This is a genomic window from Limnobaculum eriocheiris (assembly GCF_021010575.1).
Taxonomy (GTDB): Bacteria; Pseudomonadota; Gammaproteobacteria; order Enterobacterales; family Enterobacteriaceae; genus Limnobaculum; species Limnobaculum eriocheiris.
Window position 1 is genome coordinate 1 of the sequence record NZ_JAJNAG010000025.1, and the last position, 49,651, is coordinate 49,651.

The 49,651-nt window shown below is 47.7% G+C and carries 42 protein-coding genes and 2 pseudogenes; 26 read left to right on the forward strand and 18 right to left on the reverse strand.

Annotated elements, in window-relative coordinates; translation table 11 throughout:
- The 10 genes from LPW36_RS11360 to LPW36_RS11405 all read left to right on the forward strand — a co-directional run.
- Nucleotides 1-631 (forward strand): DUF6708 domain-containing protein (locus LPW36_RS11360; protein ID WP_338085982.1); only part of this gene is annotated, 631 nt, incomplete at its 5' end.
- A 91-nt stretch (nucleotides 632-722) separates the two neighbouring features.
- Nucleotides 723-986, forward strand: coding sequence for a PAAR domain-containing protein (locus tag LPW36_RS11365; protein ID WP_108899326.1), 264 nt, complete (start codon nucleotides 723-725; stop codon nucleotides 984-986).
- Nucleotides 987-2,219, forward strand: a complete 1,233-nt coding sequence (locus LPW36_RS11370; RefSeq protein WP_108899327.1) for a hypothetical protein — start codon at nucleotides 987-989, stop codon at nucleotides 2,217-2,219.
- On the forward strand, nucleotides 2,219-5,830 hold the full coding sequence (locus LPW36_RS11375) for an ImcF-related family protein (RefSeq protein ID WP_230609765.1): 3,612 nt from the start codon (nucleotides 2,219-2,221) through the stop codon (nucleotides 5,828-5,830). The genes LPW36_RS11370 and LPW36_RS11375 overlap by 1 nt, the downstream gene beginning before the upstream one ends.
- Nucleotides 5,820-7,400 carry a type VI secretion system protein TssA gene (gene tssA / locus LPW36_RS11380; RefSeq protein WP_108899963.1) on the forward strand — a complete coding sequence of 527 codons (1,581 nt, stop codon included), beginning with the start codon at nucleotides 5,820-5,822 and terminating at the stop codon, nucleotides 7,398-7,400. The genes LPW36_RS11375 and tssA overlap by 11 nt, the downstream gene beginning before the upstream one ends.
- Nucleotides 7,401-7,414: 14 nt before the next feature.
- Nucleotides 7,415-9,181 carry a type VI secretion system baseplate subunit TssF gene (gene tssF / locus LPW36_RS11385; RefSeq protein WP_108899331.1) on the forward strand — a complete coding sequence of 589 codons (1,767 nt, stop codon included), beginning with the start codon at nucleotides 7,415-7,417 and terminating at the stop codon, nucleotides 9,179-9,181.
- Nucleotides 9,145-10,185 (forward strand): type VI secretion system baseplate subunit TssG, encoded by a 1,041-nt coding sequence (gene tssG, locus LPW36_RS11390; protein ID WP_230609766.1) that lies wholly within the window; start codon nucleotides 9,145-9,147, stop codon nucleotides 10,183-10,185. Before tssF ends, tssG begins: the two co-directional genes overlap by 37 nt.
- Nucleotides 10,186-10,202: 17 nt before the next feature.
- Nucleotides 10,203-10,748, forward strand: a complete 546-nt coding sequence (tssJ, locus tag LPW36_RS11395; RefSeq protein WP_230609767.1) for a type VI secretion system lipoprotein TssJ — start codon at nucleotides 10,203-10,205, stop codon at nucleotides 10,746-10,748.
- Nucleotides 10,749-10,760: 12 nt separating this feature from the next.
- Nucleotides 10,761-11,174: a type VI secretion system baseplate subunit TssE gene (gene tssE, locus LPW36_RS11400; protein WP_108899333.1), complete on the forward strand. Its 414-nt coding sequence runs from the start codon at nucleotides 10,761-10,763 to the stop codon at nucleotides 11,172-11,174.
- A gap of 61 nt (nucleotides 11,175-11,235) precedes the next feature.
- Nucleotides 11,236-11,487, forward strand: a complete 252-nt coding sequence (locus tag LPW36_RS11405) for a hypothetical protein (protein ID WP_230609768.1) — start codon at nucleotides 11,236-11,238, stop codon at nucleotides 11,485-11,487.
- A gap of 463 nt (nucleotides 11,488-11,950) precedes the next feature.
- On the opposite strand, the gene LPW36_RS11410 is transcribed toward LPW36_RS11405, so the two are convergent.
- From LPW36_RS11410 to LPW36_RS11425, 4 genes are all read right to left on the reverse strand, one after another.
- On the reverse strand, nucleotides 11,951-13,012 hold the full coding sequence (locus tag LPW36_RS11410; RefSeq protein WP_230609769.1) for a hypothetical protein: 1,062 nt from the start codon (nucleotides 13,010-13,012) through the stop codon (nucleotides 11,951-11,953).
- 80 nt (nucleotides 13,013-13,092) lie between these two features.
- Complete coding sequence (locus LPW36_RS11415; RefSeq protein ID WP_230609770.1) at nucleotides 13,093-13,980, reverse strand: GTPase family protein; 888 nt, start codon at nucleotides 13,978-13,980, stop codon at nucleotides 13,093-13,095.
- Nucleotides 13,981-14,303: 323 nt separating this feature from the next.
- A complete protein-coding gene (locus LPW36_RS11420; RefSeq protein ID WP_230609771.1) occupies nucleotides 14,304-14,753 on the reverse strand; it encodes a DUF2787 family protein in 450 nt (149 codons plus the stop codon).
- A gap of 111 nt (nucleotides 14,754-14,864) precedes the next feature.
- Nucleotides 14,865-16,079, reverse strand: coding sequence for a tyrosine-type recombinase/integrase (locus LPW36_RS11425; protein WP_230609772.1), 1,215 nt, complete (start codon nucleotides 16,077-16,079; stop codon nucleotides 14,865-14,867).
- A gap of 401 nt (nucleotides 16,080-16,480) precedes the next feature.
- On the opposite strand from LPW36_RS11425, the gene cysJ reads away from it, so the two are divergent.
- The 5 genes from cysJ (at nucleotide 16,481) to LPW36_RS11450 (ending at nucleotide 21,619) form a co-directional block, all read left to right on the forward strand.
- Complete coding sequence (cysJ, locus tag LPW36_RS11430; RefSeq protein WP_230609773.1) at nucleotides 16,481-18,286, forward strand: NADPH-dependent assimilatory sulfite reductase flavoprotein subunit; 1,806 nt, start codon at nucleotides 16,481-16,483, stop codon at nucleotides 18,284-18,286.
- On the forward strand, nucleotides 18,286-19,983 hold the full coding sequence (gene cysI, locus LPW36_RS11435) for an assimilatory sulfite reductase (NADPH) hemoprotein subunit (protein WP_230609774.1): 1,698 nt from the start codon (nucleotides 18,286-18,288) through the stop codon (nucleotides 19,981-19,983). Before cysJ ends, cysI begins: the two co-directional genes overlap by 1 nt.
- A 9-nt stretch (nucleotides 19,984-19,992) precedes the next feature.
- Nucleotides 19,993-20,727: a phosphoadenylyl-sulfate reductase gene (locus LPW36_RS11440; RefSeq protein ID WP_230609775.1), complete on the forward strand. Its 735-nt coding sequence runs from the start codon at nucleotides 19,993-19,995 to the stop codon at nucleotides 20,725-20,727.
- A 338-nt stretch (nucleotides 20,728-21,065) separates the two neighbouring features.
- Nucleotides 21,066-21,308, forward strand: coding sequence for a type II toxin-antitoxin system CcdA family antitoxin (locus LPW36_RS11445; protein ID WP_230609776.1), 243 nt, complete (start codon nucleotides 21,066-21,068; stop codon nucleotides 21,306-21,308).
- 2 nt (nucleotides 21,309-21,310) lie between these two features.
- Nucleotides 21,311-21,619: a CcdB family protein gene (locus LPW36_RS11450; protein WP_230609798.1), complete on the forward strand. Its 309-nt coding sequence runs from the start codon at nucleotides 21,311-21,313 to the stop codon at nucleotides 21,617-21,619.
- Here LPW36_RS11450 and yghX read toward each other — a convergent pair.
- The 3 genes and pseudogenes from yghX to adiC all read right to left on the reverse strand — a co-directional run.
- Nucleotides 21,600-22,517: a YghX family hydrolase gene (gene yghX / locus LPW36_RS11455; RefSeq protein ID WP_230609777.1), complete on the reverse strand. Its 918-nt coding sequence runs from the start codon at nucleotides 22,515-22,517 to the stop codon at nucleotides 21,600-21,602. The genes LPW36_RS11450 and yghX overlap by 20 nt on opposite strands.
- A gap of 144 nt (nucleotides 22,518-22,661) precedes the next feature.
- Nucleotides 22,662-24,956 carry an Orn/Lys/Arg family decarboxylase gene (locus tag LPW36_RS11460; RefSeq protein WP_230609778.1) on the reverse strand — a complete coding sequence of 765 codons (2,295 nt, stop codon included), beginning with the start codon at nucleotides 24,954-24,956 and terminating at the stop codon, nucleotides 22,662-22,664.
- Nucleotides 24,957-25,367: 411 nt separating this feature from the next.
- Nucleotides 25,368-26,658: pseudogene (gene adiC, locus LPW36_RS11470) on the reverse strand (arginine/agmatine antiporter); the annotation flags it as partial.
- A gap of 347 nt (nucleotides 26,659-27,005) precedes the next feature.
- Here adiC and cysG point away from each other — a divergent pair.
- The 5 genes from cysG to tam all read left to right on the forward strand — a co-directional run bounded on the left by cysG (nucleotide 27,006) and on the right by tam (nucleotide 32,431).
- Nucleotides 27,006-28,442, forward strand: a complete 1,437-nt coding sequence (gene cysG, locus LPW36_RS11475) for a siroheme synthase CysG (protein ID WP_230609781.1) — start codon at nucleotides 27,006-27,008, stop codon at nucleotides 28,440-28,442.
- Nucleotides 28,443-28,474: 32 nt separating this feature from the next.
- Nucleotides 28,475-29,383: a sulfate adenylyltransferase subunit CysD gene (gene cysD / locus LPW36_RS11480; RefSeq protein WP_230609782.1), complete on the forward strand. Its 909-nt coding sequence runs from the start codon at nucleotides 28,475-28,477 to the stop codon at nucleotides 29,381-29,383.
- A gap of 10 nt (nucleotides 29,384-29,393) precedes the next feature.
- Nucleotides 29,394-30,854, forward strand: coding sequence for a sulfate adenylyltransferase subunit CysN (cysN, locus tag LPW36_RS11485; RefSeq protein WP_230609783.1), 1,461 nt, complete (start codon nucleotides 29,394-29,396; stop codon nucleotides 30,852-30,854).
- A gap of 6 nt (nucleotides 30,855-30,860) precedes the next feature.
- Entirely contained in the window at nucleotides 30,861-31,451 is a 591-nt protein-coding gene (cysC, locus tag LPW36_RS11490) for an adenylyl-sulfate kinase (protein WP_230609784.1), read from the forward strand.
- A 191-nt stretch (nucleotides 31,452-31,642) separates the two neighbouring features.
- Entirely contained in the window at nucleotides 31,643-32,431 is a 789-nt protein-coding gene (tam, locus tag LPW36_RS11495; protein ID WP_230609785.1) for a trans-aconitate 2-methyltransferase, read from the forward strand.
- Nucleotides 32,432-32,479: 48 nt separating this feature from the next.
- Here the strand turns inward: tam and LPW36_RS11500 are convergent, their stop codons facing one another.
- A complete protein-coding gene (locus LPW36_RS11500) occupies nucleotides 32,480-33,469 on the reverse strand; it encodes a sulfate ABC transporter substrate-binding protein (protein ID WP_230609786.1) in 990 nt (329 codons plus the stop codon).
- A gap of 175 nt (nucleotides 33,470-33,644) precedes the next feature.
- Here LPW36_RS11500 and LPW36_RS11505 point away from each other — a divergent pair, with 175 nt between their 5' ends.
- Both LPW36_RS11505 and cueR read left to right on the forward strand, forming a co-directional pair.
- The gene (locus tag LPW36_RS11505; protein ID WP_230609787.1) at nucleotides 33,645-34,028 is read left to right on the forward strand and encodes a hypothetical protein; all 384 of its coding nucleotides are present in this window, start codon (nucleotides 33,645-33,647) and stop codon (nucleotides 34,026-34,028) included.
- A 258-nt stretch (nucleotides 34,029-34,286) separates the two neighbouring features.
- Entirely contained in the window at nucleotides 34,287-34,700 is a 414-nt protein-coding gene (gene cueR, locus LPW36_RS11510; protein ID WP_230609788.1) for a Cu(I)-responsive transcriptional regulator, read from the forward strand.
- 204 nt (nucleotides 34,701-34,904) lie between these two features.
- Here cueR and LPW36_RS11515 read toward each other — a convergent pair whose 3' ends face one another.
- Nucleotides 34,905-35,384 carry an NfeD family protein gene (locus LPW36_RS11515; RefSeq protein ID WP_230609799.1) on the reverse strand — a complete coding sequence of 160 codons (480 nt, stop codon included), beginning with the start codon at nucleotides 35,382-35,384 and terminating at the stop codon, nucleotides 34,905-34,907.
- Between the two features lie 5 nt (nucleotides 35,385-35,389).
- Nucleotides 35,390-36,310, reverse strand: a complete 921-nt coding sequence (locus LPW36_RS11520) for an SPFH domain-containing protein (RefSeq protein WP_230609800.1) — start codon at nucleotides 36,308-36,310, stop codon at nucleotides 35,390-35,392.
- A 492-nt stretch (nucleotides 36,311-36,802) separates the two neighbouring features.
- On the opposite strand from LPW36_RS11520, the gene LPW36_RS11525 reads away from it, so the two are divergent.
- Nucleotides 36,803-38,017, forward strand: a complete 1,215-nt coding sequence (locus LPW36_RS11525) for an MFS transporter (RefSeq protein ID WP_230609801.1) — start codon at nucleotides 36,803-36,805, stop codon at nucleotides 38,015-38,017.
- A gap of 304 nt (nucleotides 38,018-38,321) precedes the next feature.
- Here LPW36_RS11525 and LPW36_RS11530 read toward each other — a convergent pair whose 3' ends face one another.
- The 3 genes from LPW36_RS11530 to tesA form a co-directional block, all read right to left on the reverse strand.
- Nucleotides 38,322-39,176, reverse strand: a complete 855-nt coding sequence (locus LPW36_RS11530; RefSeq protein WP_230609789.1) for a co-chaperone YbbN — start codon at nucleotides 39,174-39,176, stop codon at nucleotides 38,322-38,324.
- 81 nt (nucleotides 39,177-39,257) lie between these two features.
- On the reverse strand, nucleotides 39,258-40,034 hold the full coding sequence (locus LPW36_RS11535; protein ID WP_230609790.1) for an SDR family oxidoreductase: 777 nt from the start codon (nucleotides 40,032-40,034) through the stop codon (nucleotides 39,258-39,260).
- A 25-nt stretch (nucleotides 40,035-40,059) separates the two neighbouring features.
- Complete coding sequence (gene tesA, locus LPW36_RS11540) at nucleotides 40,060-40,710, reverse strand: multifunctional acyl-CoA thioesterase I/protease I/lysophospholipase L1 (protein ID WP_230609802.1); 651 nt, start codon at nucleotides 40,708-40,710, stop codon at nucleotides 40,060-40,062.
- Between tesA and ybbA the strand changes: the two genes are divergently transcribed.
- Nucleotides 40,681-41,367 carry a putative ABC transporter ATP-binding protein YbbA gene (ybbA, locus tag LPW36_RS11545; protein WP_230609791.1) on the forward strand — a complete coding sequence of 229 codons (687 nt, stop codon included), beginning with the start codon at nucleotides 40,681-40,683 and terminating at the stop codon, nucleotides 41,365-41,367. The two genes, tesA and ybbA, sit on opposite strands and share 30 nt — an antisense overlap.
- On the forward strand, nucleotides 41,364-43,799 hold the full coding sequence (gene ybbP, locus LPW36_RS11550; RefSeq protein ID WP_230609792.1) for a putative ABC transporter permease subunit YbbP: 2,436 nt from the start codon (nucleotides 41,364-41,366) through the stop codon (nucleotides 43,797-43,799). The genes ybbA and ybbP overlap by 4 nt, the downstream gene beginning before the upstream one ends.
- A 65-nt stretch (nucleotides 43,800-43,864) precedes the next feature.
- Here the strand turns inward: ybbP and purK are convergent, their stop codons facing one another.
- The 5 genes from purK to LPW36_RS11575 all read right to left on the reverse strand — a co-directional run bounded on the left by purK (nucleotide 43,865) and on the right by LPW36_RS11575 (nucleotide 47,858).
- On the reverse strand, nucleotides 43,865-44,932 hold the full coding sequence (purK, locus tag LPW36_RS11555; RefSeq protein ID WP_230609793.1) for a 5-(carboxyamino)imidazole ribonucleotide synthase: 1,068 nt from the start codon (nucleotides 44,930-44,932) through the stop codon (nucleotides 43,865-43,867).
- Nucleotides 44,929-45,438, reverse strand: a complete 510-nt coding sequence (gene purE, locus LPW36_RS11560; protein WP_230609794.1) for a 5-(carboxyamino)imidazole ribonucleotide mutase — start codon at nucleotides 45,436-45,438, stop codon at nucleotides 44,929-44,931. Before purE ends, purK begins: the two co-directional genes overlap by 4 nt.
- 230 nt (nucleotides 45,439-45,668) lie before the next feature.
- The gene (gene lpxH, locus LPW36_RS11565) at nucleotides 45,669-46,394 is read right to left on the reverse strand and encodes a UDP-2,3-diacylglucosamine diphosphatase (RefSeq protein WP_230609795.1); all 726 of its coding nucleotides are present in this window, start codon (nucleotides 46,392-46,394) and stop codon (nucleotides 45,669-45,671) included.
- 9 nt (nucleotides 46,395-46,403) lie between these two features.
- Nucleotides 46,404-46,901, reverse strand: coding sequence for a peptidylprolyl isomerase B (gene ppiB / locus LPW36_RS11570; protein ID WP_230609796.1), 498 nt, complete (start codon nucleotides 46,899-46,901; stop codon nucleotides 46,404-46,406).
- A 258-nt stretch (nucleotides 46,902-47,159) separates the two neighbouring features.
- Nucleotides 47,160-47,858, reverse strand: coding sequence for an IclR family transcriptional regulator (locus LPW36_RS11575; protein WP_230609797.1), 699 nt, complete (start codon nucleotides 47,856-47,858; stop codon nucleotides 47,160-47,162).
- A 284-nt stretch (nucleotides 47,859-48,142) separates the two neighbouring features.
- Between LPW36_RS11575 and LPW36_RS11580 the strand changes: the two are divergent.
- Nucleotides 48,143-49,525: pseudogene (locus LPW36_RS11580) on the forward strand (molybdopterin-containing oxidoreductase family protein); the annotation flags it as partial.
- Between the last annotated feature and the right edge of the window lie 126 nt (nucleotides 49,526-49,651).

The window sequence follows — 49,651 nt, forward strand, 5'->3', positions numbered from 1 at the left end:
AACGAATATATTTCAGTTAGGTACATATAATCCGAATACATGGCAAGATGAATATGTATCGGTTAATGTTTTATCGGGGGCAGTAATACTAACTGGAGCCTGTTTTTTTTATTTTTTTGCCACTTTATTAAATTATTCCATCTTTGCGCCAAAAGATTGCCCTATTCGGTTAAATCGTAAAACCGGGAAAGTGTATATTTATGACTATATTTTATTAAATTTAAGTACCAAAGGGCTTTTTACCTCGCCTTTTTTCAGGGTAACCCGACCGGTACAAAAAGAGTTTAACTGGCAGGATATTCAGGCGGTGCTGACCTCAATGGCGGCACCAATCAGCACCGGCGGAATGCTGCGTAGCTATGTGATCCGCTGTGTAGTGTGTAAGCCGGGCACCACTGAAATGATAGATCACTTTTGCCTGACGGCGGATAGCTCGCTGAGTTATGACGAATGGATGTGGATCAACAGCTATATGGCCTTTAGTGACGACAATCTGGATACAACTACCTTTGAAAAAGATAACGTGCCGGGTAAAGCCATTTGCTGGTTACCGGAAATAGATGAAAAGTCTAAAGTCAGTTCAATAGAAGAATACAATAAAATTCTATTAAAGAATAACCTCACGCATTAAATTCGAAAACAGCAATTCTTATTATTTAAATAAAAGATTTTATTAGATTTAATAAAGTCTTTTATTACTATTTTTAATGGAGTGTAATTATATGAAAGGTGTAATTCGGCTCGGTGATGCGACCGATCACGGTGGTAAAGTTATATCAGCCTCATCAACCATGATAATTATGGGAAAAGGGGTGGCGCGCGTTGGTGATTTAGTCGATTGCCCTCAGAGTGGTCATGGGGTGAATAAAATTATAGAAGGTGAGAGCATCTTTAAAGATCAGGGCGTAGCAATTGCACTGGATGGGCATAAAACCGAGTGTGGTTGTACGCTGATATCGTCGATTAGTAGCGTAGGAAAGTCATAAATGTCGGTTGATTTAACGCAGATCCCTCCGCCATTACCAGAGCCTAAAAAGATGAATTTATGGCGATGGGCGATCGCTTTTCTGGTTGTTATGGTTGTTGGTTCACTCGTCACTTTAGCTATTAGTCAGTTTTATTCATTAAGTGACTTTTGGCTTTGGTTCGGTTTAACCGCAGCGCCTTTTATTACCTGGTTATTGGTATTTTTATATTGCCTCTATTTGAACGGGTGTCGACAGTATTATGTTATCCAATGGAATAAACGCCATGAACAACGACGTGACGAGTTAATTACTTTTGCTCAACGTCCACTGTATGTGTTGGAAAACTACCTCTATACCCAATATGGTAAAGCCGGCAATGCTAAAGGGGTTTCCAGCCTTAGCATAACAATGGAATCCCTGAGGCCGCATGCCGGAGGAAATGCGGTTCCACATAGTGCATTACCCTTAGAACATGATGTATCAGAATCTGACTTTATCAAGCGGTTAACTACAATAGTGTCAGATATAAAAACGACCTTTGGTAAAAAACTCGTTGAATTATCCAGTGCAAATCCTTTACATATTCGGCTATTTATTGACACTCCATTGAAAGACAAGGAAGTACAGGATGTATTTCATCAGGTCTGGGAACATAGGCTGAATTACACCAGTTTATCAGTCGAGCCCACAGAGCAAAGCCACTTATTTTTAGATAAATGGTTGGATAACACGGCACACGATAATGCGCTATTGCTGGTCATTGGTTGTCATTTATTCAGTTACCCTCAGCCCAACAGCGCAGAGGTCGGTACAGCATTTCTATTGGCAGGAAAGAACATAATAAAAAATAAAAGGCTGCTGGAAGATATATTATCTAATAACCATACTATTGCCGAAGTTTTCAGAACGGAACATCAGATTGATGTTGAAAAATTATTAGATAACGCTTTGTTATGGGGGGCAGGAAATAAATCAGCATTGACCACGCTGTGGTATAGCAATATTACACCAGAAGTTAATGTTAAGGTTCTTACCTATTTCAGCAGCAAAAAAATAACTCTCAATAATCATTTTAACTTAGACACGTCGATAGGGCATGCCAACTATTGTGCCTATTGGCTTACGTTAGCTATTGCGATTGAACAGGCTATAGAGTCGAAAGAGAAACAGTTAGCCATGTGTGGGTCGTCGGATATAAGTGCTTTGGTAGTTTCAACATATATGCCGAATGAATCGATAAAGGATAAATAATGAAAAAAATTACCATTGGATGGATTCTATTTCTGCTGGTTATTGCATTGGTAGTAATATTTTTTATTTGGAGAGGGAGTTTTTCTTTTATTCAGGAACAGGAACAACAAATACTTTCCACTGCGGTTGTTGTAATTGCTTTATTGATTCTATCTCACTTTCATTATGCCGTTGCCTGGATATTGAACAAATCAGTGTTACTCAATTTTAGCCAAAATGATCAGAGTCAGACTAATTCAACAACAGAAAATAATAACGAAATCGGCTTATCCGAAACTTTTTTGGCTCTTAAATCCCACCTCCGCCACCGCTACGGCCTTTTCTCTTGGCGTCGCAAATTACGTTGGCTGTTAGTCACCGGTGAAGCGGTAGACGTAGAGCAGGTGGCACCGGGGTTAATCGCTCAGGGCTGGCAAACTAGTAACGATACGCTATTGATTTGGGGTGGTTCATCCCAAACGCCGCCGGATGAAGCGTGGTTAAAGCAGTTGAAAAAACTGCGCTGGCGCAGGCCGATTGATGCGCAGGTCTGGGTGGTGTCTGCGCTTCACTATGAGCCGACCAAAGTGCAGAAAGCGTTTCAGGATAAGGCACTGTGGCACATGCACAGCCGCAATAAGCTGTTGCGCTGGGCAGCGCCGCTGTATCTGCTGGACCTTCGCACCATGACGTGGACGCAGGATGAACGGGAAGAGCTTCAGGTGGGTACACTGTTCCCCGCCAAACCCCAGCCGGATACCCTGACCAAGCTGCTGTCAGCGGTGGTGAAACAAACCACCGGCTTGGGTATGGAGCAGGTGATGATCAACAATCGTCACGCCTTCCTGCTGCAACTGGCTCAGGATTTAGAACAGCGCGATATTCCTCGTTTGCGCGCGTGGTTACCGGCGTTTGTGACGACTCAGGGCGGTAATCAACTGCGTGGGTTGCTGTTTACGTCTAAAGTGACCCGACCCGATACGCTGGCGGAACACGCCTTTCTCCCTACGCCAGCATGGCAGGTGGTGACGGACGACAGCCGCAAAGCCAAAGGGCGGGGCGTGGGTATTCAGTGGGTAAACAGTGCGGTGGCAACGGTATTAGGTATTGTGCTGCTGTTTGGTGTGGGCTGCATTGTCTCCTACATCGGCAACCGGGGTCTTATCTCCTCGGCGGAAGATTTGGCGAAGCAGAGCACCGATCCTCGCGCCAGCCTGACCGAACGCTTAACGCGCCAGCAGGCGTTTAAACAGCAAATTTCCCAACTGCAATACCGCGCTGAGCACGGTAGCCCGTGGTATCTGCGCTTTGGTTTGAGCACCAACAATAAGCTGCTGACGGTGCTGTGGCCTTATTACCACACCGCCAATCAGCAGAACATTCAGCAGCCCATCGAGGATAACCTGTACGGCAAACTGAGTGAATTGGTGCAAATGCCCCCCAACAGCCCGGAACGCGCAGCGCTAGCCAAAGCGGGTTACGACCGGCTGAAAGCCTATCTGATGCTGTCCCGTCCCGACCGGGTCGATGCGCCGCTGCTGGGCAATATTCTGATTGAAAATAACAAACAGGCTCCGGCTACCGTCTCTGACGGCGTGTGGCAAAGCGTTGGCCCGGAGCTGATGCAGTTCTATGCCAGCAATCTCTCCCGCCATCCAGATTGGGCGATTAAGCCAGACAGAACGCTGGTTAGCGATGCCCGTCAGGTCTTGATCAACCAGATCGGTATGCAAAATGCGGAAACCTCGATTTATCAGGGCATTTTGCGGCGCGTGGGGCAAAACTACGGCAATATGTCGTTGAGTCAGGTGCTCAACGGCATGGACAGCCGCACGCTGTTTACCACCGACGAAGAGGTGCCGGGCATGTTTACCCGCGATGCGTGGGAAGGCATGGTGGAGAAAGAGATTGATAAGGCGGTGAAAAACCGCCGTGAAGAGATTGACTGGGTACTGACGGACGGCGGCAAACAGCCCGCCAACGACATTTCGCCAGAGGTACTCAAACAGCGGTTAAACGAACGTTATTTTACCGACTACAGCGCCGCTTGGCTGAACTTCCTGAACAGCATCAGTTGGACGCGGGCAGAGTCCATGTCCGATGTGATTGACCAATTGACCCTGCTGGCGGATGCGCGCCAGTCGCCGCTGATTGGGCTGATGAATACCGTCAAATATCAGGGCCAGACCGCCCAAAAAGGACGGGCATTAACCGAAACGCTGGTGAAATCAGCGCAGGCGGCGTTTGGCAGCAAAGCCAAACGGCTGGATGCCATTCCGATAGACGACGATACGCCCGTCGGCCCGCTGGATGGCACCTTCGCGCCGCTATTGCGTATTGTGCAGGCCACCACCAAAGAGGGCGGCGATAACCTTAGCCTGCAAACCTACCTGACCCGCGTGACTCGGGTTCGCCTCAAACTTCAGCAAATTACCAGCGCGCCGGACCCGCAGGCCATGACCCAGTCGCTGGCTAAAACCGTGTTTGAAGGTAAAGCCATCGACTTAACCGACACCCGTGATTACGGCAGCCTGATTGCTGCCAGTATGGGAGAAGAGTGGGCGGGTTTTGGCAGCAATCTGTTTGTACAGCCGCTGGAGCAGGCGTGGCAGGCGGTACTCGAGCCGGCGGCCATGAGCTTCAATAATGCTTGGCGTGAAAGCATTGTCGACCCGTGGTACCGCGTCTTTAATGGCCGCTATCCGTTTAAAGCCACGGCGAACGATGTTTCCCTGCCTGAATTGGGGCGTTTTTTGCGTCCCGATACCGGCCTGATTGAGCGCTTTGTCAGCACTCAACTGGGGGGAATGCTGCATAAGCAAGGGGACGTTTGGGTTGCCGATGCGTTGAACTCTCAGGGATTAACCCTTAATCCGCAGTTTATCAGCGCGTTAAATCAGCTCAGTCGCATTTCCGCCATGCTGTATGCCAACGGTGATGCGGGAATGACCTTTGAATTGATGGCACGCCCCAGCCCGGGGGTCACCAAAACCGAACTGCTGTTGGATGGCGCAACCCTGAGCTATTTCAACCAAATGGAAAGCTGGAAAACCCTGCGCTGGCCGGGCGATGCTTACACTCCCGGCGCGCAGCTAAGCTGGAGTACCGAACAAACCGGGCTGCGCCTGTTGGACAGTCCAAAAGGCAGTTGGGGCTGGGTTCGCCTGCTGGATAAAGCCAACATCACTCAACTGGACAGCACACGCTATCGACTGGTGTGGAAGGCGGATGACGGCAGCGAACTCAACTATATCCTGCGAGTTCAGAGCAATAGCGGCCCGGTCGAGCTGCTGAGTCTGAAAGGCTTCACCTTACCGGCTAACGTATTCCTGACCTCTCGGACGCCGGTGATGCCGGACGCCTCGGGAGATATGACGCAACCGGCCAAACCAGCAACCAAGACAACCGCCAGCCCACGAAAACATACGCCCGTGTCTACCGCCGACGCCTCAACGGTGATGCCGGCTAAGTACCGCAAGAAAAAGGCCGCGGCGGATAAGGTGGCGCAATCCATCGCCGAACAGGCAGCCGCGACCCCGGACGAAACGGCGACTGACGAAAGTGTACAGCCCGAACCGGCTGAGGAAACAACCGTCGTCCCGATGATGAGAAGAGAACACGATGCTAACTAATTTACTGCAAGCCCTGTTTGGCAGCCGCGACCCGCAGGAAGGGGTGAAAAAACGCATCCAGCAACATTGGCAATCGTGGTTGGTGCCAATCGAAGGGGATAACCCCACGGGCATCGACCCCAGCTATGACGACGATTTTCAACTGATAAAAGAAGAGATCGCCAAACTGTCCGGTATTGACGCCGCGCTGATTATTGAAATCAGTGAAAAGCTGCTGCAAAAGCGCACCAAAGACATTCGCGTGGCCTCTTACTACGCTTGGGCGCGCCTGCGGCTGGACGGTATTTCCGGACTGGCGGACGGTCTGGAACTGATGGCCGGTCTGGTGGCCCGCTACGATACCGCGCTGTATCCCAAACGTGCCGAAAGCAAAAAGTCGTCCATCGAGTGGTTAGCCAGCAGTAAGTTTATTGACTTACTGGACGTGCAAAACAGCTTTCAGCATCAGGATCTGGAACGTGCCATCTCTGCACTGTCGCTGATGGTTGGCTATACCAATCAGTGGGAAGGGGAACTGCCGCCGGATTTACGCGGCCTGATCCGCCTGTTTGAAACCCGACTGGAAAACCCGGAACCGGAGCCGTTACCGTCGGCACCGGTCACGCCGCTGACCAATACGGTTTCGACCAACGGCCTGAAAGTGAAGACTGAGGACGTGCGTTCATTACGGGAAGTGCTGGACCAAACCCGTCAGATTTCTGCATTTTTGCGCGAGAAGCCGGATGGCTATCTGGCGGCGTTTCGCCTGATCCGCAGTATCCGATGGGATACGGTCACGGCGTTACCCCCGCACGATACCCACTATGCGACGCGCTTAATCGCTCCCCGCAGCGAGCTGAAACAGCACCTTAATCGCCTGTGGCTCCAACAAAGCTGGATAGAACTGCTGGAGCAGGTAGAGCGTGCGTTTTCTGAGGCGGCCAACCACTTCTGGCTCGATCTGCAACGCTATGCCTGCGATGCCATGCTCAATGCTGGCGCACCCTATAGCGGCTGGCAGGAGATCTGCCTGACGGATGTGGCCCTGATGCTAGACCGGCTAAAAGGGCTGGAGCGATTGACCTACAGCGACGGCACGCCGTTTGCCGATGATGACACCCTGAACTGGATAGCGTCGTCCGCCTCTATTCGTCATCTGGATGAAGGCGAGTCTCTGGCACCCATTCCGGTGAATGTAGGGGGAAATTGGGGCGAAATCGAACAGCAGGCGATGGAAATCGCCGGTCGCGACGGGCTGGAATCCGCCTTTAACTGGATGAACAACCTGCCGGATATGGTGACTGATCGCCAACGCTATCTGCACCGTATGCTGTTGGCGCGACTGGCAGAACAGCATGGGCAGCGGGATATGGCCTTTCGTCTGTTGAATGCGCTCAATCGGGAATGTGATAACTACCGCTTAACCGGCTGGGAGCCGGATCTGGTGTTTGAACTCAAGTCGCGGCTGTTAAAGCTGGTTCAACAAAAAAGCGTACTGAAAGATGCGGATAAAACCACGCTGAATAAAGACGCCGATCAACTACTCAGTGAGCTAACGGTACTGCATCCTGCTCGCGCATTGACATTTTAAGGGCACCGACTCCAATGGACGATTTGATTAAACGCTATTATGAAGCGGAAATGCGTTATCTGCGTGAAGCAGGTAAAGAGTTTGCACAGGTGCATCCGGACAGGGCAGGCCTGCTGAATCTCGATCGGGTTGGCGACAGAGACCCCTACGTAGAACGGCTGTTTGAAGGCTTTGCTTTTCTCATGGGCCGCCTGCGCCAAAAGCTGGACGATGACCTGCCGGAGCTGACCGAAGGGGTGGTCAGTCTGCTGTGGCCGCACTATCTGCGTATTATTCCTTCGCTGGCGATTGTTGAACTATTACCAGACTTCAACGTACTGCCGCGTAAAGAGATCGTCGAGCCGGGGTTTGGGGTACAAACTTCGCCTATCGGCCCCTCGAAAACCTGCTGTAAATATCAAACCACGCAGCGGGTAGAAATACAGCCAATCAAAATTACCCGCGCAGGCATACGCAGCCATCAGGATGGGCGCTCGGTTATCCATATGCGCTTTGATTTTGGTGAGATGGCGGACAGAAAACAGATGGATCTGTCTAATCTGTGCCTGTATATCAACGCCGACACACCGGTGGCGTCAGCCCTGTACCGCGCTATGGTGTATCAGGTCGGCGCGATGAAAATCCGCTATCCCGGCTATCAGGATGGCGCGCTACAGCCGTTTAATGGGCGCATCACCCCGGCCGGTTTTTCTTCCGATGAGCGGCTGTGGCTGAAGCCGGATAATGCGTTTGGCGGCTATCAACTGCTGCTGGAGTATTTCACCTTCCGCGAAAAATTTATGTTTGTTGATTTACAGGGGCTGGATTTGGCGCAAATACCGCTAGCCTGTAACGCTTTTGAACTGGAGCTGGTGTTAAATGAAATCTGGGCTGACGACCTGCCTTTTAACGCAGAGAATATCCGTCTGCACTGTTCACCGGTGATTAATCTGTTTCCAATGGAAGCCGATCCGGTCAGAGTGAATCAATTGGACAGCGAATATCTGCTGCGTCCGCTGCTTTTGCAGGATGGACACATTGAAATCTATTCGGTGGATGCGGTGCAGTCCATCAGCCGCCACGGCCGTGCCAGCTATGTTCCCTTCACCAGCTTTCGCCATCGCGGCGGGATGTTGCGCCATGACGCGCCGGAGCGCTATTACCACACGCGCGTACGGCGCGGCGCATCGGGATTGCACGATACCTGGTTGATTCTGGGGGGACAGGTATGGGATAGGGCAGAAGAAGTCTATGATGAGACGCTCTCTCTGCGCATTACCGGCACCAACGGCATGTTACCCCGCAAGGCGCTGCGTAATGCATCAATCAATCAAATCAGCCATAGCCAAACCGGCGTGGTGGCGGTGCGTAATCTGTGTGCGCCAACCTTGCCGTGCTACCCACCGGTGAATGACCGTTTTCACTGGCGGGTGTTGTCCCATCTGGCCCCTAACTACCTGTCATTAATGAATGCCGAAGTGCTGCGCGGTACCTTGGCCCTGTACGATTGGACGGACAATGAGCTTAATCGCCGCCGTCTGGAAGGTATTGTGGAGGTGAAACACAAACCGGTACAGCGCATGACCAAGGGCATGCTGGAACGCGGGGTGGAAATTGAAATCACCCTGAATACCCATCAGTTCCCCGGCGAGGGGGATGTGGCCCTGTTTGGTGAGCTGCTGCATCAGTTCTTTGCGCTATATGCCGACCTGAATCTCTTTACCCGCCTGACGTTAGTACTTTTACCTACAGGGAAACGTTTAAAATGGACCGACAGCAAGACAGTACGTTCTCCCCTTTGATGGAAGGGCTGTTCCGGCACGTGCCGCGAATGAATTTTTATAAGTTCTGTCAGTATATTGAACAGCAACATCCTGATTTACCGCCGCTGGGCAAAACCGAAACGCCGGGCACCGATCCGGTTCGCTTTCGGCCAGTGCCGGAGATGGGGTTTCCCGCCAGTGAAATGAAGCGAGTAGAGTGGGACGCACAATTCCCCGAGCGCCCGCCGACGGTACGCACCACCTTTTTGGGACTGTACGGCGTCGATGCGGTACTGCCTTACGCCTGGCTGGATGACCTTGTTCAGCGTCAGGAGGGGCATGAGTCGCTGGAAGGGTTTCTCGATATCTTCAACCATCGGGTCATGACCCAGTATTATCGAATTTGGCTGAAATATTACTATCCGGCCGGATTTCGCGCCGGGGGGACCGATTTAGTCTCCCAGTGTTTACTGGGGCTGGCGGGCTTCGGTATCGAAGGATCTAGCGAGCAGATAGCCGCGCCGCCGTCGCGTTTTCTGGCGCTGCTGGGGCTGATCACCCAACGAACCCGCACCGGTGACGGCTTACGCTGTGTGGTAAATTTGCTGCTACCGGGCGCGGAGGTTGAGGTGCGGGAGTTCTATCCCCAGTGGTTCAATCTTGAGTCGCCCGCCCGATTACAACGGGATGAACCGGTTAGCCTACAGCGCTCGGCGGTTTTAGGCCGACGCTTTAAAGAGAGCAACAGTGCGGTTCACGTCACCATCACCCCCATCAATATTCAACAGGTAGAAGGGCTGCTGCCCGGTGAATCGATTCATACCGATTTAATGGCGCTGCTGCGGGCCTACCTCGGCTATCGTTTTGACGCCTGTATGAACATGAATGTGAAACGGTCGTTATTGCCTAAAGCACAGTTAGGGGAATCCCGGGTGCGTTTAGGGCTCACGGCGGTGCTGGGCATGAAGCAATGGGATAAGCAACATCAGGCAATAACGGTCAATCTGGGGCGCTATGTGGGTTTAGCCGCGGGACAGCAATAGAGAAAAGGAATGACAAAATGACAATGAAACAGCAAAAAAAGAATAAGTCAGTCGCGGTACTTGCTGTCGGCATGATGTTACTGGGTGGTCTGTTAACAGGATGTGGGCTGATGCAAACCGCAACGGATGGAACGGTCAGCGTCGCCAAAGCCATTTTTATTAAAGACATCAAAGTGCTACATCTGGACTTTGCTGCTCGCGCCGAGCTTAACCCCGGTGACGGCGGCGTTCCTGCTTCACTGGTGATTCGCACCTACCAGTTGGGCAAAAAGGAAAACTTTGAAAAAGCCACCTATCAAGACCTGCTGGAAAATGATGAAAAGGTGCTGGGGGCGGACTTCATCTCTCGGGATGACGTGGTGCTGAACCCGTCGTCCGCCATGGCGCTGGATTCATCAATGCATAAAGAGGCCGCGTTTGTCGGGGTGGTCGCCTTATTCCGCACGCCCAATCTGGACGATAACAGCTGGCGCGTGCTGATTGAACGTAATGATTTAGAGGCAGATAAACCGAGGCTGCTGGTGGCGAACTACGCGGAAATCGGTTTGGTTCCGGTCAAATAACAAGGAGTCACGATGGGACCGTCACTGTATGAATCCCTGATGGGGAATTTTAAATCGGGTATCGCGGTGGATGAGGTGAATGAACAGACGCAAACCATCCTCAGCGTGATGGACAACATTCAACGTATCCTCAACAGCCGGGCTGGCGCGATTAAATATCTGCCGGACTATGGCTTACCCGACCTCAGCCTGATTTATCAGGAATTGCCGTCATCAGCCCACAGCCTGATGCGGGCTATCCAGCATACGTTGCTCAAGTACGAACCGCGCCTGTATGACGTTGAACTGACGCTGGAGCCCGGTGGAAAAGAGATGATCCTCAGCTACACCTTAACCTGCCATCTAAAAGAAATAGGGCTGGTACGCTTCGGTACCTACTTTATGCCGGAAGGCAGGGCGATATTGCGGCGGTTGACGGTGCGCTAGAAAAGCAGGGATGGATGTCTTATCATAATGATGATGTGTGTTTTGTCAGGGAATAGATAAAATGACGAACGATGAAATGATGGCGTTAGAAACGCTAAAAAAGGAAAGAAAAAATAAGAATATAGAACTGCTTATGCACAGTTCTATTTCTTATATTGAATATCCGTTGAATCAAACTATGGTCATTCCGACATCTGACGGAAAAATTTGTTTTTATCCGACATCAAATAAAATTCAGCATCGGGGACGGGTCTTTGAGGGGAATGCTGAAGACTTGATCCGTTATGTCATGGAAATTAATCAGCAAACCTGAGAAGGTATATATTCAGATAAACTAAATACGCATGCTTCTCTTACATTAAGTTGAGAGGGTTCACCTGTGATATCCAGATGATGGGTACCAATTGGGCATGATATTTTCCTCTTTTGAGCATAAAAAAGAGGGGTGAATCCCGTGAGGGTATAACCCTCACGGGAAGTGATCTATAGCGTGAAAATAACGCTGATTATTTTTCTTCAGTGAAGACTCCGTGTTGATAAACACCATACGAATGATAACAATAAAAATTGTGTTGCCATAAGCTAAACAGTCTAGTCTCAACTTGGTGATAGAGGCGGTTACCAACAGATGACGCCCCATATATCAGGAGATTTTCATCGCGTTATTCAGGAGGCGATTGGCGCATATTTTAGCCAGGTATCATTTATCGCTAGGCATGAACATCCCTGTTCAAACAGTTGGGGGGCAGCGTGATGAGTTTAATTTTTAGATTTCATCAGAGTAGCTTTAATAACGCGTCTTCTAACTCGGTGGATCGTATTGGTCGTCCATAAGAATCATAAGCCACTCCTATCTCACAGGTTTCTCGTAACGCTTTGGCGATATGACGTTTATTTCCATTAAACTTGATATTGATATTTTCTTGCTCTTCGGGCGTCAGCGTTATTAAGAGGTGCTTTACTGTTTCATCAGTAAGCTGAGTGAAGACAGATTGATACTTATCGTCAATCAAACCATAGTCATAGCGCTTTTGAAAATCGACACAACGTACACTGGATTGTGTCAGTTCATTAAGCTTATTGTCTTTTAATGCATTGATAATTTCTGTTGCCAGCCATTCGCGAGAACGGCTGAGTTCTTCCGTCTCTTGCTTCCTCAACGCCTCGATATTACGTTCAATATGCGCTTTTCTATTATCTTCGCCTACAATGATATAGGCTGAATTGAATACGTTAGACACATCCTGCCAGACGATAGCATCAAGGTTATTATTACAATAATTTGTTAATTCTTGCTTGATATACCCTTCACCGTATTTAGGAGAATTATCTATTGCACTGATGATAATCGCTTCATTACTGCGCATGCCCAACTGAATGTCAATAAACTGGCGTTTTATGTCATCGTAAGTGAAAAGGCCATTATTATAGGCACGACAGGTACCATAATAGGCATCAGAAGAAAATAAGGGGTATTTTTGATTGATCGTCTTTGTGGCGACATCGGTCAGATTAGCCTTGTTATTATCAAGGCAAGCTTTATCCAGTGCGGCAGTGAGCTCTTTTCTTAATCGGTAAAAATAGCTGCCTTCCGAGCGAAGGGCATGACGATAATATATTTCTATTGGTGTACTGCCAGTATATTCCGTATCTAACTGGTGTAATGTGGATGATAGTATGCGCATCTGTGCTGCAACATCACCATTAGCCCTATAGTCATTGTATTGCGAACATGTATAGGCAGACTTCGCTTTTATTGTAGGAAGTTCAGTATCCGAACCTGCATCTCCGCATGCTTGTAGTAAAGGTATTAATATTAATGGGATAAGCTTTTTCATGTTTGAATTTCCTTTCCATTGTAAAAATGATTATTTTCAAAATAGCTAATGTTTATTAGCTTTTTTGATTAGGTGAGTTATTAGCCAAAGAAGAATCCCCACACCTTTTTAGCTGTTGATATCACCTTACTTTTGCTCGCTTTTAGCACTGTTTTAACAGGAGAAGGCAGCGGTATAACGTCTAATAAGTTATCAATGAAATTACCGAGTTCGTCGCCGAAAGCCTCTTTTGATTCTGCGACTGCCCGGCCGGTTCTGTTTTTGGGATCGACCTGTGCGATGACGTTGCTTTTGGCATGCTTTGGGAGGCATCGAATGATTTCCTCAACCAATAAATCAATGTTGTATTTATCATTTGCGGATACGGCAACAATGTGGTTTCTGGGGAAATCAAAGCATTTTTCAACATAGGCTTGTTTTTCTTTGATATTTTGAAGTTGGGAGAGGGAGGGGCAATTATTTTCTGTATCCCATTCCCGGTAGGGTTCAATTTTGTCTATTTGATTTAAGACAAAAATAATTTTGTCATCTCCCTCCTGACTGGTTTTAATCACATGGTGATAAAAGTATTCATCCGATGAGAATGCCCGGTCATCCCCTTTTAATACCCACAGTACAATATCCAGGTCAGGTAACAGTGAACGGTATAGCTCCCTGTACTCATCATCACGCTCCTGACTTTCACCAACGCCGGGAATATCAATCAGAATGAGAGACCGTTTGCCAAAGGTCAGCTTCATTCGCTTAACTTCCCGGGTGCAAGCGCCGACATCGCTGACATCACAGATATTGCTGCGAAATATGGCATTGCATAAACTGGATTTTCCGGCCCCCGTTTTTCCCATCACGCCGATGACAGGTTCGTAGTTAACCGAGTGTTTCAATTTATCAATGATTTTGTCACTGACTGACTTGGGTAAAATATCCAGGCAGGACTTAACAATATCAATGCCAGATTCATCATTCATAAGGCTTTCCTTTTGACGGAGTTTTAAATGGCATCAGTCTATCAATTCACGAATTTGGGATTGATCGTTTGTACCGATCACATCATGGTGATTGATCGTTGATGACGATCAATGAGGTTAAAAACAGCTAAATGCTATTTAACTGGGGGAATATTCTTAATATTTGCCAATATATAAGATTTATCTTGGCTGATTCAGTCCATATCACATAAATGAACGGTATTCGGTAGGATGACTATTATGGTCAGATGCTGCTAAAAGGACTGATGAAAGAGTAGATAAGGATAGCGTGGAGCATAATGATAAATAACGGCTGTACGTTTTTATGATTCCTCAATGCTTATTTTGCACTGATAGGTATCATAGGAATGGTAACGACAGAAGTTACGTTGCCAGAGGCTAAACAGTGGCCCGTAGGCAGCAATAGGTTCTGAAGTCATACCTAACTGGTAACCGATGCCCCGGCTAAAGTCAAAATCAATGGCATAAGTTGATTCGTGGCCAAATGGTGTCGGTATATAGGTAAGCTCAGTGATATAACAAATATGCCAGCGATTATCCTGTTTTCTTTCCAGTCTAATCTCAACAGGGCGGTAACCGCCCGATTTTGCCGTATAATCTGCATTGTTGTAATTGAGCGTAATACTGAAGACCTTAGGGTGACGTTCTATCACATTTGCCAGTAGCGTAATGAAAGGTTTAAAAATCGGTAAATCACAGGTGATGGTTAAGTGTGATACTTTTCTTTTTAATCGAGTAGATTTCAATTTCATAAATAATTCTCATTCGCATTATTGATTGTGGATAAAAAAAGAGGAAACAAAAAGTTTCCTCTACTTACAAGATCTTTAAATGGGTGTCTGGATGGCTAATTCGGGATGGATCTATTTTCCTGATGTGTCAGAAATGATGGCATTTTTCAGTTCTAAACTATCAAGATAGTCTGCATACCACTGCAACATTTCTCTTCGTTGTTCTAAATATTGGGCATGGTTGTATGTACCTCGGATTATATTTTTATCAACATGAGCAAGCTGTAATTCAATCCATGCGGTGTTATAACCTTGCTCGTGTAAGATCGTACTCATAGTGTGCCGAAAACCGTGAGCCGTAGTTCTATTTAACCAACCCAGTTGTAGTAGACAATAGTTAAATGCTCGTCGTGCTCGGGGTTTTTGAGCATCAAAATAACCTGGAAATATATAGGGTGATTCTATTGAATTGGTCAAAACTTTAACAATCTTAAGTAGTTCTATAGATTGTTTACAAAGAGGAACAAGGTGCGGGCGTCGCATTTTCATTCGTTCTGCTGGAATTGTCCAAGTTGCTCTATTTAGGTCAATTTCATCCCATGTACCATAACGCATTTCTTGAGAACGCAATCCAGTAAGTAATAAGAGTTTTACAGCTAGTTGCATCAGTGGGTTTATTTTTGATTGATGTAAATTTTGTAAGAACTCAGGTAGTTGCTCGATTGTTAAACTTAGATGATTTTCACTTTCTGGAGATGCTAGAGCATTAGTTAGATAATCTGCCGGGTTAAATTTAGCTCTGCCTGTTATTATGGCATATGCAAATACTTGGAGGCAGGCATGTCGTGTTTTGCGAAGAGTTTCAAGTTTTCCTGTTACTTCTATTTTTCTCAAACATGTCAAGACATCCATTGGTGTTATATCAGTGATGGGGCGTTTTCCAATACATGGATATACATATATTTTGAACCGATTTTCTGTATTTTTCTTATGTTCGACTCCCCATTTACGTTCTTTGGATAAAATCCACTCATCAGCAATTGTTTTGAATGTATTAACATGAGTGATGCGATGAGCTAGTTTTTTGTTCTGTTTTATCTGAGATGGGTCTGTATTCTCCGATAGTAATTTACGTGCCTCATCACGTAGTAGGCGAGCTTGTGCAAGAGAAATATTAGGGTAAACTCCAATAGCAAGTTTTTTCTCTTTTCCTGCAAAGCGATATTTGTAACGCCAGTATTTTGCACCTGATGGTTTTACTAAAAGATATAATCCCTGACTATCAGTAAGTTTGTATTCTTTTTCTTTGGGTTTGGCCGCTTCAGTCTGTTTGGCGGTTAAAGGCATAATAGTATTCCTTTACTTTTTATTAGGGGGCCCTATAAGGGCCCCCTAATGATAATTGATATACGTTGAATTTAATAGATTATAGTTGAGTGATTTTTTGTTTTTTGATTATATATCAGTTGATTATTTTTTATTTAAGGTGATGTATTGATGTGTGTTGAATGATTGGTTCTTCCAGCAACGGGAAGGTCAAGTGGTTGTTTTCATTCTGTGGTGATTAAATTTTTGGAATGGTTTTTTAGCCATATATCACTCAACCATCACGCCATTGGATTAAAACATCCGATGGCGCAATTTCCCCCATATGCCTTTTTATTATTTGTTATGTCTATCCATTCTTTAATCTAATGAAACCAGCGGGATACTCTTAGACAGAATAATTCTAAAGGATCCGCATACCCATGTCAGATAAGGCTTTACCTGTCCCGGTTTTACCGTTGTCACAGGAACAATTAGAACGGTTGAAGACCGCTACTTCCGGCTTAACGCCGGTGCAGCTTGCCTGGGTATCAGGCTATTTGTGGGGATTAACCGATCGGGAGGGCAATGCGCTTTCGGTGGCTATACCCTCATCAACCCCGGTGACTGCGACGCGCCCGGTAACGATTTTATCCGCCTCGCAGACTGGCAATGCGCGCAGGCTGGCAACCCAACTGCGCGACGATCTGAGCCATGCGGGGTTATCCGCAACCTTAGTGAATGCGGGTGACTATAAGTTTAAACAGATCGATCAGGAACGTCAGCTTATTGTTGTCGCCTCAACGCAGGGGGAAGGTGACGCGCCAGAAGAGGCGATTGCGCTGTATAAATATCTGTTTTCCAAAAAGGCACCAGCGTTAAATCAGACGCAGTTTGCGGTGTTTGGCTTGGGAGATACTTCTTATGAAAACTTCTGCCAGACCGGTAAAGATTTTGACCATCGACTGGAAGCGCTGGGCGCTAAACGATTGCTGGCAAGAGTAGATGCGGATGTTGATTATCAGACGCTGGCTGAACAATGGCGTCATCAGATTGTTGAGCGTCTGAAGGCGGAGGTTCCTGCATCGTTGCCATCATCCGTTGCCCATAAGCCTGGCATTAGCGAAAGCCACGGTAAGTACACCAAAGAGCAACCGCTGATTGCTTCGTTATCCGTCAATCAGAAAATCACCTCACGCAGTTCCGATCGCGATGTGCGCCATATAGAAATTGATTTAGGTGACTCCGGACTGAGTTATCAGCCGGGGGATGCATTGGGCGTCTGGTTTCAAAACGATGCTGAGTTGATTGAAACCTTGCTGTCAGAGTTGGGTATGGTGGGTGACACTCAGGTTGAGGTTCAGGGCAAGCCGCAACCGCTGCGGGATGCTCTCAAATATCATTATGAGCTGACGCAAAATACTATCGCAATTGTAGAGTTTTATGCCAATCACAGCGGTGGTGCACGTTTGGTAGAACTACTGACGGATAAAGTGCGACTTCAGGAATATGCCCATAATACACCCATTGTGGATATGGTTCGCCATGCGCCTTCCTCAATGGATGCGCAGACCCTGTTAACCATGCTGCGACCAATGACGCCACGTCTCTACTCTATTGCTTCATCGCAGGAAGAAGTGGGTAGTGAAGCGCATCTTACCGTCGGCGTGGTGCGCTACAGTGTGGATGGAAATCCTCGTACCGGCGGGGCCTCCGGCTATCTGGCGGACCGTCTGGAAGAGGAAGGGGATATTGCAGTATTTATTGAACACAATGACAACTTCAGACTGCCGGACGATCCTTCTACTCCGGTGATTATGATTGGGCCGGGAACCGGTATTGCACCGTTCCGTGCATTTATGCAGCAGCGTGAAGCGACCGGTGCAGAAGGTAAAAACTGGCTATTTTTTGGTAACCCTCATTTTACTTCCGATTTCCTTTATCAGGTGGAGTGGCAGCGCTATGTAAAAAGCGGTCTGTTAAACCGTATCGATTTGGCCTGGTCGAGAGATCAACAACATAAAGTGTATGTGCAAGACAAGCTGCGGGAAAACGGCAGTGAACTGTGGCAATGGATTCAGGATGGCGCCCATCTTTATGTCTGCGGTGATGCAAACCGTATGGCAAAAGATGTGGAACGTGCATTACTGGACGTTGTGTCAATGCACGGGGCTATGGACCCTGAGCAGGCCGACGAATTTTTAAGCGAACTGCGTATCGATAAACGCTATCAGCGAGATGTTTACTAATGAGCAATGATTCTGAGATTAAACTGTCTGACAACGAGCGATTAAAACGTGAGAGTCACTTTCTGCGCGGCACCATTGCCGATGATTTGAAAGATGGCCTCACCGGTGGATTTCGTGGAGACAACTTTCAGCTGATCCGCTTTCACGGTATGTATCAGCAAGACGATCGCGATTTGCGTGCCGAGCGGGCGGAACAGAAGCTGGAGCCGCTGCTAAATGTGATGCTGCGTTGCCGCCTGCCGGGAGGAATTATTACCCCTCAACAGTGGTTGGGCATCGATCGCTTTGCCGCTGAAGATACGCTATACGGCAGTATTCGCCTGACTACCCGTCAAACCTTCCAGTTTCACGGCGTACTGAAAAACGATATTAAACCGATGCATCAGTTGCTGCACCGTTTGGGTATGGACTCCATTGCCACTGCCGGTGATGTTAACCGCAATGTGCTATGTACCTCTAATCCCGTTGAGTCAGAACTGCATCAGCAGGCCTATGAATGGGCAAAGAAAATTTCGGAACACTTACTGCCGAAAACCCGCGCCTATGCTGAAATCTGGCTGGATGGGGAAAAGCTGGAAACTACCGATGTAGAGCCGATTCTTGGCGCAACTTACTTGCCACGTAAATTTAAAACCAGCGTGGTGATCCCGCCGGATAACGATGTGGATCTGCACGCCAACGACCTTAACTTTGTTGCCATTGGAGAACATGGTCAACTGGTTGGTTTTAATGTGCTGGTGGGCGGCGGTCTGGCGATGACCCACGGGGATAAGCTGACTTACCCGCGTAAAGCCTCTGAGTTTGGTTACATTTCGCTAGAACATACTTTGGCGGTTGCGGAAGCGGTAGTGACTACTCAACGTGACTGGGGTAACCGTTCAGAACGTAAAAATGCCAAGACCAAATATACGTTGGAACGTGTTGGCGTTGACGCCTTTAAACAAGAGGTTGAGAAACGGGCTGGGGTGACTTTTGCACCTGTGGTTCCTTATCACTTTACCCGTCGTGGCGATCGGATAGGCTGGGTGGAGGGGGTTGATAAACAATGGCACCTGACGCTGTTTATTGAAAATGGCCGCCTGCTGGATTACCCCGGCAAACCGTTAAAAACCGGTATGGCTGAAATCGCCAAAATCCATAAAGGGGATTTTCGCCTGACTGCTAATCAAAATCTGATTGTGGCGGGGGTTGCAGCTAAAGATAAAGCCCAAATAGAGAAGCTGGCTCGCCAGCATGGGTTAATAAATGATGGGGTATCGGAACAGCGCAAAAATTCTATGGCCTGCGTTTCGTTTCCTACTTGTCCACTGGCGATGGCCGAGGCGGAACGTTTTCTGCCGGATTTTATTACTCAGGTAGAGCAGGTAATGGAAAAGCACCAGTTAGCCGATGAACATATTATTCTGAGGGTGACCGGCTGTCCTAACGGCTGTGGCCGGGCGATGCTGGCAGAGGTTGGGCTGGTGGGTAAAGCGCCGGACCGTTATAACTTACATATTGGCGGTAACCGGGAAGGTACGCGGATCCCGCGTATGTATCGTGAAAATATTACTTCAGCACAAATATTGTCTGAGCTGGATGATTTGGTTGGTCGTTGGGCCAGCGATCGTCAGGAGCAGGAAGGGTTTGGCGATTACGTTATCCGCGCCGGAATTATCAAGCCGGTGGTTGACTCTGCTCGTGACTTTTACGATTAAGGAGAGGCAATGTCGTATCTGAATTTAGCCCGGTTAAATCAATTAACGCCAGAAGAACAGAAGGCTGAACTGACGGAGATTAACCGCCAGTTAGAGTCGTTATCTGCTGTACGGCGTGTTACATGGGCGCTGGAGAATTTGCCAGAAAACAAAGTGCTCTCTTCCAGCTTTGGGATTCAGGCGGCGGTCTGTCTGCATTTGGTTACCCGTCAGCAGCCGGAGATTCCGGTGATTCTGACGGATACCGGCTATCTGTTTCCTGAAACCTATCAGTTTATCGATAGCCTGACGGAGCAACTTAAGCTTAATCTGAAAGTGTATCGTTCTCCTTACTCTTCTGTCTGGCAAGAGAGCCGCTATGGCAAGCTGTGGGAACAGGGGGTTGAAGGTATTGAGCGCTATAATCAGTTGAATAAAGTTGAGCCAATGAACAGGGCGTTAGCTGAGTTACAGGTGCAAACCTGGTTTGCCGGTTTACGCCGTGAGCAGTCGAGTTCCCGGGCGCAATTACCAGTGCTCGCTATTCAACGCGGGGTATTTAAATTTCTACCGATTATCGATTGGGATAATCGGCAGATTTATCAATATTTGATGGATAACGGCCTGAGTTACCATCCTTTATGGGAACAAGGCTATTTATCCGTGGGGGATACCCATACAACCCGTAAATGGGAGCCCGGCATGAGTGAAGAAGAAACGCGGTTTTTTGGTTTGAAGCGGGAGTGTGGGTTGCATGAGGGGTGATGTGTTTTGTTGGTAAACCCGATTAACTTGGTATTGATAACTATCCCGGTCGTAAAGTCAAAGAGGCTTATCCTGGCGCTTTAATAGGGTAAAACTAAAAAGTAATCATTCGGTCCCTGTTGATAATTTTATTGCGTATTGCCTCGCAACTTAATGATATATGAATGGATAGCATTAAATTATTTAGATAACTTCTGTGACAGCCAATGAAAGGGTTGAATAATCAATTCATTGGGCAGTGTTATCGGGGGGTTATGAGTAAGCCTGGGCACTTTACATCCTGGTGTTAATCGTTCAATATACATGCTATTAACACGTGCTCATCACGGGGGTGAAATATGCCAAAGACCCATGCAAAAATAACCAAAAAGACGGTCAGTGTGACGTTGGATCCAATCTTGTATCAAAAGGCTCGCGATATGGGTATCAATTTATCAGCGGTATTAACTCATGCGATTGAAGCGCAATTGCAGGCAGCATCCGTTGCGCAGTGGAAACATGAAAACCAGCAGGCGATGGAAGAGCTAAACCGGATTAGTGAAGAGAACGGGTTACTTTCTGATGAGTACAGGGCGTTTTGATGGTGCAATATACTGTCTATCGTAATGCAGGTAATAATCAGGATTACCCGTACTTATTGAATGTACAAAGTCATCTGATTGATACATTAACCACGCGATTGGTGATTCCACTTTTTCCCCGTAGTCGGTTTAAAGGGAAGGTGCCTCAGCATCTGTGCCCGATATTAACCATTGGGGACGTTGAGTATCTGTTGATGACCCATGAAATGGCCAGCGTACGCCAAAGTATGCTGGGTGACGAAGTGTGTCAGGCCCAGCATCATCGTGATGTAATTAAAGCCGCCATTGATTTTATGATTGATGGCTTTTAGTGACATCGGGAGATATTAGATACTTGCGGAACCAGGCCAGCGTTCTTTCCCAGGCAAGTTCTGCCGCCTCTTTATCATAGCGAGGCGTTGAGTCATTATGAAAACCATGATTAACACCGGGATAGATATAGGCTTCATAGGTTTTATGATTGGCTTTCAGTGCCGCTTCATAGGCTGGCCAGCCTTCGTTAATGCGCGTTTCTAACTCAGCGTAGTGCAACAATATTGGCGCTTTGATATGTGGTACATCTTCCGTTTTGGGTTGGCGGCCATAGAAGGGAACGGCAGCACCCAGTTCCGGGTAGGCGACAGCGGCAGCGTTAGCCACGCCTCCGCCATAGCAGAAACCGGTAATGCCCACTTTTCCGCTAGTGGTATCGTGATGCATCAAAAACTCAATAGCGGCAAAAAAGTCGTTCATTAATTTGGTGGGATCGATCTGCTGTTGTAATTCGCGCCCTTTATCATCATTTCCGGGGTAACCGCCTACCGAGCTGAGTCCATCCGGTGCCAGTGCGACAAAGCCTGCTTTTGCCAGACGTCGCGCTACATCTTCAATATAGGGGTTTAGCCCTCGATTTTCATGCACTACCACCACGCCGGGTACTTTGCCGTTGGCTTTTGCAGGGCGAACTAAATAACCACAAACGCTGCCGTGACCCAGCGGTGACGGGTATTGGATATATTCAGCGATAATCTCTGGGTCGGTAAACTCTACCTGTTGTGCATAACTGTAATCGGGCATCAGCAGTGCACCAAGCGCTGCTGCCGAGACGCCACCAACCACCATTTTGGTTGCCAAATCGATAAACTCACGTTTGCTGATGCGTCCGTGTACGTAGAAATCAAAGTATTCGAGCAGTGCAGGGGGAAAATCTTTTGCAGTGAGACGAGTCATAGGCAGGCTCCACGTTTGCTGTCATTAAGTCAGTATAAATAATGGTCTGTAATTGGCGGTTTTGTAAACCAGGGTGAATGGATTTGTTAGATAAAAAAACCGGAAAATTGCTTTTCCGGTTTCGGGTTGTTCCATCATGCGCCATTATTGCTTAATGCACATAACCTGATATTCACCGTTGACCACTTCGACACCGTGAGTGTCGTGGGTAAATCCAGGGAAGCGCTGGTCAAATGCTTCCAGTGCCTTGAGGTAGCCGAGCAGCGGGCCATTTGCCGGACCGGCATTTTCTCCCGGCATTAGCAGAGGAATTCCTGGTGGATAAGGAACTACGCCTGTAGCGACGGTTCTTCCTGCCATTTTCTTCAGCGGCAGGCTTTCTATCTGGTTACGCACCAGCTTCTCATAGGCTTCCACCGGGCTGAGGTCTGGTTTCGGCAGCTCAGAGAAACCGGCGGACATAGCGGCAGTGGTTTTTAGTTCTTTCATGGCGGCAAACATCATATCGGACAGATCGCGTAGACCCATACCTGCATAGCGTTGCGGATGGCTCTCTAATAGTGCAGGCAACACATGTTCTAACGGTGCGTTTGCGTCATAATCCCGTTTAAAATCCAACAGGGTATTGGCTAATGTGCCCCATTTTCCTTTAGTGATACCAATAGAGAACAGGAACAGAATGGTAAAGTCGGTGGTTTTTTCAACCACGATCCCCTGACGATCAAGATAGGCGGTGACAATACTGGCAGGAATACCGGTTGGCATCAGTGTTCCGTCTGTTTGCATGCCCGGCGTAACGACCGATACTTTTATTGGATCGAGCATACAGTAGTTGTCTTCTATATCCCCAAATCCATGCCAGGCGGCGTTAGGGTGAAGCACCCAGTGTTGTGGATTACTAATCAGCTCATCCTGAGGAACCTGATAGAAAGGAATGGTTTTATTTTTCCCTGTACGTGCAGTATCGGGCTGCCAGCAGTTAAAGAACCATTGTTTATTTTCCGCGAACTCAGCATGCATTCTTGCCATCATTTGACGGAAAGAGACGGCTTCACCAATGGCATCCGTTGTCAGGCTATTGCCGTTTGTGCCATCCATCATGGCTGCGCTGACATCATTGGAAGCAATGATAGGATAGAACGGCGATGTTGAGGCATGCATCATAAAGGCTTCATTGAAGCGAGCATGGTCAATAGGGTTTCGACTATCACGAATATGAATCAGCGAGGCCTGAGAGAGTGCGGCTAATAGCTTATGGGTTGACTGGGTGGCGAAAATCGTCGGGCCTTTTGCATCGTGATCTTTAGGATCGCCATGCATAGCGTGACGATCCTGATAAATCGGATTGAAACGAGCATAGCCATACCATGCTTCATCAAAATGCAGACGGTCGACACTTTTACCTAATAGCTCCTCTACGCGTTTGACGTTATAACACAGTCCATCATAAGTAGAGTTAGTAATAATGGCGTGCACCGGCGTAGCATCAATATCTTTGGTAACCAGTGGGTTATCGGCAATCGACTTTTTGATGGCTTTAGTCGTCAGGTGCTCCGGCTTAATAGGGCCGATAATTCCATAGTAGTTGCGCGATGGCATCATATAGGTGGGAATAGCACCCGACATGGTCATGGCATGTTCCACTGACTTATGGCAGTTACGGTCGCATAGGGCAACTTGATTGCGGGTAACGCTGGACATCAGGATCACCCGGTTTGACGTAGATGAGCCGTTAGTGACGTGATAGGAGCGATGTGCGCCAAATACCCGTGCGGCGTAACGTTCACTTTCACCAATGGGACCAGAGTGATCCAGAAGAGAACCCAATTCACCGACGGAGATGGACAAGTCAGAACGGAACAATGACTCGCCGAAGAAGTTGAAAAAAGCCTGTCCTACCGGTGATTTAAGAAAAGCGGTACCGCCGGTGTGCCCCGGAGTATGCCATGAGTACTCATAAACCTTAGAGAACTCAACCAGTGCTTTAAACATGGGCGGTAATGCATCCTGACGGTAGCGCTCGGCGGCGGCAATAATTCTACCGCCGATAAAGGAGGCGGTATCTTCCAGTAGCCAAATAAAGTCGTCGGCCTTCTGCATTACATCAATGGAGATTTGCGTAGCGCTGGTTCTGTTAGCTAATAAGAATACCGGCATTAAAGCATTACGACGCCGTAAGGTATCCAGAATGGTTATTGGAAATTGATGATCGGGATCGTTGTCAAAATCCCAGTTCAGCAACAGGCATTGAATGGTAGGGTTTGAGTCAATGATAGAGCAGGCATCTTCCATCTGATGTGCGGTTATCACTTCAGCATGGCATTGTTGCAGTTCTCCGGTGAGCTCGCTAATAGCGCGGCCAACGGCAGTGGAATCATCAATAACGTTATGTACTAACAGAATGCGGATAGGAAACTTATGTAAGTGAATATCTTGCATGATAACCCCTGAATTTATTTGAATCGGTAATCAGCGCGATTGGCGATCCGGTTGCCGAAAACAAAGAACATAATGATTAATATAGTAGTGCGAAAATATACTTCTATCGGGTGCTGTATGCGCTAAGTAAACACAGCACCCGAGCGTTATTTATGGTGTTTCTGTTGATGTCGGTTTATTCGACGGTGAATTTATGGTTTGAGACTGAGTGACAGGTACCACAACCTGTTGTGCCGGCGTGCTGATATTTTGCATATGTTCACGGGCATGAATAATGGTATTTCGGTGTTGTCCTATCGATACCCAGAAGGTGGCTATTAGCGCAATAACCGTCACTAGCAGGGTGAAATAGCGTACCCAGGCAGGGACGCTGCCGCCGGGTTGGGTATGGTGCTCTGCCATCTCATTTTTCCGATTGATGGTCATTTCATAGAAGATGATGGTGGCGACTACAAACATCAGTGCCCAGCGGGTTTGGCTACCGTCGGAAACCGATCATGGCGCACAGGCTATAAATTGCGGCAATAAGACCTACAACGGTATAGAAAATATATTGTCCGTTGGATATTTTCTTGTAACTGAGAACCTTGAGGGCGACCGACGAGTAGATGTAAGGAAGTAACGTCATAATGACGGCAATAGAGGCGATTTTACCAAACTGTTCGCTGGCGGTAGGGGACATCGTCGCCAGTACCTGTAAACTCATAATCGCAGCAACAATCGCTAACCCGGCAGCGGGTACTCCTTTAGTATTGACCTTAGCAAAGATATTACCAAACAGACCATCGTTTGCTGCGGCCTGTGCGGTTTGTCCAACGATCAGTGTCCATCCGGCTAACGACCCCAGACAGCCAAGGGCAGCACACAATGCGACCACTTTCGCTGCGCCATCACCAAAGGCCACACGTACTGCATCAGCAAAAGGTGCCGAAGAGACGATCAGCTCTTTGTTAGGAATAATCCCCATAATGGCGGTTGAACTGAGAATGTAGCAAACCGCAGCCAGAACCACACCTACTACGGTAGCAATAGGAACGTTTTTAGTTGGGTTTTTGACTACGGCTGCCGATACTGAGGCGCTTTCAACACCGATAAAGGCCCATAGCGTGAAGTTTAGCGTCATACCCACAGCGCTAACGCTGTTGGTGCCGGAGACGTTCCAACCAGCCATGTAGGTATCGCCATGGAACCAGAACCAGCCAAGCAAAGCCATACCAATAATGGGCAGTAGCGCAAAAATTGTAGAGATGGACTGCACCCGTCCTACAATCTTAGGCCCCAGCATATTGGCGTATGCCAGTAGCCAAATCACGGCGATTTGAGCAATGGCCATGACCAGTGGATCTTTGAGTGAAGGAAAGAAAGTACTCAGATAGCCTAAACCGGCTACCGCCAGGCCCACGTTACCAACGACATTAGCTAACCAGTACACCAGATTGGTCTGGTAGCCCATATAGTCACCGAATGCTTTACGGGTATAGGCGTAAGGGCCTCCGGCCGCAGGGTCAAGGGCGGCATGTTTAGCAAACACCAGAGCCAGAGCAATAGAACCAATGATGGTTACTACCCAGCCAATAATGGCAATACCGCCAATAGCCGCTAAATTGGCAGGGAGCATAAATACGCCAGAACCTATCATACTTCCGGCGACTAAGAATATAGCGGGAATCAATCCAATTTTGTTGTCATCAGCAACGGCCATGTGCACTCTCCAATTAATATGATATTAATTGCAATAATTGCGCTATGAAAACGTTATAGTCAACGAACATAATTAGACTGGATTTAGGTAACAAGCGTGTGATTTTATTAGTGAAATCGTTGCTCCTCTAGTGATAAATGAAAGAATAAATCTGTGTTTATTTGAAACTATATTTTTAGACCGTACCCAGTCCATTAATATTTTGGTGTGAAATAAATATTGCTATTTAACCCAAAATTCTCTTCCCTATTCCATTCAGCTATATCAAATTCCATTTGGTGATTTCATTCGTTAGCAACGACTCTCTATAGTCAGGTTATTGTTTTGTTAATAACCTGAAGGTTACCGTGGATTATTTACCCCTGTTTGCCGATTTGAAACACCGTCCGGTGCTGGTTGTGGGCGGCGGTGAAATTGCTGCCCGTAAGATTGGCCTGTTATTAAGTGCCGGGGCAGAAGTGTTTGTGGTGGCAAAATCTCTTGGTGCTGAGGTGAATAAACTGCATCAGGAGAAAGCATTGCAATGGCTGGCGCAGGAGTTTGATACCCGGCAGTTAGACGATATCTTTCTGGTGGTGGCGGCAACCAATGACAGTACGTTAAATGCCAGAGTATTTCAGGCAGCTAATCAGCGCCGTCGTTTAATTAATGTGGTGGACGATCCTACCCGCTGCTCATTCATTTTCCCTTCGATTATCGATCGTTCACCGTTGGTCGTGGCGATCTCTTCTGGCGGTAAAGCACCGGTATTAGCACGTTTGTTGCGGGAGAAGCTGGAGGCGTTATTACCCACCAGCCTTGGTCAGGTTGCTGATATTGCTGGTAACTGGCGAACAAGGGTTAAACAACAGCTCCATTCATTAAGTGAACGCCGTCATTTTTGGGAACGGTTGTTCGATGGTCGCTTTGCTTCTCTGGTCGCGGCAAATCGCGCCGAAGAGGCTGAAGTGGAGCTTGAACAGCAGCTATATCATCCCGCTTCAACTGCTGGTGACGTGACGCTGGTTGGTGCTGGCCCTGGCGATCCGGGGCTGCTGACATTGCATGGTTTACGGGCCATTCAGCAGGCGGATGTCGTATTGCATGATGCGCTGGTTACGCCAGAGATTCTGGAACTGGTACGCCGTGATGCCACGTTAATTAGCGTAGGAAAGCGTGCCGGAGCACATTCAGTACAACAGGAAGAGACAAACCAACTGCTGGTTGAATTAGCCCAACAGGGCAAACGCGTCGTGCGTTTAAAAGGCGGCGATCCTTTCATTTTTGGCCGTGGTGGTGAAGAGTTAGAAGTATTGGCTAATGCCGGTATTTCCTATCGGGTGGTTCCGGGTATTACTGCCGCGGCGGGAGCGGCAGCCTATGCCGGAATTCCTTTAACGCATCGCGACCATGCCCAAAGTATTACGTTTATTACCGGACACTGTAAGCCCGAGTCTGACGGTCTTAACTGGTCACAGCTGGCTCAGGGCCACCAAACGCTGGCAATTTATATGGGTACGGTAAAAGCCAGCGATATTCAACAACAGCTGATAAACCATGGTCGTTCAGCCTCTACACCGGTAGCGGTAATTAGTCGGGGAACCCGCAGCGATCAAAAAGTCTTAACCGGTACACTCTCACAGCTGTATGAGCTGGCCCGTGAAGCACCAACACCTGCCTTGCTGGTTATTGGTGAAGTTGCGGCACTGCATCAGCGGCTGAACTGGTTTGGTGAATCCGCTCAACCATTATTAACAGCACAAAATAGCCCGGCGCAGTGGCAGTCGGTAGTCAATCTGGCCTGACGGCCTTCAGACAGAGAATTGAGGTATTGAACGTGGACCAAAAACGACTGACTCATTTACGCCAGCTGGAAGCAGAAAGCATTCATATTATTCGCGAAGTGGCTGCTGAATTTGCTAATCCGGTAATGCTCTATTCCATTGGAAAAGATTCATCGGTAATGCTGCATCTGGCACGTAAAGCTTTTTTCCCCGGCAACCTGCCGTTTCCTTTATTGCATGTGGACACCGGCTGGAAATTTCAGGAGATGTATCAGTTCCGCGATAGCACGGCTAAAGCCTATGGCTGCGACCTGTTGGTGTATAAAAATCCGGAAGGGGTAGCCATGGGGATTAACCCTTTTGTACATGGTAGTGCGAAACACACCGATATTATGAAAACCGAAGGGTTAAAGCAGGCACTGAATAAGTATGGTTTTGATGCTGCATTTGGCGGTGCCCGTCGTGATGAAGAGAAATCACGGGCCAAAGAGCGTATCTATTCGTTTCGCGATCGCTTTCATCGTTGGGACCCTAAGAATCAGCGCCCTGAACTGTGGCATAACTACAATGGCCAGATTAACCAAGGGGAAAGCATTCGCGTATTCCCGCTCTCTAACTGGACCGAGCTGGATATCTGGCAATATATCTTTCTGGAAAATATAGAGATTGTTCCTCTGTATCTGGCGAAGCCGCGGCCTATTTTAGAACGCGACGGCATGTTGATGATGATAGATGACAACCGTATTAACCTGCAGCCAGGGGAAGTGATAGTAAAACGTAAAGTGCGTTTCAGAACCCTGGGATGTTGGCCGCTGACCGGTGCGGTTGAGTCTGAAGCGGAAACGCTGCCGGAAATTATTGAAGAGATGCTGGTATCAACGACCAGTGAACGTCAGGGGCGGGTTATCGATCGGGATCAGTCAGGCTCGATGGAATTGAAAAAGCGTCAGGGTTATTTCTGAGGAATAGATGATGAGTGAAGTAATTAATCAACCGGTTAGCGTCAATGAGGCTATTGCCAGACAAATCGCAGAACAGGGCGGAGTCGAGGCATATCTTCACGCACAGCAGAATAAAAGCCTGTTACGTTTCCTGACCTGCGGCAGCGTTGATGATGGAAAAAGTACGTTAATTGGGCGATTGCTGCATGATACCCGCCAGATTTATCAGGATCAGCTCACTATGTTGCATAATGACAGCAAACGTATTGGCACTGCCGGTGAAAAACTGGATTTAGCGCTGTTGGTGGATGGATTACAGGCGGAGCGCGAGCAGGGTATCACCATTGATGTGGCCTACCGCTATTTTTCTACCGAAAAGCGCAAATTTATTATTGCCGATACCCCGGGGCATGAACAATACACCCGTAATATGGCAACCGGTGCCTCTACTTGTGATGTGGCTATTTTGCTGATTGATGCGCGTAAAGGGGTTCTGGATCAGACTCGTCGCCATAGTTTTATTGCTACGCTGCTGGGTATTCGCCATCTGGTGGTTGCGGTGAATAAGATGGATTTGGTGGGATATCAACAGTCGGTTTTTGAGCAAATCCGTACCGATTATCTGACGTTTGCTAACCAGCTTCCGCAACAAACTGAAATTAAGTTTGTGCCACTATCCGCGTTGGATGGGGATAATGTCGCAAGTATGGGCAGCAATATGCCATGGTATTCCGGCGCCACACTGTTAGAAATTCTGGAGACGGTAAACGTGGTGGCGGAACAGCAGCAAAAACCACTGCGTTTCCCGGTGCAGTATGTGAACCGGCCGAATCTGGATTTTCGCGGCTATGCCGGTACTTTATCGTCGGGTGTGATTGAAGTCGGGCAGGCGATTAAAGTGCTGCCTTCCGGTGTAACCAGCCGGATTAAATCTATTGTCACTTTTGATGGTGAACTGGAAAAAGCCTGGCCGGGAGAAGCAATAACCCTGGTGCTGGAAGATGAGATAGATATCAGCCGTGGGGATCTGCTGGTGGCGGCGGAAGATAACAGTTTACAACCGGCCTCCGGCGCTACGCTGGATGTTGTCTGGATGGCGGAGCAGCCGTTGCAGGCTGGTCAGCGTTACGATATCAAAGTTTCCGGTAAAAAGAGCAGGGTACGTATAGAACGTATTGTGCATCAGCGGGATATCAATTCTCTGGAACAACGTCCATCAGAGAGCTTACCGCTGAATGGTATTGGTGTGGTTGAGGTGATATTTGATGAAACGCTGCTGTTTGATAGCTATCAGACTAATCAGGAGACCGGCAGCTTTATCTTTATCGATCGGTTAACCAATGTGACGGTGGGGGCTGGTTTGGTTCAGAAAACGAATACCGTACAAAAACAGCCGCCGACCTTTAACAATGAGTTTGAACAGGAGCTGTTTGCCCTGATTCGTCGTTACTACCCTCACTGGGATATCAGTGGGGCCACTAATAAAGGGTAATGCCAGATGGAAAATAATATTGTCTGGCATGCTCATCCCGTTACCCGGCTTGAGCGGGAACGGTTAAATGAACATGGTGCCGCCGTGGTTTGGCTCACCGGGCTGTCAGGCTCAGGAAAGTCCTCTATTGCGGGGGCGTTGGAGCAGGCGTTGCATCATCTTAATGTTCATACCTATTTGTTGGATGGTGATAATGTACGTCACGGTCTCTGTCAGGACTTAAGCTTTTCCGATCGGGACCGTAAAGAGAATATCCGGCGGGTAGGGGAAGTGTCCGGCCTGATGATGGATGCGGGATTAGTGGTGATCACCGCTTTTATTTCCCCCTATCGTGATGACAGGGAGAGCGTTTCATTACGCTTGCCAGCCGGTCAGTTTATTGAGGTTTTTGTTGATACGCCCATTGAGGTTTGTGAGCAGCGCGATCCTAAAGGGCTGTATAAAAAGGCCAGAAAGGGTGAAATCACCCAGTTTACCGGGGTTGATTTGCCTTATGAAGCACCGCTGAAACCGGATGTGCATTTGGATGGGCGTCGACCAGTGGAAGCGCTGGTTATTCAGCTTATAGGTTATTTAAAGGGGCGAGAAATTATTTAAACCTGAACCTTTTTCCTGATAACCGATAAGGTCGGTATAAACAGATATTCATACTGGCCTTATCGGTTAATCACTGTACCTGCTAAAACTTCATTATCTTTTTAGCCCCGTATATGCTATTCACTTCAAGCTACTGATTCTGTATTTTAGATCTAATCCATCAGCGTATCGGCCGCTAACTAAGGAATATCATGAAAGACTGGAATCCTGACCTCTATTTGCAGTTTGAAGCAGAAAGAACACGCCCTGCCGCAGAGCTGTTGTCACGTATTTTTCATCCGGAGGCTAAATATATCAGCGATCTTGGCTGTGGGCCGGGAAACAGTACTGAATTGCTCTATCAGGCCTATCCAAGGGCGAATGTTACCGGCGTAGATAGTTCTGAAGCCATGCTAATACAGGCAAAACAGCGGCTACCGGCCTGCCATTTTCAACAGGCAGATATCAGCACATGGCGACCGGGTATTCCTCAGGATATTATTTACGCTAACGCATCATTGCAGTGGGTACCGGATCACAACGAATTGCTTCCCCATTTATTACAGCAGCTTTCCGACAGCGGCGTTTTGGCCTTTCAGGTGCCGGATAATCTGGATCAGCCTTCTCATGCCTTAATGCGTAAAGTGGCGATGGAGGGAACCTGGTGGGAGAAATACAGTGAACAGGTATTTAAACGCAGCCCTTTGCTGACTACGGAAGGGTATTACGATTTACTGGCGGGTCATGGCTATCAGGTTGATATCTGGCGCACTACGTTTTATCACGTATTGCCATCGGTCTCTTCCATCGTTGAGTGGGTAAAATCAACCGGGCTTCGCCCGTTTCTTGCACCATTGGATGAGATGGAACAGCAGCTATTTTTACAGCAGTATCAGGCAGAACTGGAGAAAGTGTTTACATCCCGTCAGGATGGTCACGTTTTGCTGCCTTTCCCAAGGCTGTTTGTTATCGCCAGTAAAAAGTGTTCGGTAATACATTAATCAGGTATGAATCGCCTGAGGCAGAGCGAATGCCTCAGGCGAGCGTTATTAGCGCTTACTGATTTGGTCGAAGATGCCATCCGTTGAGAAATGCGTTTTCTGTGCGTTTTGCCAACCGCCAAAAAGCTGGTCAACGGTAAACAGGCTGAGTTGTGGGAAGTTGGCGGAAAACTGTTTTAGCACTTCCGGATCCCGTGGTCGATAGTAGTTTTTAGCGGCAATGGTCTGACCTTCTTTGGTGTAGAGATACTTCAGATAGGCTTCTGAGACTTCACGGGTACCGTTTTTATCCACTACGCTGTCCACTACCGCAACCGTTGGCTCCGCCAGAATAGAGACGCTTGGCGTGACGATTTCAAACTGATCTTTGCCTAACTGCTCAATGGCCAGCAATGCTTCATTTTCCCAGGCAATCAGTACATCACCAATACCGCGTTCAACGAAGGTAGTGGTAGAGCCCCGGGCACCGGTGTCCAGTACCTGCACATTGCCATACAATGTTTTAACGAACTCTTGTGCTTTAGCCTGATCGTTATTATTGTGCTTCAGCGCATAGCCCCAGGCCGCCAGATAGTTCCAACGCGCACCACCGGAGGTTTTAGGGTTTGGCGTAACCACATTCAGGCCCGGTTTAATTAAATCGTTCCAGTCATGTATTTGCTTAGGATTTCCTTTGCGTACCAGAAAAACAATAGTGGAAGTATAGGGGGCAGAGTTATCCGGTAAATGAGTGAGCCAGTTTTTGTTTAATTTACCGTGTTCAGCAATGGCATCAACATCATAGGCCAGAGCCAGTGTAACAACATCGGCAGAAATACCATTGATTACAGATGAGGCCTGTTTACCCGAACCACCATGGGATTGCTTAATGGTTACCGTATCGCCCGTTTTATCTTTCCAGTAAGCAGAAAAAGCCTGATTGTATTGTTGGTACAGCTCTCTGGTAGGATCGTAAGAGACATTAAGCAGATGTATGTCTTTTGCAGATACGCCTGCCGCGGTAAGAAAAAGCAGTATGCCGATATTCCAGTTACGCATAGTGGTTGCCTCATTAAGTGATTAGGTCATTGACGTATTGAGACTGCCAGAAAATGAAATTGAACAATAAAGAATAAAAAGATACTTTTTATAATAATAAGGAATATTCCATTTATTTACTTTTAGCCTATGGGGTAGCATGGTAGAGACCAGGACAAATTGGGGGGTATGATTGATGAAAGGGTTTCTGCGTATTTTGCGCTATCTGGTTTTAGTGATTGCGGTGGTTGCAATATTTTTTACCTGGCAATGGTATTCATTGAAGAAAGAGGCAGAAGCGGCATTCAATCATAATCCGGTGATTGAGCAGTACTTAGGAAAAGTCAGTGTTGAAAAGATGGGCTTAAGCGTATTTTCTGCCCAGTGCCCCAGCGGTTGTGAACACTATCTGATGAAACTACGCGGTGAAAAGGGCAGTGCAATGGCAGTATCGGACTTATCTAAAGGAAGTGAAGAGCTCTCTTATGCCATTTTGTGTCTGCCCGGCGGTGAGAATATTGCCCTAACTAAGGATGCTGAGCTGATTGTGGCAAATGGACGTGAGTCAGCCTGCCAATAGGCAGTGATGAAGATGATGAGCCAGTCTGATTTGCCGGGTATGCCCTTTGCAGCAGCGAAGAAAGATTTGTTGGAGAGCCGGGATAACCTTTCGAAAGAAAGATTGCGATGCGCTTTATGATTTCTATATAGACGGTTCGATTCGCAATGTGGTGTATATTTCCTGCATGAAGAAGCATGCCGAAAGACGAATTGATGATTTGGATCGTTATCTTACCGGCTCGACGTTGAAGTCGTTAATTGGTCAACGGGTGATGTTATGAATATCAGTCAGGTTGCGGAAAAAACGGGTTTAAGCAGTAAAGCGATTCGTTTTTATGAAGAGAAAGGGCTAATTACGCCACCCAATCGTTCATTAAACGGCTACCGTACTTACAATTTGCGCAATATTGAAGAGCTGACATTATTGCGTCAGGCCCGACTGGTGGGATTTACGCTGGAAGAGTGCAAAGAACTATTGGCGCTGTTCCATAATGCGGACCGCCGTAGCGCTGATGTGAAAGCACGGACATTAGAAAAAGTCGCTGATATTGATAATCATATCGCTGAACTGACGCAGATGCGGGAGCGGCTAATGGAGTTAGCGGCGCTTTGTCCGGGGGACAATGGGGCGGATTGCCCGATTATTGATAGTTTTACCGGATGTTGTAAGCAGGATAACGGGAATAATTAGAACATTGAATTTTAGCATCGGTGAATATTTCGGTCGGGCACACAAATGTATATATCACCTGTGCACCCGGCCGGAAAACAATCTGTATTCAGCTTCAGAGTGCGTTGGGCCAGAGGCAGTTATAAAACATCTGGCGGTGTTTCACCCTATGGGCAGCTAAAGCTGCTACAACCCCAACGGCCGTCTCTCTCTCAGATTAACTTTTTAGACGTTATGATTAGTTTGGTTGCGATGCTCATTCCTGATGGCTTCAACAATCAGGGTGATGCTTTCTACTGCGACGATATGGACTTCGGTTCCCTGAGGCAGGTCTTCTGAGCAGCGAACAGGCCAACTGCCATCAGCCAGATTAATACGACCTGCGCCGTTAACAATCGGGGTGCTCAGAACCACTTTTTTACCGATTAACAGCTTGTCCGGCTGATTCAAATTCTGCTTATCACTGACGGTTCTGGTTTTTAACCAGTACCACCAGATAATGGCTGTCACCATGGTCAGAATGGCGAAGTTAACCCATTGCCAGCTCCAGTCCATCGGAACTACCCAGGTTACTGCACCAATAATAATCGCAGATACGCCACTCCAGAGCAGATAACCATAGGTTCCCAGGAGTTCAGCGGCCAGCAGCAGGCCGCCGAATATCAGCCAGAAACGATATGGGTAAGCAGCCATGTCCTGAATAATATCCATTATTTTTTCGGCTCGCCTTTAAGTAATTCAGTGATACCGGCAATACTTCCCAGCAGGTTGCCCGCTTCCAGCGGCATCATCACGACTTTGCTGTTGTCCGCAGAACCAATAGATTGCAGAGCATCAGTATATTTCTGCGCCACAAAGTAGTTGATGGCCTGAATGTTACCGTCAGAAATAGCATCAGAAACCATTTGGGTCGCTTTCGCTTCCGCTTCTGCCGCACGTTCACGGGCTTCTGCCTGTAAGAATGCCGCCTGTCTCTCACCCTCAGCCTTCAGAATTTCAGACTGTTTTTGACCTTCAGCACGCAGAATTGCCGCCTGACGAATACCTTCCGCTTCCAGAATGTCGGCACGTTTATTACGTTCGGCTTTCATTTGAGCGTTCATGGCGGCAATCAGTTCTGCCGGTGGGCGAATATCGCGAATTTCAATACGGGTGATTTTAATACCCCATTGGTTAGTGGCCTCATCAACCACCTGCAATAAGCGGGTATTAATGTGGTCACGCTGGGAGAGCATCTCATCCAGTTCCATGGAACCCAGCACGGTACGGATATTGGTCATCGTCAGATTGAGAATAGCCGCTTCAAGATTGCTGACCTGATAGGCCGCCAGAGCAGAATCTCTGACCTGAATAAAGCAAACGGCATCGATAGTCACATTGGCGTTATCTTTGGAGATAATCTCCTGAGAAGGAACATCCAGAACCTGCTCCATCACGTTAATTTTACGACCGACCCGATCCATAAAGGGAATAATCAGGTTCAGGCCCGGCATTAGCGTTTTGGTATAGCGACCAAAGCGTTCAATAGTCCATTGATAGCCCTGTGGCACCACTTTAATTCCGGCAAACAGTACAAAGAGAACCAGTAGTACCAGAATGGCAATCACAATGGCAGACGTGTTAGGCAACATAATATCCATCCTATAATCCTTTAAAGTTTATATAAGTTAAGTCTACGCGAAATTTGGTATTAGGGAAGTCGGAATGCGTTAGAGAAGGGCTATCTGATATTGATTATTTTGGAACCGTTTTTACAGGACTATTCGAAAACAGACATGTGAATAAAAATTTTTTCGACGCTGAATGAAAATATCTATATCAAAAATATTATTATTGGTTATAATCAGAAGGTTTGACTGCACCTCTTCAAAAATCAATAAATTTGCTTTGTTTTCTATCGCCTTTGGTCGTTAAACCAATAGGTGCTCCTATTCCTGCGCCAAAAAATGGGGTGGGAGGATAGCGATAGGGCTAAATGTAGATAGTTTTGTGCAAACAACGCATTGATTAATTTGAAGTCTGGGTAGGAAAACGTCCGAAGAGTAATAACTGATGACGATATAACGAATAAGGCGGAAATAACAGTGACCAACGAAGTGATCAACCTGACGGAAAACCAAAAAGTGCCGGTTGTCGAAGAGGCAAAAAGAAGAAAGTATGCCTATAAAGCTGTTATCGCCTCTACCGTCGGTTATGCGATGGATGGATTTGATTTACTGATTCTTGGTTTTATTCTCAATGCAGTAGCTCTGGGATTGGGGTTAACCACCAGTGAGGCGGGATCGCTGGTCACCTGGACGCTAATCGGCGCGGTAATTGGCGGTCTGGTATTTGGTGTATTAAGTGATTATTACGGCCGGGTAAAAGTGCTTACCTGGTCAATTGTTCTGTTTGCCGGTTTTACCGGTATGTGCGCGCTGGCACAAGGTTACTGGGATTTGCTGATTTATCGCACCATTGCCGGTATTGGCCTGGGCGGTGAGTTTGGAATCGGTATGGCACTGGCCGCAGAAGCATGCCGCCCCAATGAACGGGCACGTATGTCTTCATATGTCGGCATTGGATGGCAGGTCGGTGTTCTGGCTGCCGCACTGTTAACACCGCTGTTGTTACCGGTTATTGGCTGGCGCGGTATGTTCGCCATTGGCGTGGTTCCCGCACTGGCTTCTTTCGTGATTCGTCACTATATAGGCGAACCCGAGATCTTTGTTAAAAAACGAAAAGAAAAACGTAAAGGAAACCCGTTTAAAGCGCTGATCTCCGATGGTGAAACCATCAAAGCCAGTATTGGTATCTCAATTCTTACCTCAGTACAAAACTTTGGTTATTACGGCATTATGATTTGGATGCCATCCTACTTGAGCCAGCAGTTTGGCTACTCCTTAACGAAATCGGCTATGTGGACAGCGGTAACCGTTGTGGGCATGGCTTTCGGTATCTGGTTATTTGGTCAACTGGCTGACCGTTACGGTCGTCGTCCGATCTTTCTTATCTATCAGGTTGGTGCAGCGCTGATGGTATTAGCCTATTCACAACTAACGGATCCGTTTAGCCTGTTGATTGGTGGTGCCGTTATGGGAATGTTTGTCAACGGTATGATGGGGGGATATGGTGCACTGATTTCCGAAGTCTACCCAACTGAAGCCAGAGCAACCGCACAAAACGTCTTGTTCAACATCGGACGCGGCATCGGCGGACTGGGGCCGTTGGTAGTGGGATTAATAGTCTCCCTTTACTCCTTCCAGACAGCTATCGCACTACTGGCCTCACTATACGTGCTGGATATCCTCGCCACACTATTCCTGATCCCGGAAAAAGCCGGTAAGCCGTTGGAGTGATAAATTTATATAAATGGTTTTAGTGTAGCGATCTGGTTTTAAAGGCTAATCATTGGGAGAGGCCGCCGTTGGGGTTGTAGCAGCTTTAGCTGCCGGACAAACAAGCTTTACCTGTTTGAACAGCGCTTGCGTGAAACACCATAAGGTGTTTCATAACTGCCCCCAGCCCGGCCAGGCCCAACACACTCTGAAGTTGAGTATTGATTGTTTACCGGCCGGGCACGAAGTCTATATAAGTATTTTGCTGCTACGGCCGGAATACCCACGAAAGCTAATTAAAACGCAATTAAATCAGTATCCAATATCAATACAACAACGAATACAACCGACGTCTAAACTTCGCCGCCAGCGCATCACCGGTCCCCAGCGCTGCCAGAATATCCAGCATGGTTTTCTTCGCGCTACCGTTCGCCGCATCCAGTGAATGGGTCAGGTGTTTCATCAGCAGCGTTAATGCTTCTTCATTGCGCCCAACGGTATGTAATTGTAAGGCTAACTGAACCGCCAGTTCGGCATTATCCGGCTGGGCTTCAACCTGCTGCTGGAGCTGTTGAATTTCCGGGGTATCCGCTGCCTGTTTAAGGAGCTCGATTTGTGCCACCAGACCCTGATAGCGAGTATCACGATCCTGAAGTGGAATGGTTGCCAGAACACTTTGTGCATCATCACTGCGGTTTAGCGCAATCTGCGTTTCCGCCAGCATCAGGCCAATATCGCTGCGTTGATTGCTTAACTGCCAGGCGTCTTTCAGTAATGGCAACGCATCAATATATTTCCCTTCGCGCATTAGCTCATCGGCTTCAGCGGCTTTCAGCTCTTCTTCTTTCGGTAGAAAACGGTTTAACAGTTCACGAATAGCCTCTTCCGGCTGTGGCCCCTGAAACCCATCGGCAGGCTGGCCATCTCTAAACAGATAAACGGTAGGAATGGCCCGAATACCAAACTGACCTGCAATCATCGGCTGAGTATCACAGTCAATTTTTGCCAGCGTAAACTTACCGGCATATTCAGCCGCTAATTTTTCCAGAACTGGGTCTAACAGCTCGCAATGTTGACTGCGGGGAGACCAGAAATAGAATAGTACCGGAGCCTGGGCTGACTGTTCTAACACGTGCTGAAAATTAGACTCGTTGACGTCAATGATGGCATTAGTGGTCATAATAGATTCTCTTTATTCGATTCTTCTTGTAAGCGTTATTTAGTCAATATATGTGGGCATTATTGTGCGCTTCAAGCGTGATTAACCTTTATTTGCTAAAATCTTATCCATTAAGCGATCGGGCAACAGACGCTTGCATATTGCCATCACTTTTGTCACTAACGTAACCCGATAGCGGATTTTTGCACGCGGGCTTTCCAATGCATGACGTAAGATAGGAATCAGCGCTTCTGGCGGCAGGGTAAAGCGTTTTGCCACCGGTGGATTTTTTACCGGGCTATCGCTCCGGGTTTGGCTAACATTGTCGCTAAAGGCTGTACTAATAGGGCCAGGTTCAATCAGGCTAACCTGAATACCACTACCATTTAGCTCCAGTCGTAGCGCATCGGACCAGGCCTCCAGCGCATACTTACTGGCAGCATACAGCCCACGGCCCGGGGTGGAGATGATCCCCATTACTGAACTGGTTTGAATAATACGGCCTTCTCCCTGCTCTAACATTGACGGCAGAAGACGCTGGGTTAACTCATGAGCACCAAACAGATTGGTGGAAAACTGCTGTTCAAACTGGCGGCGGGAGATAGTATTCAATCGTCCATAGACGCCATATCCCCCATTATTGAACAGCGCATAGAGTTTTCCCCCGGTCATGGCTAAGACTTCGGCTGCCGCCTGTTGAATACTTTCGCTGTCATCCAAATCCAGCCTGACGACCTCAAAGCCTTTTTGTTGAAGCATCGCTATATCTTCTGCTTTTCGGCAGGTAGCAATCACCCGGTAACCGCGCTGTTTAAGATCTGTTGCGGTCACTAATCCTATGCCGCTGGAACAGCCGGTAATTAAAATCGCCTTTTGCATAACTTTACATTCTCCGTAATCGGGCTTATTTCGCCTGTTTCTCAGCATCAAGGCCAACATAAGGAGCCAGGATTTGCTCCATAAAATCAGCAATTTCCGGCTGTGCTTTGGCAGTAGGGTGCAGGCCGTCAGGCTGCATCAATTCAGGCTTAATGGCGATTTTTTCCATGAAGAAAGGAAGTAATGGAATTTGATATTGCCGTGCTAATTTAGGGTAAATTGCTGTAAAAGCTTCGGTATAACGACGACCATAGTTTGGGCTGATACGTATTTGCATTAACAGCGGCTGTGCATTAGCTTGTTTCACTAATGTAATAATATGTGTTAAATCCCGTTCAATATCGGCCGTCGGAAAACCTCGTAAACCATCATTTGCGCCCAGTTCAATCAGAACCCAGCGCGGTTGATGCGTTTTTAGCAGTTCCGGCAAACGGGATAGCCCTTGTGCCGCGGTATCACCACTGATACTGGCATTAATCACCTCAGGGGCTTTAGGATTCAATTTCCAGCGTTCACCCAACTGTGTGGCCCAGGCCTGTTGGATTGGAAGCTGATAACCGGCGCTTAAACTGTCGCCCAGAATAAGTAGCGTATCCGCAGCGGCGATACGTATTGATGACAATCCCAGTAATAAAAGGATCGGGATATGCCTGAGAATAATGTTCTTGAAGTTCATCATTTAAATAAATTTGTTGGTGAAGGAGAGCATAAGCTCAACATCCTTACCGGAGTTGAGTTAGTTGTCAAATCTGCTGAAACAATAGCACTAATTGGCGAGTCAGGTTCAGGTAAATCGACATTGTTGGGTATTCTCGCTGGTCTGGATGACGGCAGTGATGGGGATATCAAGCTCTTAGGAGAGTCATTGCCTGGGTTAGATGAAGAGGCCAGAGCCGCACTGCGTGCTCAAAATGTGGGTTTTGTGTTTCAATCTTTTATGCTGGTGCCAACCCTGACGGCGCTGGAAAATGTCCAGTTACCGGCCCTGTTGCGGGGAGATAACGAACGCAGCAGCAAAGAGCAGGCGGTTCGACTGTTAGAGCAGCTTGGGTTAGGCCAGCGTATTAGCCATTTACCAGCGCAACTTTCCGGCGGTGAACAGCAGCGAGTGGCGATTGCGCGCGCTTTTATTGGTCGCCCTAAAATTTTGTTTGCTGATGAACCTACGGGAAATCTTGACCGCCAGACGGGAATAAAAATTGCCGACCTGTTGTTTTCTCTGAATCGTGATTATGCCACCACGCTGGTGCTGGTTACCCATGATGAAACGCTGGCGGCACGTTGCCAGCGCAGGCTGCGTTTACGCGACGGTAAGCTGTGGGAGGAGTCATGATTTGGCGCTGGTTTTGGCGGGAGTGGCGTTCCCCCTCGCTGCTGATTGTGTGGTTCTCTCTGACGCTGGCGGTAGCCTGTGTACTGGCGCTGGGCAGCATCAGCGATCGCATGGAAAAGGGATTAAGCCAGCAGAGCCGTGATTTTATCGCTGCGGATCGGGTGTTAACCGCCAGCCGCCCTATCTCAACGGAGTGGTTGCAGCAGGCAGAGCAGAACGGACTCAGCGTAAGCCGTCAGCTTTCATTTATGACCATGGCTTACGCGAACGATGTGCCTTTGCTGTCATCGGTTAAAGCGGTGGATCTGAACTATCCGCTATACGGTAAATTAGAAACTTTCCCGGATAATCTGCGCCCGGAAGTGGGTAGCGTTTTAGTTGCTCCGCGCCTGTTAGCACTGTTGAATGCACATCCGGGAGAGATGCTGGAAGTGGGGGATGCCACTTTCCGTATTGCGGGAGAGATCCGCCAGGAGCCGGACTCGGGGTTTAATCCGTTCCAGACGGCACCGCGTATTTTAATGAACTATGCGGATATTGAGAAAACCGGCGCGGTTCAGCCGGGCAGTCGTTTAACCTATCGCTATCTGTTTGCTGGTGCAGAGCAGGATCTTAACCGCTTTGGTGATTTTATTGCGCCTCAGCTTCGCCCCGATCAGCGCTGGTTTGGGATGGAACAGTCAGGAACTGCCGTTGGTAAGTCGCTACAGCGGGCACAAAACTTCCTGTTATTGTCGGCTATTTTAACCCTGTTATTGTCTGTTGCCGCGGTAGCGGTTTCGATGAGCCACTATTGTCGTAGCCGTTATAACCTGATCGCCGTACTGAAAACCCTGGGAGCAGGGCGACAGTCACTGCGTAAATTGGTGATTGGACAATGGTTATCGGTGCTGTTTTTGGCTGCCGTTGTAGGCTGTTCAATAGGTTTGCTGTTTGAAAAAGGATTAATGGTGCTGCTGGCACCGGTTCTGCCGAAAGCATTACCGGCGGCAGGCCTGTGGCCATGGTTATGGAGCCTGGGCACATTAGTGTTTATTTCGGTAATTGTTGGGTTACGCCCCTATAAGCAATTACTGGCAACCCGGCCTTTACGGGTACTGCGTGAAGATGTGGTGAGCAATGTCTGGCCGCTGAAGTTCTATCTCCCCATTATCAGCGTTGTTGTTGTGTTACTACTGGCGGCGCTGGTTGGGTTTAACCCTATGTGGTGGGGAGCGCTGTTTGGTATTCTGGTACTCTCCTTGCTGCTGGGCGCTTTTGGTTGGTGCAGCTTATTGCTGTTACGGCGCATTACGCTGAAGAGTCTGGCATTGCGTCTGGCGGTTAACCGCTTATTGCGCCAGCCCTGGATAACAACCAGTCAGCTTTCGGCTTTTTCATTCTCATTTATGTTACTGGCTCTGCTGTTTATGCTGCGGGGAGAATTGCTGGAGCGCTGGCAGCAGCAGATTCCGCCGGGTAGTCCTAACTACTTTGTGATGAATATGACCAAACAGCAACTGCCGGAGCTGGAACAGTTCTTTACTAGTCATCAAATTGCACCGGGTGAGTTTTATCCGATTGTGCGGGTGCGATTGACTCAAATAAATCAGCAGGAAGCCACAAAGCTGGTGAAAGAAGACGATCCGGGTGGTGAAGCGGTTAATCGTGAGCTGAATCTGACTTGGCTGGCGATTAGCAAACCATCGCCCAATGAGATTACCGAAGGAAGCTGGCCGCCAAAAACCGGTGAAGTGTCCATTGATGAAGGTTTAGCCGGGCGTTTAAATCTGAAGATTGGTGATAAGCTGACGTTTAGCGGTGATACCCAAACGTTTAACGCTACGATCTCCAGCCTGCGACGGGTCGACTGGGAGAGTCTGAAGCCTAACTTCTACTTTATTTTTCCGGAAGGGGCGCTGGACAGTTTACCGCAAACCTATTTAACCAGTTTCCGTTACCAGCAGGAAGGACCGGCGCTGGTTCAGTTAAATCGTCAGTTCCCAACCTTAAGCCTGATGGATATTGGCAGCATTCTTAAACAGATCTCTACCGTATTCCAGCAGGTAGCTCAGGCGCTGGAGGCAATGGTGGTATTGGTGGTGGTTTGCGGTGTTCTGCTGTTGTTAGCTCAGGTACAGGTAGGTATGCGTCAACGACGACAGGAGTTGGTGGTATATCGGACTCTGGGAGCCGGAAAACGCCTGCTGCGGCGCACGCTGTGGAACGAGTTTGCTTTACTGGGACTGGCAGCAGGTATTACCGCCGCTATCGGTGCAGAAGTTTCTCTGTGGTGGTTGCAGTATAAGGTGTTTGATTTCCCATGGCAGCCAAACTACCTGATGTGGATAGTGCTTCCGCCGCTGTGCGCTGTGCTGTTATCGTTATGCGGTGGATGGTTAGGGGTAAGCCTGTTGAAAGGAAAGGCGCTATATCGACACTATCAGGAGTAGCGATTTCTGATGGCTCAGAAGGTTTCGTTCTCAAGTGAACGAAACCTTCTGTTAAGCCGTTCTGATTAGCTTAATTTATTTAAAGCCCAATCAATACCTGACCAGTAGACCTCATCCATCATAGGTTTTAGTTGCGATAATGTCTGCCTGAGTACCATCCGGTCAGGGTGATTCAGGTTTAAATGTCCAACCTTTCTGCCTTCCCGCACTTCTTTGTCATACCAGTGCAGATGAACCAACGGCAGTGATAACCACTGTGGATTGACCCGAGAACCAATTAAATTAACCATCACCGATGGCGTAGCGACATCCGGCCGCGGCATTGGCAGGTCAAGAATCGCCCTCAAATGAAGCTCAAACTGGCTGACTGAGGCACCGTTTTGTGTCCAGTGCCCGCTGTTATGAACACGGGGCGCCAGCTCATTGATCAGCAGATTATCGCCAACAACAAAACACTCCATCGCCATCACCCCAACGTATTTTAATTCATTGAGGATCGCGCTAAGCATCTTTTCTGCCTGTTGCTGTAAGTGAGTATCGGGCTTCGGCAATGCAACACTGGCGCGTAAAATCCCTTCTTCATGCAGATTGTGAGTCAACGGATAGAAAACGCATTCACCCTGGTGATTGCGGGCACCAACCAGCGAAACTTCACCGCTAAAGTAGATACCTTGCTCAACAATGCACTCACCATATATTTCATCGGGCAAATGTTGCTCATCACCGGGTTTTACCCGCCACTGACCACGACCGTCGTAACCGCCAACCCGGCGCTTAACAATCGCCAGTGAACCGAGACGGCTGAAGATAACAGGCCATTCGGTGGCTGCATTGAGTGATTGCCAGGGGGAGGTTGCCAGATTGAGTTTATCCAACAATTGTTTTTGCGTCAGACGGTCGGCCAACAGCGGGAAGATATCCCGATTAACAAAACTACGGTGGTTTGCCAGTACCTGAGTTAACGGCGTCTCGGGCCAGCGCTCAATTTCGGCGGTAATCACCGCATGCTGATAAGGAACGGCTTCAGGTTCTGCATCCAGCCCCACGGGATAGACGGCAATACCCAAAGGCTCTCCCGCCTGACGCAGCATTCGACCTAACTGGCCATTACCTAATACACAAACGGGTTTCATGCCGGCTCCCTCGGATCGGGATTACCCAGCACTTCATCGGTTTGTTTGCGCCGCCATTCTGCCAGACGAGTGGCGATGGGCTCATTGTGCAGAGCCAGTATCTGAGCGGCCAGCAGGGCGGCATTGGCTGCACCGGCTTTGCCAATGGCCAGTGTACCCACAGGAATACCGCGAGGCATCTGAACGATAGAGTACAGGCTATCGATGCCGCTCAGGGCTGCACTTTGTACCGGAACACCAAGTACGGGCACCAGGGTTTTAGCCGCCAGCATTCCCGGCAAATGCGCTGCACCGCCAGCACCTGCAATAATCACATCAAACCCATTGTTTTGTGCTTGCTCGGCAAAACTGAATAGCTTATCTGGTGTGCGGTGCGCAGAGACCACTTCGGTATGAAAAGGGATGTTTAACGCGGTCAGAATATCGGCGGCAAATTGCATGGTAGCCCAGTCACTTTTGGACCCCATAACAATCGCAATTTTGGCCTTGGCAGCATTGGCTGGCATAGGTGTGACGCTCCTGTGTTTGTGCAGGCAGTAATTGAAATCTTAGGGTAAAACATAACGCTACAACATACGGTTATCAACCAAAGTGCGACAATATGTTGATACTCATGCTATGAGGGCGTAGAGGATACCACGGCTTGTTAGTAAGGAAAACGTTTGCGTAGTGTGATTTTTCATAATTATTGCGGAAAAATCAGCAACAAGATGGCAGGTAAAGCGGGTTTTGAAAGTCAGAGCGGAAAGCTTGCCAAATCAATTTTATCGCCGGGATCGATACGTAATACCGAGCCATTATCATGCCAGGCACCCAGCACGACACGCTGAGACAGGCGCCTGCCAATGGTCATATCGTGAATGGCAGGTCGATGGGTATGACCATGTATCATATGTATCACTTGATGATCTTTGAGAGCTTTAATCACCGCCAGTGGATTGACGTCCATCATCAGTGAGGATTTAGTTCGGTTACTTCTTTTACTTTGGCGGCGTAGTTTTCCGGCGATTTTCTGGCGTAAAAACAGCGGCAGCGACAAGAAGATTTTCTGAATAATAGTATTATGAATATAACGGCGAAAACGCAGATAGCCAGGATCGTCAATACACAGGGTATCGCCGTGCATAATCAGCATTTTCTGACCATAAACATCGATAACAGACTCTTCCGGCAGTAACACCATTTTACTGCGTTTGGCGAAATTTTTACCGATAAGGAAGTCGCGGTTGCCATGAATAAAGTAGCAGGGAACTCCCTTATCATGCAGTTGGGACAGTGCATTCGCGATGTTATCATGTAACTCATTGGGGTCATCATCACCGATCCAGAACTCGAACAGATCCCCTAAAATATAGAGGGCATCTGCATGAACGGCCTCTCTTTGCAAAAAGGCGAGAAAACCGGCGGTAATGGTCGGCTCATGGTCACTGAGGTGAAGATCGGCGATGAATAATGTGGTCATTGATGATGATTATTCTTCGTCAACGGTGACGCTATTGATGATCACATCTTCAACCGGAACGTCCTGATGCATACCAGAGCGTTTAGTTTTCACGGTTTTGATTTTATCAACCACATCCATCCCTTCAACCACTTCAGCAAATACGCAGTATCCCCAGCCGTCACCGCTTTCTGAACGGAAATTCAGGAAGTCATTATCCACCAGGTTAATAAAGAATTGTGCTGTTGCAGAGTGAGGCGCAGCAGTACGAGCCATCGCCAGAGTACCACGGGTATTTTTCAGGCCGTTGTTGGCTTCGTTTTTAATGCTGTCGTTGGTGTTTTTCTCATCCATACCGGAGGTATAACCGCCGCCCTGAATCATAAATCCATTGATTACGCGATGAAAAAGGGTTCCGTCATAGAAACCGTTACGGCAATAATCTAAAAAATTTTGTGCAGTAACTGGCGCTTCTTTAGTGAAAAGCTTAATAGCGATATCACCATGGTTGGTATGAAGAGTAATCATTAAATATCCTGAGAATTAGTAGTTAATCAATCAACCGCCTATTGTATCTTAAGGTGCTAATTGCTGCACCCATTGGTTTATAGTATTTTGAAATAGATTGCCAGTACTTTATTCTGGTTTTGTTCTTAAGGCTGAATTATTCGGTTATTAAAGCCCGATTAATATCAATAATTGCGACTGTCTGCTGATGAATATGAGAATTTCAGGAGTTATTCTCTGGTTATACCCTTCATCAGTCGGCTAATTAATCTTTAATCATTATAGCGTTATATCTTGTATTGTAGAGATGAGTTGAAGGGCTAAAGGATGTAACTCTTTCTGTGTATCAGGCAAAAAACCCATCATAACCGCAGCGCCAATCAGACGCCCTGATGAACTAAATATAGGGCAAGATATCGCCCGGGCGCCGGGAATACCTTCGGTTTCTGTTAAACGAATGGAATAACCTGACTGGATGATTTGTTGCCGCTCTTCTTCGCTTAAGATTTTTTCGAACTTATAGCTTTCGTCGTAAGTTAAAAAGATTTTTCCTGCGGCACTGTTGGTCAGTGGAATGGGGGTATTATCTTTATAATCAATTTCAATATTTTTATTGCTGCGATTGTACTGAACCAGATTAATTGAATTACCTTTCTGAATGGCAAGGCCCGTAGAGATATTGAGCTTATCTCTAAGTTGCGATAACGCATTATTGATAGCCGTTAACGTACCATTTTGCTTTTGCGCCACGGCACCCAATACGGATAGCTTATTACCAAGAGAGTAGAGGCTGGTTTCCGGATCCTGATAAATCATATTACATCGGCTTAATGACACCAGATATTTATGCAATCGACTTTTTGACAGCCCGGACAGGCGCGCAATATCTATTGCTCTGGCTGGTTTATCGTGTTCAGCAAGTGTTTCCAGAATAGTAATTGCTATCTCTACAGAGTTTATACCCTGAGTATCTGACATCCGAAATAAGCCTCAACAAACAGTACGAATAGAAAAACAGTCGGAGAGTTTACCTTTTTTTAGCCAGTCTGACCAGAATAACCCCGATAACGCTGATTTAAACGACCATAGTGGTGTTTTGCTACTCCTAATGTTGATTAAGCATAAAGAGGTAAGTTGATCTTGATCAGTACACCATAAGTTAACCATGGTTAACTTATGGTGTCTTTTGTGTACTAGTTAGATGAAAGACGGGTAAATGTGAGGAGAAGTGAGCATAAAACATAAGATGTGGCGGAAACATCATGAAAAACATATCGGATATCAGACTGAATCGTCGAACCTTACTAAAACTAAAAGGATTGGGGGTAATTGGCCTTGCCAGTATCTCGCCTTGTGCGTTTTCACTGGCGAGTGAAGATAAAAAACCATTACCAAGAGTTCGCTTAAAGCTCAGCGATTATCAGACTTTTCGCTCCACCTGCGCGATGGAGTGTTTACACTGTAATTTAACGGCCTATGTCTATCAGGGTGAGCTGAAAAAGATTGAAGCCAGTAAAGATTTTAACGTGAAGTGCTGTCTACGAGGAATGAGCCGTACTAAGTGGGTCTACCATAAACAGCGGGTCAAAACGCCGCTGCTTCGGGTAGGTGAAAAAGGGGAAGGTAAATTTAAGCCAATCTCATGGGATGAGGCATTGGATCTGATTGAGAAAAACATTCGCGACACCATTGCCACCCATGGCAATAAAGGAATGTTGATTTCTACCCATGCGGGCAATATGGACTCCATCAAAAACGACATGGGGAAGGCCTTTTTCGACTATTTGGGTGGTTCAACCAAACAGGCGGGCTCTCTGTGTTGTTCAGCGGTAACCGCTGCCATGATGCCAATGGTAGGGCTACGCTATGCGGATATGCGCGATACCATCGCTGATAGCCGCTATATTCTTTGCTGGGGAAATAACCCGGCGGTCACCATGCAGGCCTATTTTAAAGAGTATATTAAAGCCCAGGCCAATGGCGCTCGCTTAGTGGTAATTGACCCGCGCTTTAATGAAACGGCCGCCAAAGCGGATGAGTGGATCCCTATTATACCGGGTACCGATACAGCGCTGGCGCTGGGGATGATAAAAATCATCATGGATGAGCAACTGTATGACGTTGATTTTTTACGTCAACATACTGGTGCCGTCTATCTGGTTGATGCCCGGAAAAAACAGCTGCGGGAAAAGCCGGATGATGCGGAAAGCTATCTGGTGTATGACACATTAACCAAGAGTATGGTTCGTCATGATGCGCCGGGTATTGTACCTGCACTTACCAAAGCGGAATTACCCGCTGATGCTGAATATACCACGGTATTTGAACTGATCCGTACCGAATCACAACAGTGGAATTTGGCTAAAGTTGAAGCCGAAACCGACGTTCCTGCGGCAACGGTACTTCGTCTGGCAAGAGAGTACGCCAGTAATAAACCATCAATGATCGTACAGAACATGTCCGGCGCACAGCGTACCGAATTTGGTACTTATGTGGCGGCAGGGCAATTCTATCTGGCATTGCTGACCGGCAATATGGGTAAAGCCGGTGGTGGGGTATGTGATGCCGGTGGTGTTCGTCAGATGATGAAGATCAACGCGCCGTTACCGGCACCAAAAGACGTACAGAAGATCCCGCCTATTCCCTGAGGAATCCCCAGTAATGAGCAGGTAAAAAAAGACAGGCATAGAGTTTTGTGATCTACTGATTGTGCTATCAATTCAATGAGATCACCTCTATGCCTGTTTACCAAGTATGTCAGAAGTTTTTCC

Coding starts and splice junctions, on each gene's coding strand:
- LPW36_RS11365 (WP_108899326.1), top strand. CDS start 723: ATGAAAGGTGTAATTCGGCTCGGTGATGCGACCGATCACGGTGGTAAA.
- LPW36_RS11370 (WP_108899327.1), top strand. CDS start 987: ATGTCGGTTGATTTAACGCAGATCCCTCCGCCATTACCAGAGCCTAAA.
- LPW36_RS11375 (WP_230609765.1), top strand. CDS start 2,219: ATGAAAAAAATTACCATTGGATGGATTCTATTTCTGCTGGTTATTGCA.
- tssA (WP_108899963.1), top strand. CDS start 5,820: ATGCTAACTAATTTACTGCAAGCCCTGTTTGGCAGCCGCGACCCGCAG.
- tssF (WP_108899331.1), top strand. CDS start 7,415: ATGGACGATTTGATTAAACGCTATTATGAAGCGGAAATGCGTTATCTG.
- tssG (WP_230609766.1), top strand. CDS start 9,145: ATGGACCGACAGCAAGACAGTACGTTCTCCCCTTTGATGGAAGGGCTG.
- tssJ (WP_230609767.1), top strand. CDS start 10,203: ATGACAATGAAACAGCAAAAAAAGAATAAGTCAGTCGCGGTACTTGCT.
- tssE (WP_108899333.1), top strand. CDS start 10,761: ATGGGACCGTCACTGTATGAATCCCTGATGGGGAATTTTAAATCGGGT.
- LPW36_RS11405 (WP_230609768.1), top strand. CDS start 11,236: ATGACGAACGATGAAATGATGGCGTTAGAAACGCTAAAAAAGGAAAGA.
- LPW36_RS11410 (WP_230609769.1), bottom strand. CDS start 13,012: ATGAAAAAGCTTATCCCATTAATATTAATACCTTTACTACAAGCATGC.
- LPW36_RS11415 (WP_230609770.1), bottom strand. CDS start 13,980: ATGAATGATGAATCTGGCATTGATATTGTTAAGTCCTGCCTGGATATT.
- LPW36_RS11420 (WP_230609771.1), bottom strand. CDS start 14,753: ATGAAATTGAAATCTACTCGATTAAAAAGAAAAGTATCACACTTAACC.
- LPW36_RS11425 (WP_230609772.1), bottom strand. CDS start 16,079: ATGCCTTTAACCGCCAAACAGACTGAAGCGGCCAAACCCAAAGAAAAA.
- cysJ (WP_230609773.1), top strand. CDS start 16,481: ATGTCAGATAAGGCTTTACCTGTCCCGGTTTTACCGTTGTCACAGGAA.
- cysI (WP_230609774.1), top strand. CDS start 18,286: ATGAGCAATGATTCTGAGATTAAACTGTCTGACAACGAGCGATTAAAA.
- LPW36_RS11440 (WP_230609775.1), top strand. CDS start 19,993: ATGTCGTATCTGAATTTAGCCCGGTTAAATCAATTAACGCCAGAAGAA.
- LPW36_RS11445 (WP_230609776.1), top strand. CDS start 21,066: ATGCCAAAGACCCATGCAAAAATAACCAAAAAGACGGTCAGTGTGACG.
- yghX (WP_230609777.1), bottom strand. CDS start 22,517: ATGACTCGTCTCACTGCAAAAGATTTTCCCCCTGCACTGCTCGAATAC.
- LPW36_RS11460 (WP_230609778.1), bottom strand. CDS start 24,956: ATGCAAGATATTCACTTACATAAGTTTCCTATCCGCATTCTGTTAGTA.
- cysN (WP_230609783.1), top strand. CDS start 29,394: ATGAGTGAAGTAATTAATCAACCGGTTAGCGTCAATGAGGCTATTGCC.
- cysC (WP_230609784.1), top strand. CDS start 30,861: ATGGAAAATAATATTGTCTGGCATGCTCATCCCGTTACCCGGCTTGAG.
- tam (WP_230609785.1), top strand. CDS start 31,643: ATGAAAGACTGGAATCCTGACCTCTATTTGCAGTTTGAAGCAGAAAGA.
- LPW36_RS11500 (WP_230609786.1), bottom strand. CDS start 33,469: ATGCGTAACTGGAATATCGGCATACTGCTTTTTCTTACCGCGGCAGGC.
- LPW36_RS11505 (WP_230609787.1), top strand. CDS start 33,645: ATGAAAGGGTTTCTGCGTATTTTGCGCTATCTGGTTTTAGTGATTGCG.
- cueR (WP_230609788.1), top strand. CDS start 34,287: ATGAATATCAGTCAGGTTGCGGAAAAAACGGGTTTAAGCAGTAAAGCG.
- LPW36_RS11520 (WP_230609800.1), bottom strand. CDS start 36,310: ATGTTGCCTAACACGTCTGCCATTGTGATTGCCATTCTGGTACTACTG.
- LPW36_RS11530 (WP_230609789.1), bottom strand. CDS start 39,176: ATGACCACTAATGCCATCATTGACGTCAACGAGTCTAATTTTCAGCAC.
- LPW36_RS11535 (WP_230609790.1), bottom strand. CDS start 40,034: ATGCAAAAGGCGATTTTAATTACCGGCTGTTCCAGCGGCATAGGATTA.
- ybbA (WP_230609791.1), top strand. CDS start 40,681: ATGCCTGAGAATAATGTTCTTGAAGTTCATCATTTAAATAAATTTGTT.
- tesA (WP_230609802.1), bottom strand. CDS start 40,710: ATGAACTTCAAGAACATTATTCTCAGGCATATCCCGATCCTTTTATTA.
- ybbP (WP_230609792.1), top strand. CDS start 41,364: ATGATTTGGCGCTGGTTTTGGCGGGAGTGGCGTTCCCCCTCGCTGCTG.
- purK (WP_230609793.1), bottom strand. CDS start 44,932: ATGAAACCCGTTTGTGTATTAGGTAATGGCCAGTTAGGTCGAATGCTG.
- purE (WP_230609794.1), bottom strand. CDS start 45,438: ATGCCAGCCAATGCTGCCAAGGCCAAAATTGCGATTGTTATGGGGTCC.
- lpxH (WP_230609795.1), bottom strand. CDS start 46,394: ATGACCACATTATTCATCGCCGATCTTCACCTCAGTGACCATGAGCCG.
- ppiB (WP_230609796.1), bottom strand. CDS start 46,901: ATGATTACTCTTCATACCAACCATGGTGATATCGCTATTAAGCTTTTC.
- LPW36_RS11575 (WP_230609797.1), bottom strand. CDS start 47,858: ATGTCAGATACTCAGGGTATAAACTCTGTAGAGATAGCAATTACTATT.